The organism is Streptomyces sp. NPDC051740, from assembly GCF_044453165.1.
GTDB classification, from domain to species: domain Bacteria; phylum Actinomycetota; class Actinomycetes; order Streptomycetales; family Streptomycetaceae; genus Streptomyces; species Streptomyces atrovirens.
Window position 1 is genome coordinate 223,272 of sequence record NZ_JBITCL010000001.1, and the last position, 55,232, is coordinate 278,503.

Annotated in this window: 58 protein-coding genes and 4 pseudogenes (1 of these 62 only partly in view); 48 read left to right on the plus strand and 14 right to left on the minus strand. The window is 71.1% G+C overall.

Features of this window, described 5'->3' with window-relative positions; translation table 11 throughout:
• The 14 genes from rplO to ACIA6T_RS01200 all read left to right on the plus strand — a co-directional run.
• A protein-coding gene (gene rplO / locus ACIA6T_RS01135) for a 50S ribosomal protein L15 (protein ID WP_006140897.1) crosses the window boundary here: on the plus strand, window positions 1-234 show its 3' portion. The gene continues 222 nt to the left of window position 1, outside the view; the window shows 234 of its 456 coding nt (coding positions 223-456); its start codon lies off the left edge, out of view; the stop codon is at window positions 232-234.
• A gap of 243 nt (window positions 235-477) precedes the next feature.
• Window positions 478-1,791, plus strand: coding sequence for a preprotein translocase subunit SecY (gene secY / locus ACIA6T_RS01140; protein WP_399444464.1), 1,314 nt, complete (start codon window positions 478-480; stop codon window positions 1,789-1,791).
• Window positions 1,791-2,444 carry an adenylate kinase gene (locus ACIA6T_RS01145; RefSeq protein ID WP_399444465.1) on the plus strand — a complete coding sequence of 218 codons (654 nt, stop codon included), beginning with the start codon at window positions 1,791-1,793 and terminating at the stop codon, window positions 2,442-2,444. Before secY ends, ACIA6T_RS01145 begins: the two co-directional genes overlap by 1 nt.
• Before the next feature lie 247 nt (window positions 2,445-2,691).
• Complete coding sequence (map, locus tag ACIA6T_RS01150) at window positions 2,692-3,528, plus strand: type I methionyl aminopeptidase (RefSeq protein ID WP_399444466.1); 837 nt, start codon at window positions 2,692-2,694, stop codon at window positions 3,526-3,528.
• A 269-nt stretch (window positions 3,529-3,797) separates the two neighbouring features.
• Window positions 3,798-4,019, plus strand: coding sequence for a translation initiation factor IF-1 (gene infA / locus ACIA6T_RS01155; protein ID WP_004927214.1), 222 nt, complete (start codon window positions 3,798-3,800; stop codon window positions 4,017-4,019).
• Between the two features lie 59 nt (window positions 4,020-4,078).
• A complete protein-coding gene (gene rpmJ / locus ACIA6T_RS01160; RefSeq protein ID WP_003998809.1) occupies window positions 4,079-4,192 on the plus strand; it encodes a 50S ribosomal protein L36 in 114 nt (37 codons plus the stop codon).
• Window positions 4,193-4,384: 192 nt separating this feature from the next.
• A complete protein-coding gene (gene rpsM, locus ACIA6T_RS01165; RefSeq protein ID WP_006140893.1) occupies window positions 4,385-4,765 on the plus strand; it encodes a 30S ribosomal protein S13 in 381 nt (126 codons plus the stop codon).
• A 66-nt stretch (window positions 4,766-4,831) separates the two neighbouring features.
• Window positions 4,832-5,236, plus strand: coding sequence for a 30S ribosomal protein S11 (rpsK, locus tag ACIA6T_RS01170; RefSeq protein WP_003956432.1), 405 nt, complete (start codon window positions 4,832-4,834; stop codon window positions 5,234-5,236).
• Window positions 5,237-5,480: 244 nt separating this feature from the next.
• Complete coding sequence (locus ACIA6T_RS01175; protein ID WP_003966937.1) at window positions 5,481-6,503, plus strand: DNA-directed RNA polymerase subunit alpha; 1,023 nt, start codon at window positions 5,481-5,483, stop codon at window positions 6,501-6,503.
• Window positions 6,504-6,686: 183 nt separating this feature from the next.
• A complete protein-coding gene (rplQ, locus tag ACIA6T_RS01180; RefSeq protein WP_399444468.1) occupies window positions 6,687-7,193 on the plus strand; it encodes a 50S ribosomal protein L17 in 507 nt (168 codons plus the stop codon).
• Window positions 7,194-7,360: 167 nt separating this feature from the next.
• Entirely contained in the window at window positions 7,361-8,227 is an 867-nt protein-coding gene (gene truA / locus ACIA6T_RS01185) for a tRNA pseudouridine(38-40) synthase TruA (protein ID WP_399444469.1), read from the plus strand.
• Window positions 8,228-8,499: 272 nt separating this feature from the next.
• A complete protein-coding gene (locus tag ACIA6T_RS01190; RefSeq protein ID WP_399444804.1) occupies window positions 8,500-9,915 on the plus strand; it encodes a glycosyltransferase family 2 protein in 1,416 nt (471 codons plus the stop codon).
• Window positions 9,915-10,955, plus strand: coding sequence for a glycoside hydrolase family 26 protein (locus ACIA6T_RS01195; RefSeq protein WP_399444470.1), 1,041 nt, complete (start codon window positions 9,915-9,917; stop codon window positions 10,953-10,955). Before ACIA6T_RS01190 ends, ACIA6T_RS01195 begins: the two co-directional genes overlap by 1 nt.
• The gene (locus ACIA6T_RS01200) at window positions 10,952-12,823 is read left to right on the plus strand and encodes a glycosyltransferase family 39 protein (protein ID WP_399444471.1); all 1,872 of its coding nucleotides are present in this window, start codon (window positions 10,952-10,954) and stop codon (window positions 12,821-12,823) included. The genes ACIA6T_RS01195 and ACIA6T_RS01200 overlap by 4 nt, the downstream gene beginning before the upstream one ends.
• 14 nt (window positions 12,824-12,837) lie before the next feature.
• Here the strand turns inward: ACIA6T_RS01200 and ACIA6T_RS01205 are convergent, their stop codons facing one another.
• Window positions 12,838-13,725 carry a hypothetical protein gene (locus ACIA6T_RS01205; RefSeq protein ID WP_399444472.1) on the minus strand — a complete coding sequence of 296 codons (888 nt, stop codon included), beginning with the start codon at window positions 13,723-13,725 and terminating at the stop codon, window positions 12,838-12,840.
• A gap of 74 nt (window positions 13,726-13,799) precedes the next feature.
• On the opposite strand from ACIA6T_RS01205, the gene ACIA6T_RS01210 reads away from it, so the two are divergent.
• From ACIA6T_RS01210 to glmM, 4 genes are all read left to right on the plus strand, one after another.
• Entirely contained in the window at window positions 13,800-14,996 is a 1,197-nt protein-coding gene (locus ACIA6T_RS01210; protein WP_399444473.1) for a glycosyltransferase family 87 protein, read from the plus strand.
• Window positions 14,997-15,229: 233 nt separating this feature from the next.
• Complete coding sequence (gene rplM / locus ACIA6T_RS01215) at window positions 15,230-15,673, plus strand: 50S ribosomal protein L13 (protein ID WP_352168592.1); 444 nt, start codon at window positions 15,230-15,232, stop codon at window positions 15,671-15,673.
• A gap of 42 nt (window positions 15,674-15,715) precedes the next feature.
• On the plus strand, window positions 15,716-16,228 hold the full coding sequence (gene rpsI / locus ACIA6T_RS01220) for a 30S ribosomal protein S9 (protein ID WP_004927169.1): 513 nt from the start codon (window positions 15,716-15,718) through the stop codon (window positions 16,226-16,228).
• A 306-nt stretch (window positions 16,229-16,534) separates the two neighbouring features.
• Window positions 16,535-17,893 (plus strand): phosphoglucosamine mutase, encoded by a 1,359-nt coding sequence (gene glmM, locus ACIA6T_RS01225; RefSeq protein WP_399444474.1) that lies wholly within the window; start codon window positions 16,535-16,537, stop codon window positions 17,891-17,893.
• Window positions 17,894-18,155: 262 nt separating this feature from the next.
• Here glmM and ACIA6T_RS01230 read toward each other — a convergent pair whose 3' ends face one another.
• Window positions 18,156-19,100 carry a DUF389 domain-containing protein gene (locus tag ACIA6T_RS01230; protein WP_399444475.1) on the minus strand — a complete coding sequence of 315 codons (945 nt, stop codon included), beginning with the start codon at window positions 19,098-19,100 and terminating at the stop codon, window positions 18,156-18,158.
• A gap of 16 nt (window positions 19,101-19,116) precedes the next feature.
• Window positions 19,117-20,085 (minus strand): type I pantothenate kinase, encoded by a 969-nt coding sequence (gene coaA, locus ACIA6T_RS01235; protein ID WP_399444476.1) that lies wholly within the window; start codon window positions 20,083-20,085, stop codon window positions 19,117-19,119.
• 231 nt (window positions 20,086-20,316) lie between these two features.
• Here coaA and ACIA6T_RS01240 point away from each other — a divergent pair, with 231 nt between their 5' ends.
• From ACIA6T_RS01240 to ACIA6T_RS01265, 6 genes are all read left to right on the plus strand, one after another.
• Window positions 20,317-21,108: a hypothetical protein gene (locus ACIA6T_RS01240; protein WP_399444477.1), complete on the plus strand. Its 792-nt coding sequence runs from the start codon at window positions 20,317-20,319 to the stop codon at window positions 21,106-21,108.
• Window positions 21,109-21,217: 109 nt separating this feature from the next.
• Window positions 21,218-23,065, plus strand: coding sequence for a glutamine--fructose-6-phosphate transaminase (isomerizing) (glmS, locus tag ACIA6T_RS01245; RefSeq protein WP_399444478.1), 1,848 nt, complete (start codon window positions 21,218-21,220; stop codon window positions 23,063-23,065).
• Window positions 23,066-23,416: 351 nt separating this feature from the next.
• Window positions 23,417-23,587 carry a hydrophobic protein gene (locus ACIA6T_RS01250; RefSeq protein WP_399444479.1) on the plus strand — a complete coding sequence of 57 codons (171 nt, stop codon included), beginning with the start codon at window positions 23,417-23,419 and terminating at the stop codon, window positions 23,585-23,587.
• A 195-nt stretch (window positions 23,588-23,782) separates the two neighbouring features.
• Window positions 23,783-24,154, plus strand: coding sequence for a holo-ACP synthase (locus ACIA6T_RS01255; RefSeq protein WP_073932735.1), 372 nt, complete (start codon window positions 23,783-23,785; stop codon window positions 24,152-24,154).
• Window positions 24,155-24,159: 5 nt separating this feature from the next.
• Complete coding sequence (locus tag ACIA6T_RS01260; RefSeq protein WP_399444480.1) at window positions 24,160-24,282, plus strand: hypothetical protein; 123 nt, start codon at window positions 24,160-24,162, stop codon at window positions 24,280-24,282.
• 96 nt (window positions 24,283-24,378) lie between these two features.
• Entirely contained in the window at window positions 24,379-25,215 is an 837-nt protein-coding gene (locus tag ACIA6T_RS01265) for an RNA polymerase sigma factor SigF (protein ID WP_030861040.1), read from the plus strand.
• 55 nt (window positions 25,216-25,270) lie between these two features.
• On the opposite strand, the gene ACIA6T_RS01270 is transcribed toward ACIA6T_RS01265, so the two are convergent.
• Complete coding sequence (locus tag ACIA6T_RS01270; RefSeq protein ID WP_399444481.1) at window positions 25,271-26,455, minus strand: hypothetical protein; 1,185 nt, start codon at window positions 26,453-26,455, stop codon at window positions 25,271-25,273.
• Between the two features lie 148 nt (window positions 26,456-26,603).
• Between ACIA6T_RS01270 and ACIA6T_RS01275 the strand changes: the two genes are divergently transcribed.
• The 4 genes from ACIA6T_RS01275 to tsaE all read left to right on the plus strand — a co-directional run bounded on the left by ACIA6T_RS01275 (window position 26,604) and on the right by tsaE (window position 31,144).
• The gene (locus tag ACIA6T_RS01275; RefSeq protein ID WP_399444482.1) at window positions 26,604-28,037 is read left to right on the plus strand and encodes an NAD(P)H-hydrate dehydratase; all 1,434 of its coding nucleotides are present in this window, start codon (window positions 26,604-26,606) and stop codon (window positions 28,035-28,037) included.
• 206 nt (window positions 28,038-28,243) lie between these two features.
• A complete protein-coding gene (alr, locus tag ACIA6T_RS01280) occupies window positions 28,244-29,425 on the plus strand; it encodes an alanine racemase (RefSeq protein WP_399444483.1) in 1,182 nt (393 codons plus the stop codon).
• Complete coding sequence (locus ACIA6T_RS01285) at window positions 29,422-30,645, plus strand: alpha/beta fold hydrolase (protein ID WP_399444484.1); 1,224 nt, start codon at window positions 29,422-29,424, stop codon at window positions 30,643-30,645. The genes alr and ACIA6T_RS01285 overlap by 4 nt, the downstream gene beginning before the upstream one ends.
• Window positions 30,614-31,144 (plus strand): tRNA (adenosine(37)-N6)-threonylcarbamoyltransferase complex ATPase subunit type 1 TsaE, encoded by a 531-nt coding sequence (tsaE, locus tag ACIA6T_RS01290; protein ID WP_399444485.1) that lies wholly within the window; start codon window positions 30,614-30,616, stop codon window positions 31,142-31,144. Before ACIA6T_RS01285 ends, tsaE begins: the two co-directional genes overlap by 32 nt.
• Window positions 31,145-31,449: 305 nt before the next feature.
• On the opposite strand, the gene ACIA6T_RS01295 is transcribed toward tsaE, so the two are convergent.
• Window positions 31,450-31,629, minus strand: a complete 180-nt coding sequence (locus ACIA6T_RS01295) for a hypothetical protein (protein ID WP_399444486.1) — start codon at window positions 31,627-31,629, stop codon at window positions 31,450-31,452.
• 164 nt (window positions 31,630-31,793) lie between these two features.
• Window positions 31,794-32,342 carry a hypothetical protein gene (locus ACIA6T_RS01300; RefSeq protein WP_399444487.1) on the minus strand — a complete coding sequence of 183 codons (549 nt, stop codon included), beginning with the start codon at window positions 32,340-32,342 and terminating at the stop codon, window positions 31,794-31,796.
• A 119-nt stretch (window positions 32,343-32,461) separates the two neighbouring features.
• Between ACIA6T_RS01300 and tsaB the strand changes: the two genes are divergently transcribed.
• Genes tsaB through ACIA6T_RS01325 form a run of 5 tightly spaced genes read left to right on the plus strand, consistent with a single transcriptional unit; the run spans window position 32,462 to window position 35,274 of the window.
• Window positions 32,462-33,115 (plus strand): tRNA (adenosine(37)-N6)-threonylcarbamoyltransferase complex dimerization subunit type 1 TsaB, encoded by a 654-nt coding sequence (gene tsaB, locus ACIA6T_RS01305; protein ID WP_399444489.1) that lies wholly within the window; start codon window positions 32,462-32,464, stop codon window positions 33,113-33,115.
• Window positions 33,112-33,693: a ribosomal protein S18-alanine N-acetyltransferase gene (gene rimI, locus ACIA6T_RS01310; RefSeq protein WP_399444490.1), complete on the plus strand. Its 582-nt coding sequence runs from the start codon at window positions 33,112-33,114 to the stop codon at window positions 33,691-33,693. The genes tsaB and rimI overlap by 4 nt, the downstream gene beginning before the upstream one ends.
• Window positions 33,686-34,771, plus strand: coding sequence for a tRNA (adenosine(37)-N6)-threonylcarbamoyltransferase complex transferase subunit TsaD (gene tsaD, locus ACIA6T_RS01315; protein WP_399444491.1), 1,086 nt, complete (start codon window positions 33,686-33,688; stop codon window positions 34,769-34,771). The genes rimI and tsaD overlap by 8 nt, the downstream gene beginning before the upstream one ends.
• A complete protein-coding gene (locus ACIA6T_RS01320) occupies window positions 34,768-35,031 on the plus strand; it encodes a hypothetical protein (protein ID WP_399444492.1) in 264 nt (87 codons plus the stop codon). Before tsaD ends, ACIA6T_RS01320 begins: the two co-directional genes overlap by 4 nt.
• 27 nt (window positions 35,032-35,058) lie before the next feature.
• Entirely contained in the window at window positions 35,059-35,274 is a 216-nt protein-coding gene (locus ACIA6T_RS01325; protein ID WP_399444493.1) for a hypothetical protein, read from the plus strand.
• 36 nt (window positions 35,275-35,310) lie between these two features.
• On the opposite strand, the pseudogene ACIA6T_RS01330 reads toward ACIA6T_RS01325, so the two are convergent.
• Window positions 35,311-35,743 (minus strand): annotated as a pseudogene (locus ACIA6T_RS01330) (fibronectin type III-like domain-contianing protein); the annotation flags it as partial.
• Window positions 35,744-36,064: 321 nt separating this feature from the next.
• On the opposite strand from ACIA6T_RS01330, the gene ACIA6T_RS01335 reads away from it, so the two are divergent.
• From ACIA6T_RS01335 to ACIA6T_RS01345, 3 genes are all read left to right on the plus strand, one after another.
• Window positions 36,065-37,117 (plus strand): LacI family DNA-binding transcriptional regulator, encoded by a 1,053-nt coding sequence (locus ACIA6T_RS01335; protein ID WP_399444494.1) that lies wholly within the window; start codon window positions 36,065-36,067, stop codon window positions 37,115-37,117.
• Between the two features lie 99 nt (window positions 37,118-37,216).
• Complete coding sequence (locus ACIA6T_RS01340; RefSeq protein ID WP_399444495.1) at window positions 37,217-38,314, plus strand: LCP family protein; 1,098 nt, start codon at window positions 37,217-37,219, stop codon at window positions 38,312-38,314.
• A 127-nt stretch (window positions 38,315-38,441) separates the two neighbouring features.
• Window positions 38,442-39,074, plus strand: a complete 633-nt coding sequence (locus tag ACIA6T_RS01345) for a Uma2 family endonuclease (RefSeq protein ID WP_399444496.1) — start codon at window positions 38,442-38,444, stop codon at window positions 39,072-39,074.
• Window positions 39,075-39,093: 19 nt separating this feature from the next.
• On the opposite strand, the gene ACIA6T_RS01350 is transcribed toward ACIA6T_RS01345, so the two are convergent.
• Window positions 39,094-40,281 carry a methyltransferase domain-containing protein gene (locus tag ACIA6T_RS01350; protein ID WP_399444497.1) on the minus strand — a complete coding sequence of 396 codons (1,188 nt, stop codon included), beginning with the start codon at window positions 40,279-40,281 and terminating at the stop codon, window positions 39,094-39,096.
• Window positions 40,282-40,416: 135 nt separating this feature from the next.
• Between ACIA6T_RS01350 and ACIA6T_RS01355 the strand changes: the two genes are divergently transcribed.
• The 4 genes from ACIA6T_RS01355 to groL all read left to right on the plus strand — a co-directional run bounded on the left by ACIA6T_RS01355 (window position 40,417) and on the right by groL (window position 44,533).
• Window positions 40,417-41,301 carry a polysaccharide deacetylase family protein gene (locus tag ACIA6T_RS01355; protein WP_399444498.1) on the plus strand — a complete coding sequence of 295 codons (885 nt, stop codon included), beginning with the start codon at window positions 40,417-40,419 and terminating at the stop codon, window positions 41,299-41,301.
• Window positions 41,298-42,146, plus strand: a complete 849-nt coding sequence (locus ACIA6T_RS01360) for a polysaccharide deacetylase family protein (protein ID WP_399444499.1) — start codon at window positions 41,298-41,300, stop codon at window positions 42,144-42,146. Before ACIA6T_RS01355 ends, ACIA6T_RS01360 begins: the two co-directional genes overlap by 4 nt.
• Window positions 42,147-42,450: 304 nt before the next feature.
• Window positions 42,451-42,759, plus strand: a complete 309-nt coding sequence (groES, locus tag ACIA6T_RS01365; RefSeq protein WP_037939482.1) for a co-chaperone GroES — start codon at window positions 42,451-42,453, stop codon at window positions 42,757-42,759.
• 148 nt (window positions 42,760-42,907) lie between these two features.
• On the plus strand, window positions 42,908-44,533 hold the full coding sequence (gene groL, locus ACIA6T_RS01370) for a chaperonin GroEL (protein WP_073932712.1): 1,626 nt from the start codon (window positions 42,908-42,910) through the stop codon (window positions 44,531-44,533).
• A gap of 79 nt (window positions 44,534-44,612) precedes the next feature.
• Here the strand turns inward: groL and ACIA6T_RS01375 are convergent, their stop codons facing one another.
• The 3 genes and pseudogenes from ACIA6T_RS01375 to ACIA6T_RS01385 all read right to left on the minus strand — a co-directional run bounded on the left by ACIA6T_RS01375 (window position 44,613) and on the right by ACIA6T_RS01385 (window position 46,509).
• Entirely contained in the window at window positions 44,613-45,413 is an 801-nt protein-coding gene (locus ACIA6T_RS01375; RefSeq protein ID WP_399444805.1) for a pectate lyase, read from the minus strand.
• Between the two features lie 42 nt (window positions 45,414-45,455).
• Window positions 45,456-45,959, minus strand: a pseudogene (locus ACIA6T_RS01380) (RICIN domain-containing protein); the annotation flags it as partial.
• A gap of 133 nt (window positions 45,960-46,092) precedes the next feature.
• Window positions 46,093-46,509: a DUF1761 domain-containing protein gene (locus ACIA6T_RS01385; RefSeq protein ID WP_399444500.1), complete on the minus strand. Its 417-nt coding sequence runs from the start codon at window positions 46,507-46,509 to the stop codon at window positions 46,093-46,095.
• A 191-nt stretch (window positions 46,510-46,700) separates the two neighbouring features.
• On the opposite strand from ACIA6T_RS01385, the gene ACIA6T_RS01390 reads away from it, so the two are divergent.
• On the plus strand, window positions 46,701-46,979 hold the full coding sequence (locus tag ACIA6T_RS01390) for a type II toxin-antitoxin system Phd/YefM family antitoxin (protein WP_399444806.1): 279 nt from the start codon (window positions 46,701-46,703) through the stop codon (window positions 46,977-46,979).
• Window positions 46,976-47,233, plus strand: a complete 258-nt coding sequence (locus ACIA6T_RS01395; RefSeq protein ID WP_399444501.1) for a Txe/YoeB family addiction module toxin — start codon at window positions 46,976-46,978, stop codon at window positions 47,231-47,233. Before ACIA6T_RS01390 ends, ACIA6T_RS01395 begins: the two co-directional genes overlap by 4 nt.
• On the opposite strand, the gene ACIA6T_RS01400 is transcribed toward ACIA6T_RS01395, so the two are convergent.
• Together ACIA6T_RS01400 and ACIA6T_RS01405 are read right to left on the minus strand one after the other, a co-directional pair.
• Window positions 47,227-47,697 (minus strand): ATP-binding protein, encoded by a 471-nt coding sequence (locus tag ACIA6T_RS01400; protein ID WP_399444502.1) that lies wholly within the window; start codon window positions 47,695-47,697, stop codon window positions 47,227-47,229. The genes ACIA6T_RS01395 and ACIA6T_RS01400 overlap by 7 nt on opposite strands.
• A 136-nt stretch (window positions 47,698-47,833) precedes the next feature.
• On the minus strand, window positions 47,834-49,471 hold the full coding sequence (locus tag ACIA6T_RS01405; RefSeq protein ID WP_399444503.1) for an integrase: 1,638 nt from the start codon (window positions 49,469-49,471) through the stop codon (window positions 47,834-47,836).
• Window positions 49,472-49,716: 245 nt separating this feature from the next.
• On the opposite strand from ACIA6T_RS01405, the pseudogene ACIA6T_RS01410 reads away from it, so the two are divergent.
• Both ACIA6T_RS01410 and ACIA6T_RS01415 read left to right on the plus strand, forming a co-directional pair.
• A pseudogene (locus ACIA6T_RS01410) lies at window positions 49,717-49,849 on the plus strand (IS3 family transposase); the annotation flags it as partial.
• A gap of 607 nt (window positions 49,850-50,456) precedes the next feature.
• A pseudogene (locus tag ACIA6T_RS01415) lies at window positions 50,457-51,137 on the plus strand (helix-turn-helix transcriptional regulator); the annotation flags it as partial.
• An 87-nt stretch (window positions 51,138-51,224) separates the two neighbouring features.
• Here the strand turns inward: ACIA6T_RS01415 and ACIA6T_RS01420 are convergent.
• Entirely contained in the window at window positions 51,225-52,427 is a 1,203-nt protein-coding gene (locus ACIA6T_RS01420; protein WP_399444504.1) for an IS110 family transposase, read from the minus strand.
• A 212-nt stretch (window positions 52,428-52,639) separates the two neighbouring features.
• Between ACIA6T_RS01420 and ACIA6T_RS01425 the strand changes: the two genes are divergently transcribed.
• The 4 genes from ACIA6T_RS01425 (at window position 52,640) to ACIA6T_RS01440 (ending at window position 55,109) form a co-directional block, all read left to right on the plus strand.
• Complete coding sequence (locus ACIA6T_RS01425; protein ID WP_399444505.1) at window positions 52,640-52,846, plus strand: DUF397 domain-containing protein; 207 nt, start codon at window positions 52,640-52,642, stop codon at window positions 52,844-52,846.
• 375 nt (window positions 52,847-53,221) lie between these two features.
• Complete coding sequence (locus tag ACIA6T_RS01430) at window positions 53,222-53,515, plus strand: hypothetical protein (RefSeq protein WP_399444506.1); 294 nt, start codon at window positions 53,222-53,224, stop codon at window positions 53,513-53,515.
• A 162-nt stretch (window positions 53,516-53,677) separates the two neighbouring features.
• Window positions 53,678-53,935, plus strand: coding sequence for a hypothetical protein (locus ACIA6T_RS01435; RefSeq protein WP_399444507.1), 258 nt, complete (start codon window positions 53,678-53,680; stop codon window positions 53,933-53,935).
• Window positions 53,936-54,017: 82 nt separating this feature from the next.
• Window positions 54,018-55,109 carry a hypothetical protein gene (locus ACIA6T_RS01440; protein WP_399444508.1) on the plus strand — a complete coding sequence of 364 codons (1,092 nt, stop codon included), beginning with the start codon at window positions 54,018-54,020 and terminating at the stop codon, window positions 55,107-55,109.
• Window positions 55,110-55,232: the final 123 nt, after the last annotated feature.

Consider the following 55,232-nt stretch of genomic DNA (forward strand, 5'->3'; position numbering starts at 1 on the left):
AAGACCGAGTACCAGGTCGTGAACCTCGACAAGCTGGCCGCGCTCTACCCCGAGGGTGGCGAGGTCACCGTCGAGGGCCTCGTGGCCAAGGGTGCCGTGCGCAAGAACAGCCTTGTCAAGGTCCTGGGCCAGGGCGAGGTCTCCGTGGCGCTGCAGGTGACGGTCGACGCCGTCTCCGGCTCCGCCAAGGAGAAGATCACCGCCGCCGGCGGTACCGTCACCGAGCTCGTCTGACCCTTTCAGGTGTCTCGATGACGTAGAGCGATCCCGACCGGGGATACCCCACAAATGGGGTATCCCCGGTTGGTCGTTCCTAGGGCGGCAGTCTCGCCGGTAAGGTGGCCTGCGCAGCCCGCCGACCTCGGGCGCCCCAATGGGGCACTCAGGACGGCAGTTGACCGTTACGTATTCGTCCTTAGTCGGAATCTCAAGACCGTCACCCTTGACGCAGTTGCGCGGGGGGTCGCAGGAGGCACCGTGCTCACCGCGTTCGCCCGGGCGTTCAAGACGCCCGACCTGCGCAAGAAGCTGCTCTTCACGCTCGGCATCATCGTGGTGTACCGCATCGGCACCAACGTTCCCATCCCGGGCGTCGACTACCGCAACGTCCAGACCTGTATCGACGCGGCCGAAGCGAACCAGGGGTTCTTCGGCATCGTCAACATGTTCAGCGGTGGCGCGCTGCTCCAGATCACGGTCTTCGCGCTGGGCATCATGCCGTACATCACGGCGAGCATCATTCTGCAGCTGCTGACCGTCGTGATCCCGCGTCTGGAAGCCCTCAAGAAGGAGGGCCAGGCCGGTACGGCGAAGATCACTCAGTACACCCGTTACCTGACGGTCGCGCTGGCCATCCTGCAGGGCACCGGCCTGGTGGCCACCGCCCGCAGCGGCTCCCTCTTCCAGGGCTGCCCGGTCGCGAGCCAGATCGTCCCGGACCAGTCGATCTTCGTGACCATCACCATGGTCGTCACCATGACCGCCGGTACGGCCGTCGTCATGTGGCTCGGTGAGCTCATCACCGACCGCGGCATCGGCAACGGCATGTCGATCCTGATGTTCATCTCGATCGCCGCGACCTTCCCCTCCGCCCTGTGGGCCATCAAGGAGCAGGGCAGCCTCGCGGACGGCTGGATCGAGTTCGGCACCGTCATGCTCGTCGGGTTCGTCATGGTCGGCCTGGTCGTCTTCGTCGAGCAGGCCCAGCGCCGGATCCCCGTGCAGTACGCGAAGCGCATGGTCGGCCGCCGTTCCTACGGCGGCACGTCGACCTACATCCCGCTGAAGGTGAACCAGGCGGGCGTGATCCCCGTCATCTTCGCCTCGTCGCTGCTGTACATTCCGGCGCTGATCGTCCAGTTCACCAGCTCGACGGCGGGCTGGGCGACGTGGGTCGAGACGAATCTCGCCGACCCCGGGGCCACGGCGCACATCGTTCTGTACTTCCTCCTGATCGTGTTCTTCGCCTTCTTCTACGTGGCGATCTCCTTCAACCCCGAGGAAGTCGCCGACAACATGAAGAAGTATGGTGGCTTCATCCCGGGCATCCGGGCTGGCCGACCGACCGCTGAGTACCTCAGCTACGTACTCAACCGGATCACCTGGCCGGGTTCGCTGTACTTGGGTCTGATCTCTCTCGTGCCGACAATGGCGTTGGCTGGTTTCGGGGCGAACCAGAACTTCCCGTTCGGCGGGACCAGCATCCTGATCATCGTGGGTGTCGGTCTCGAGACCGTGAAGCAGATCGAGAGCCAGCTCCAGCAGCGCAATTACGAAGGGTTCCTCCGCTGATGCGAATCGTCCTCGTCGGGCCGCCGGGTGCCGGTAAGGGTACGCAGGCCACCCGCCTTGCCGAGAAACTGCGCATCCCGCACATCTCCACGGGCGACCTGTTCCGCGCCAACATCAGCCGGCAGACCGAGCTGGGGAAGCTCGCGAAGTCCTACATGGACGCGGGCAATCTCGTCCCCGACGAGGTCACCATCGCCATGGCCAAGGACCGCATGGAGCAGCCCGACGCCGAGGGCGGCTTCCTGCTGGACGGCTTCCCGCGCAATGTGTCGCAGGCCGAGGCGCTGGACGAGCTGCTGCAGACCGAGGGCATCGAGCTGGACGCGGTCCTCGATCTGGAGGCTCCCGAGGACGAGGTCGTCAAGCGGATCGCCGGCCGGCGGATCTGCCGCAACGAGTCCGCGCACGTGTTCCACGTGACGTACAGCCCGCCGAAGCAGGAGGGCGTGTGTGACGTCTGCGGTGGTGAGCTGTACCAGCGGGACGACGACTCCGAGGAGACCGTGCGGACGCGGCTGGAGGTCTACCACACGCAGACCGAGCCGATCATCGACTACTACAAGGCGCAGGGACTTGTCGTCACCATCTCCGCGATGGGGGCGGTCGACGAGGTCACGGGGCGGGCGCTGGAGGCGCTGAAGAGCGGTAAGTAGTTTTCTGTACGTCGGTCGCAGCCGCGGTTCCTTTGCGCAAGGGGCCGCGGCTGTGGCTTGGCGGGGGTGGGGTTGCGCGGCCCGGCGCTTACGAGGTGCCGTCGCGCCCACCCGTGCCGCCCCAGCGGCACGACTGCCCGCGGATTGCGGGGCATGCGGCGTGATCGCCTGCGGGAGCGGGGCTGGGGCCCCGTATCGTTGGAAGTGTTCGTTTCCTCGCCTGGTCCCAGAAAGGCCGTCGTCCCCCATGGTGCAGATCAAGAGCCCTGAGCAGATCGCCAAGATGCGTGAGGCGGGGTTGGTGGTCGCCGCCATCCACGCGGCCACCCGTGAGGCCGCCGTGCCCGGGGCCACGACGAGGGATCTGGACCAGGTCGCCCGCAAGGTGCTCGCGGAGCACGACGCCAAGCCGAACTTCCTCGGCTACGGCGGCTTCCCCGCGACGATCTGCACCTCGGTGAACGACGTCGTCGTCCACGGCATCCCCTCCGACGACGTCGTCCTCAAGGACGGCGACATCATCTCCATCGACTGCGGCGCGATCATCGACGGCTGGCACGGCGACGCCGCGTACACCGCGTTCGTCGGGTCCGGCCACTCCCCGGAGCTGGTCGAGCTGTCCCGGGTGACCGAGGAGTCGATGTGGGCCGGCATCGCGGCCATGAAGCAGGGCAACCGGCTCGTCGACATCTCCCGCGCGATCGAGACGTACATCCGCCGCCAGCCCAAGCCGGGCGGCGGCAAGTACGGGATCATCGAGGACTACGGCGGCCACGGCATCGGCACCGAGATGCACATGGACCCGCACCTGCTGAACTACGTCGAGCGCAAGCGGGGCAAGGGCCCCAAGCTGGTCCCGGGCTTCTGCCTCGCCATCGAGCCGATGGTCTCCCTGGGCACCCCGAAGACGAAGGTCCTCTCCGACGACTGGACGGTCATCACCACCGACGGCACCTGGTCCTCCCACTGGGAGCACTCGGTCGCCCTCACCGAGCAGGGCCCCCTGGTCCTGACGGCCCCCGACGGCGGCAAGGCGAAGCTCGCGGAGATGGGCATCACGGCCGCGCCGGATCCGCTCGGCTGACGGCCGGCTCCGGGCGGTCCGCCGGCCGGAGGCCGGCGCAGCCGCCCGAAGCCCGTGAGGCGCCCCGGGCGTCGAGCCCGCGAGAGCGGCGTCAAGGGACGGGTTCCGCCCGGTTAAGGATCAGCTTCGTGGGGCAGACTTCCCCGATTCGTTTTTCCGGGTGCGCTGACGTAGACTGACTCGTCGGCTCTTGTGCACCCGCATGTCTGCATCTGCTACACACGGTGCACGCCAGAGTCGATCAAGGTAGTCGATTCGAAGGGCGAAGCGTGGCCAAGAAGCAAGGTGCCATCGAGATCGAGGGCACTGTCGTCGAGTCTCTTCCGAACGCCATGTTCAGGGTCGAGCTCCAGAACGGCCACCAGGTCCTGGCACACATCAGCGGCAAGATGCGCATGCACTACATCCGCATCCTCCCTGACGACCGGGTCGTGGTGGAGCTGTCTCCGTACGACCTGACGCGTGGCCGGATCGTCTACCGGTACAAGTAGATCTTGCCCGCTCCCCGGCCCGCCGGGGTGATGGCACTGACCCGGAGAACCTCACACCCATGAAGGTCAAGCCGAGCGTCAAGAAGATCTGCGACAAGTGCAGGGTGATCCGCCGTCACGGCCGGGTCATGGTCATCTGCGAGAACCCGCGCCACAAGCAGCGCCAGGGCTGACCGCAGCACGATCGACCCTCTGCGACTTCCGCAGAAATTCGCGCGACGCGAGCAACACACGTTCATACGCAGGTCCCGAGCCGCACGGCTCGACACCCCCGGCTCGGAGGCCGGGGACCCGGCCCGTACCTGGTACGGCGGGCTGGGATCCGGTCCTGTGGAAGACCTCCGACAATCAACTGGAGCCATTGAATGGCACGCGTTTCCGGTGTTGACATCCCGCGCGAAAAGCGCGTGGAGATCGCCCTCACCTACGTGTTCGGCATCGGCCGGACCCTTTCGCAGCAGACGCTGGCCGCCACCGGCGTCGACCCGAACACCCGCGTTCGCGACCTCTCCGAGGAGCAGCTCGTCGCGATCCGTGAGTTCGTGGACAACAACATCAAGACCGAGGGTGACCTCCGTCGCGAGATCCAGGCCGACATCCGCCGCAAGGTCGAGATCGGCACCTACCAGGGTCTGCGTCACCGTCGCGGCCTGCCCGTCCGCGGTCAGCGCACCAGCACCAACGCGCGTACCCGCAAGGGCCCGCGTCGCGCCATCGCCGGCAAGAAGAAGCCGGGCAAGAAGTAGTCCGCAGCGGACTCGCCGTCCAGCGGTCTTCGCTGTAGGACCGACCACCTCCCGTAGGAGAACGACATGCCCCCCAAGGGACGTCAGGGCGCTGCCAAGAAGGTGCGCCGCAAGGAAAAGAAGAACGTCGCTCACGGCCACGCGCACATCAAGAGCACGTTCAACAACACGATCGTGTCGATCACGGACCCGTCCGGCAACGTGATCTCCTGGGCCTCCGCCGGCCACGTCGGCTTCAAGGGCTCCCGGAAGTCCACGCCGTTCGCCGCGCAGATGGCCGCCGAGTCGGCCGCCCGCCGCGCCCAGGAGCACGGCATGCGCAAGGTCGACGTGTTCGTCAAGGGCCCGGGTTCCGGTCGTGAGACCGCCATCCGTTCGCTCCAGGCGACCGGTCTCGAGGTCGGCTCCATCCAGGACGTCACCCCGACCCCGCACAACGGCTGCCGCCCGCCGAAGCGCCGTCGCGTCTGACGCACGGGCCCGCGCGGTCGGCTCCCTGCTGGGGGTGCGGGGGTCGTCCCCCGCAATGTCGCAGCACGGCTGCCGCCCGCCGAAGCGCCGTCGCGTCTGATCCGTCGCGTCGTTCCCGACGCGTCTGATCTTGCTTCACCAGGGTTTTCACGGGCGGTACGACTCTTTCGGGTCGTATCGCCCGTACCCTTGCAGTACTGGTCGGGCGTCAAATAGCGGGCGCCCCTGACTGAAGGATCACCACATGCTGATCGCTCAGCGTCCCTCGTTGACCGAAGAGGTCGTCGACGAATTCCGCTCCCGGTTCGTGATCGAGCCGCTGGAGCCGGGCTTCGGCTACACCCTCGGCAACTCCCTCCGCCGCACCCTCCTGTCGTCGATCCCCGGTGCCGCCGTCACCAGCATCCGCATCGACGGCGTCCTGCACGAGTTCACCACCGTGCCGGGCGTCAAGGAGGACGTCACCGACCTGATCCTCAACATCAAGCAGCTGGTCGTCTCCTCGGAGCACGACGAGCCGGTCGTGATGTACCTGCGCAAGCAGGGTCCGGGTCTGGTCACCGCCGCCGACATCGCGCCCCCGGCCGGTGTCGAGGTGCACAACCCCGACCTCGTCCTCGCCACGCTCAACGGCAAGGGCAAGCTGGAGATGGAGCTGACCGTCGAGCGCGGTCGCGGCTACGTCTCCGCCGTGCAGAACAAGCAGGTCGGCCAGGAGATCGGCCGTATCCCGGTCGACTCCATCTACTCGCCGGTCCTCAAGGTCACCTACAAGGTCGAGGCGACCCGTGTCGAGCAGCGCACCGACTTCGACAAGCTGATCGTCGACGTCGAGACCAAGCAGGCGATGCGTCCGCGTGACGCCATGGCCTCCGCCGGCAAGACCCTGGTCGAGCTGTTCGGTCTCGCCCGCGAGCTGAACATCGACGCCGAGGGCATCGACATGGGCCCGTCCCCCACGGACGCCGCCCTCGCCGCCGACCTGGCGCTGCCGATCGAGGAGCTGGAGCTCACCGTTCGGTCGTACAACTGCCTCAAGCGTGAGGGCATCCACTCCGTGGGTGAGCTCGTCGCCCGCTCCGAGGCGGATCTGCTCGACATCCGTAACTTCGGTGCGAAGTCCATCGACGAGGTCAAGGCGAAGCTGGCCGGCATGGGCCTCGCGCTCAAGGACTCGCCTCCCGGGTTCGACCCCACCGCTGCGGCGGACGCGTTCGGCGCGGACGACGACGCGGATGCGGGCTTCGTCGAGACCGAGCAGTACTGAGCGCTCCGCGAGGAGGCCGGATTGTCGGGTGCGGGTGCGCTGTGGCTTGTCGCGCAGTTCCCCGCGCCCCTTCCGAGCACGGTCCCTTCGGGACCTGTGCCCGGATCTCCGACGGGCGACCGCCTGCTCGGATACTGACCCCGGTACCTGATACGGCCGGGGCAGACACCTAGGAGAAACACCATGCCGAGGCCCACCAAGGGTGCCCGTATGGGCGGCAGTGCCGCGCACGAGAAGCTGCTCCTCGCGAACCTCGCGAAGGCGCTGTTCGAGCACGGCCGCATCACCACCACCGAGGCGAAGGCGCGCAAGCTGCGTCCGTACGCCGAGCGTCTGGTCACCAAGGCGAAGAAGGGCGACCTTCACAACCGCCGTCAGGTGCTCCAGGTCATCACGGACAAGGGCATCGTCCACACGCTCTTCACCGAGATCGGCCCGCGGTACGAGAACCGTCCCGGTGGCTACACCCGTATCACCAAGATCGGTAACCGCCGTGGCGACAACGCGCCCATGGCCGTCATCGAGCTGGTCGAGGCGCTGACGGTGGCGCAGGAGGCCACCGGCGAGGCCGAGGCCGCGACGAAGCGTGCGGCCAAGGACGCCGAGGCCGCCGAGGCCGCCGAGACCAAGGTCGACACGACCAAGGACGAGGCTGCCGAGGCTCCGGCCGAGGAGTCGAAGGACGCGTAAGCGTTCTGCTGGGGGCTGTGCGAGTGCGGCTGCGGCTTTCGTCGTGGCTGGTCGCGCCCACGCGGCGGAGCCGCGTGTCGAACACAGCCCCGCGCCCCTTGAGGGTGTTGGCGGGTCCGTTCCTTTCAGGAGCGGGCCCGCTTTCGTGTGGGTGAGAGGATTTCCGTGTGAGTGACGAAGTGCAGCCGGGGTTCGTACGAGTGCGCCTGGACCTTTCCTACGACGGGGCCGGGTTCTCCGGGTGGGCCAAGCAGGCCGGTGGGCGGCGGACCGTGCAGGGGGAGATCGAGGACGCGCTGCGGACCGTGACGCGGTCCGGGGGGACGACGTACGAGCTGACCGTGGCCGGCCGTACCGACGCCGGGGTCCACGCCCGGGGACAGGTCGCGCACGTCGATCTCCCGCGGGAGGTCTGGGCCGAGCACCACACGAAGCTGCTCAAGCGGCTCGCCGGGCGGCTGCCGAGGGACGTACGGGTGTGGGCGCTCAGGGAGGCGCCCGGCGGATTCAACGCCCGGTTCTCCGCGATCTGGCGGCGCTACGCCTACCGTGTCACCGACAACCCGGGCGGGGTGGACCCGCTGCTGCGCGGCCATGTGCTGTGGCACGACTGGCCGCTCGACGTCGACGCCATGAACGAGGCGGCCCGCGATCTGCTGGGGGAGCACGACTTCGCCGCGTACTGCAAGAAGCGGGAGGGGGCCACGACCATCCGGACCCTCCAGGAGCTGAGCCTGGTGCGCGGCGGGGACGGGATCATCACCGCCACCGTCCGGGCCGACGCCTTCTGCCACAACATGGTCCGCTCGCTGATCGGCGCGCTGCTGTTCGTCGGAGACGGCCACCGGTCGCCGGACTGGCCGGGCAAGGTGCTGGCGGCGGGCGTACGGGATTCGGCCGTCCATGTCGTACGCCCGCACGGCCTGACCCTGGAGGAGGTCGGCTACCCGGCCGACGAACTCCTCGCCGCCCGCAGCAAGGAGGCCCGCAACAAGCGGTCGCTGCCCGGTGGTTCGGGGTGCACGGCCTGCTAGTTCCGTCCCTTTACCCCCTTACGGTCCTCTTGTCTCTCGTATAACCTTGGGCAGCTCGATCATGGGTTCGGGGAGGCCGGTCGAGGTCCGGGGGGTTTCCTATGGGGTCAGCGGGCCCGGTGCGGACCGGGGGGCGACGCAGGGCATCACGCGGTGGTGAGGCTCCGCCGGGGCTGTTGCCGCCGCCGCCGACGGACAGGGAGAAGTACGCCTACGCGCGCCGGCACTTATGGATCCTGACGATCAGTTCGCTGGTCAGCTTCTGCTGCCTGGTGGTCAGTCAGGTCAAACTGGCGCAGGCCGCGCCGCCGCTGTGGGCGTACACGCCGCTGCTCGCCTTCACGGTCGTCTACTACCTGGTGTCGCTCCGGGTGAACGGTTTCAGCCGTGACTTCGACATCGCCCGCCACAGGCGACTGGTCCACGACTGGCGGCCCGAGGTGTACCCCACCGTCGACGTGTTCCTGCCCGTGTGCGGTGAGCCCATCGAGGTCCTGCACAACACCTGGAAGCACGTGCGGGTGATGGCCGGCCACTACCCGGGCGTCTGCGTCCCGTTCGTGCTGGACGACGGCGCCAGCCCCGAACTGGAGGCGATGGCCCGCGACTTCGGCTTCCGCTACGGGACCCGCGAGAACCGCGGCTGGTTCAAGAAGGCGGGCAACCTGCACTTCGGGTTCGGCCGGTCCGACGGCGAGTTCATCCTGATCCTCGACGCCGACTTCACCCCGCGCGCCGACCTGCTCCAGGAACTGCTGCCGTACATGGCGGCGGATCCGCGCATCGGCATCGTCCAGTCGCCGCAGTACTTCCGTGTCCTGGACTCGCAGAACTGGATCGAGCGCGGCGCGGGCGCCGTGCAGGAGCTGTTCTACCGGTCCGTGCAGGTCTCCCGGCAGGGCAGCGACGGCGCGATCTGCGTGGGCAGTTGCGCCGTCTACCGGCGCGCGGCCCTGGACACCAACGGCGGAACCACGCTGATCGAGCACTCCGAGGACGTGCACACCGGTTTCGACCTGCGCGGTCTCGGCTGGGACCTGCGCTACGTGCCGGTCGCGGTGTCGACGGGCGTGTGCCCGGACAGCGCGGGCGCCTTCTTCGACCAGCAGTACCGCTGGTGCTCCGGCTCCATGAGCCTGCTGGGCAGCAGGAAGTTCTGGCGGACCGGGATCAGGCCGGTGAGCCGCCTGTGCTACCTGTCCGGCTTCTTCTACTACATCCACACGGCGCTGTTCACCTTCGCGGCCCCCGTGATCCCGATCGTGCTGCTGCTGGCGATGCCGGAGAAGCTCCTGCTCGAACACCTGGTCCTGGTGCTCCCGAGCATCGTCTACACCACGATCGTCTTCCCGATGTGGCATAAGGCGCCCTACCGCCTGGAGGCGTGGGCGGCCCGCATGATGTACGGCTGGGCACACGTCTTCGCCATCTGGGACATCCTCCGCAGGAACCGCATGGGCTGGCAGCCCACCGGCTCGTCCGGTGCCAGGAGGAACAGGACCCGGCGCTTCTGGATCGGCATGTGGGTGTGGAGCGGCGGCACCGCCCTGGTGTGGGTGGTCGCCGCGGTGTACCGCACGTTCACCATGAACGCCCCGGACTTCGCGCTGATCCTGTCCTCCGGGCTCTTCTACGCCCTGGTGGTGGCCCGCGTCCTGGTGCAGCCCCGGGCGGAGGTGACGGCCTGATGCGTCTCCTCTCCCGTACCCGTACGGTGCTGTCCTCCTGCCTGCTCGCGGCACTGCTGCTCGGCGGCTGCTCGTCACCCGTCGACGAGCCGGCCGGACCGGACGCGGCCGGCGGCGGCCCGAGCGCCGGGAGCGCCGGGAGCGCCGGGAGCGCCGGGAGCGCCGGGAGCGCCGGGGCGAGCGTCCCCTACGACGTCGTACCGCTGCTGAAGCCGTCGAGGAAGTACTTCGGCGCCGCCGTCGAGGGCGCGCCGCACTCGATGAAGGGCGTCGACGCCTACACCGGGATGGTCGGCAAGCAGCCGAACCTGATCGAGTACTACGCCGCCTGGGGCGACGGTTTCGACGCCACCGGTGTGCGCAACGCCTGGGCGGAGGGCGCCCTGACGCTGATGTCCTGGGAGCCCTTCGACACCCCGCCGGCCGACATCGCGGCCGGCGGGTCGGACGCCTACGTCAAGAAGTACGCGGCGGCGGTGCGCGAGCTGAACCTGCCCGTCGTGATCTCCTTCGCGGACGAGTTCAACGGCCACTGGGAGAAGTGGGGCACCGAGCACACCACTCCCGAGGAGTACGTGGCCGCCTGGCGGCGCGTCCACGACACCTTCGTCGACGCCGGCGCCTCGAACGTCATCTGGGCCTGGTCGCCGAACATCGTCAACCCGGTCGGCGAGGTCGAGCTCGAGCCGTACTACCCGGGCGACGGCTACGTCGACTGGATCGGCCTGATCGGCTACTGGACGGTCGAGGAGGGCAGCGCCTTCGACAGCGTCTTCGGGCCGACCCGGGACCAGGTCCGCACCTTCACCGGGAAGCCGATGCTGCTGCTGGAGACGGCGGCCATGCCCGGCGAGCGGCGGCGGGCCGACATCCGCAGCCTCTTCGAGGGCGTCGCGGCCGACGACGACATGCTCGGCTTCGTCTGGTTCAACCACAGGAAGCGCGCCGACTGGCGGCTGGAGGCGAGCCCTCTGGCGCTGGAGGAGTTCAGGCGCCTGGCCGCCGACGACCGGTTCGGCTTCGACGTACGGAAGCCGTGATGAGCCGACACGATCACCCCGCGCCGGGGCCCCACGACCCGTACGCCGAGGAGGACACGGCCGGCGGCTGGTCCGACCCCGATGGGTTCGTCCCGCGGCAGCCGGGCGGTCCACCGGAACCGTGGCAGCCGGGCGGTCCACAGGAGCTGTGGCAGCCGGGCGGTCCACAGGACGGGTACGGCCGCGGCTACAGCTACGACGCCCGGACCTACCCGTACCAGCAGCAGTCGTACCGGCCCGGCGTCCCGGAACAGCCGCAGGGCGGTCACGACGACCGGCCGACCCGCGCGCTGCGGGTCGTGGCGGAACAGACGCCGGCCGAGCCGGGCTACCACGTGCCCGACACCCCCGAGGTGGCCTGGGACATGGCCGCCGGCAGACGGAGGGCCCGGATCAGCCGGGCCGTGCTGCTGTGCGTCCTGACCCTCCAGGCCGTGCTCTCGCTGCGGCTGTCCAACACGGCCTTCCAGGACGAGGCCCTGTACCTGGCGGCCGGGCACGCCCAGCTCGACCAGCTGCTGCACGGCACCCCGCTCCCGAAGGACTACGCGGCGTACTTCTCCGGCTCGCTGCAGCTCTACCCGGTGCTCGCCGCGCTCGTGGACGGGTGGTTCGGGCTCACGGGGGCGCGGTCACTGAGCCTGGTCTTCATGCTCGCCACCACCGGGCTGCTGTACTCCCTCACCCGCCTCCTGTTCAACGAGCGGGCGGCACTGGCCGCGGCGGCGCTGTTCGCGGTGCTGCATTCGACCGTCGTCATGGGGTACTACGCCACCTACGACGCCGCCGCCGTGTTCCTGCTGGCGCTCTCCACCTGGATCGTCGTCCGCACCGGCCGGGCGCCCGCCGCCGCCGTCCTGCTCGCCGCGCCCGTGGCGGTCCTGGCCGTCGGCGTGAAGTACGCGGCCGCGCTGTACCTGCCGACCGTCGTCGTGCTGGCCCTGCTCACCGCCCGGCACCGCCGGGGCGCCGGGCCTGCGGTCGGACGGATGGTGCTGCTCGGCCTGGGCATCGGCGCGCTCCTCGCGGCCGGCGTGTACGCCACCGACCTGATGGCCGGCGTACGGCAGACCACCACCGACCGGGAGCACGGCACCGACGGCGCCGGCTTCCTGCTGCGGCGGTCGGCGGAGTGGGGCGGCCTGATGTTCCTCACCGCCGTCGGCGGCGCCGTCTCCTACGTCCGGCGCAGCCGCATGCACGAGTCACCCCTCGCGCGGCGGCTGGACGACCCCGGCCGGCGCCGGCGGGCCCTGCTCGGGCTGGTGCTGTGCGGCACGGCGGTGCTCGCGCCCGCCTACCAGGTTCACCTGGCCACCCAGGTGTCGCTGTTCAAGCACATCGGCTTCGGTCTGCTCTTCGCCGCGCCCATGGCCGGTGTCGGCGTGACCCGCCTGGTGGGCGCGCACTTCCGGTACCCGCAGCTCGGCATCATGCTGTGGACGGCGATGCTCTGCCTGGGCATCACGCAGGCGGACTGGCGGTTCGCCCTCTGGCCCGACTCCTCGAACATGGTCCGGGCCATCGAGCCCTACATGAACTCCCGGGGCCACTACCTCGGTTCCACCCCCGAGGTGCCGCTCTACTACTTCCGCGAGGAGACCACCCACCGCCAGTGGCAGAGCGTCTTCGGCATGGAGTACACGGACGGGAAGGGCACGTACCTCTCCGGGGACGACGCCTACCGGGCGGCGCTGCGCGACGGCGAGTTCGACCTGATCGTCCTCGACGGGCTCACCAACCCGCGTGTGGACGGCGTCATCGCGGACGCGGTCAGGGGCAATCCGCACTACCGGCTCCTGGCGGACCTGCCGTTCCGCAACTCCGCCGGCACCGGCGAGTACCGCGTCTGGATCAAGACCTCCTGAGCGCCGGGCGTCGGCTACTCGTTCGCCGCCGCCGACGCCTGGGCCTCGCCCCTGCGGCGGATCTGGCGGAACGTGAACTCCTGGAGGTCGTCGCCCGTGGCGAAGACGGCCGTGTCCTTCGTCGTCACGTCCTTGCCCGCCGTGAACCCGGCGATGGTGAAGTAGGCGTAGCGGCCGTAGGAGTTGGTGGTGGAGCGGCAGACCGCGCCGGAGCAGAAGTCCTTGACGCCGCCGCCCGACAGCGACTTGACGATGCTCTTCTTGTCGGCCTGCTGCTTCGCCCTGGTCGCCTGGGCCTCGGTGTCGAAGACGGCCACGCCGACCGTCACCGCCATGCCGTCCTTGGTGTAGGTGACCCGGATCAGGCGGGTGCAGCCGTTGTCGTCCAGGACCTTCGGGAGCGTGGACTTCGCGGCCGAGGCGCAGTTCCCGGTGTCCGCCGTCGGGCCCTTCCTGTACACCGTCTCACCCATGGTGAGCTGGGTGCCGGGGAAGAGGATGTCGGGGCTCAGCGGGGCCTTGTCCTTCTTCGCGCTGGCGATGAAGTCCTTGGGGTCCAGCGGCGGCGGGGCGCTCGTCGGGGCGAACGACGGGGCCGTGCCCGTCGGGCTCGGTAGGTCGAAGTCGGTGGCCCCGGGCACCTGGGAGGAGGTGCCCGGCGAGGCCTCGTCGCTGCCGTTCGCCGAGACGACGGCGACCGCCACGGCCGTTCCTATCGCGACGGTGGCGAGCGCCCCACCGCCTATGAACAGCAGCCGGCGCCGCTTGGCGCGGGCCTCGGAGGCGTCGGCGAGTGCGGCCCAGTCGGGTGAATCACCGGAGCCGCCGCCGCTCCAGGGCTGCTGGGAATTCGGTTTCCAGGGATCCCACTGCTGCTGAGGTCCCCCCTGCCCAAGACTCATGGGGCGCATCTTAGACGGGGCACCGGGTGTGCTGGTCCCCGTCAACGGGCCTCGGGGGCCCTAGCGTTGCCCGCATGGTGACGGGCAAAAGCGACATCTCCGGGTGGTTGGTGCGCCCCGCGAGCGGGCCCCTGTGGGCCGGACTCGTGGCGGTGCTGGGGGCGCTGACGGTGCATACGGTGCTGGTGACCTCGGACGGAGGGATGGACAACGCGATCGTCGTGGACGCCGGGCGGACCTGGCTGGACGGCGGTTCGCCCTACGACGACCGGCACTTCCTCTATTTTCCGAGCGCGGTCGTGGCCGCCGCCCCGCAGGCGCTGCTGCCGCGGTCCGTGCTCGACGTGGCCGTGCCGGTGGCGGTGGTCCTCGCCCTCGCGCTGGGCTGGGCCTGCGCCCTGCGGCTGCACCGGGTGCCGCTGCACAGCAGGCTCGCCGTCCTCGGGCTGCTGGGCCTGGCGGCCGGCTTCGCGCCGTTCGGGCAGCTGGTGCGGCTGGGCAACTGGACGGTGACGGCCGTACTGGCGCTGCCGCTGTGCCTGCTGCTGGCGAGCCGGGGCCGGTGGGTCGCGGCGGGCGCGGTCATCGGGGTGGCGGTGGCGCTGAAGCCGCTGCTCGCCCCGATGGCACTGCTGTTCCTGTTCGCGCGCCGGTGGCGGGCGCTGGCGGTGCTGGTGCTGACCCCGGCGGTCGCCTCGGCGGTGGCGGCGCTGTTCCTGCCCGACCCCGCCGGCTTCCTCACCCGGACCCTGCCCTTCCTGCTGAGCGGCGACGACGCCTTCGTGCGGCTCTACGAGGCCTCGCCGGCGGCGGTGCTGCCCCGGCTCGGCGTGCCCGGGGCCCCGGCCACGCTGCTCGCGCTGCTCGCGGCCGCCGCGGGAGTGGTGTGCGCGTACCGGCGCCGGCGCGGGCCGGGCCCGGCGGAGCTGCGGCTGGCGGAGACGTCCGCGGGGCTGATGCTCTCCGCGTTCCTGGTCTCCCGCCCCTCCTACAACCACTACCTCCTGACCGTCCTGCCGCTGCTGCTCGCCGGTCTGCCGTACTCCGGGGCGGTGGCGCGGCGGCCCTGGTTCTGGCTCGCCCTGGTGCCGCAGCTTCCGGGGGTGACCTGGCCGTGGCTGGAGTCGGGGAGGCGCCGGGCCTTCCGTGACTCCTTCACGCTGTGCGCACTGGCGGTGACGGTCGCCCGTCACCGCGTACGGGGGACGCGGGAGGCGGGCCGCCCGTGTGGGGCGGCGGGGGAGCGGCGTACGGCCGTAGAATCGGCGTAGCCCCTCACGGACGGGTTCGTTTTGACCCGTCCGGCCGACGATGGGTATCCTGCATTTTCGTTGTGTGTAGTGGCTTACTCATTCTCACGTGAGGGGCCCTTACACCGGTCCACCGGGCCGATGACCAGCGACCAGCACGCGGTTTGCGTCACCGCTGTGCGGTCAGGGCTGTCGTGATCGTCTTCGGTGACCTTGTCAGGACTCATTCACTGAAGAAGCGAAGGCTACGAACCGTGCGTACGTACAGCCCCAAGCCCGGCGATGTGACGCGCCAGTGGCACGTCATCGACGCTCAGGACGTCGTCCTGGGTCGTCTGGCCTCCACTGCGGCCTCCATCCTGCGCGGCAAGCACAAGCCGATCTACGCGCCCCACGTCGACACCGGTGACTTCGTCATCATCGTCAACGCCGACAAGGTGCACCTCTCCGGCAACAAGCGGACCCAGAAGATGGCGTACCGCCACTCGGGCTACCCGGGCGGTCTGCGCTCCGTCCGCTACGACGAGCTGCTGGCGAAGAACCCCGAGAAGGCCATCGAGAAGGCCGTCAAGGGCATGCTCCCCAAGAACACCCTGGGCCGTCAGATGCTCTCGAAGCTGAAGGTCTACTCGGGCGACCAGCACCCGCACGCTGCCCAGCAGCCGGTGCCGTTCGAGATCACCCAGGTCGCGCAGTAAGTCCGGCCACCCCCTAAGACTGAACAGAATCTGAGGAGAATCGTGGCCGAGACCACTGCCGAGCAGCCGCTCGAAGAGCTTGACATCGACAGCTACACCACCGAGTCCGAGGTGCCCGTCGAGGGCGAGTACACCTCGGAGTCCATGGCCTCCCGCTTCGGTGAGCCCCAGCCGGCCGCCGGCCTGGGCCGCCGCAAGAACGCCATCGCCCGCGTCCGGATCGTCCCGGGCACCGGCAAGTGGAAGATCAACGGTCGCACCCTCGAGGACTACTTCCCGAACAAGGTGCACCAGCAGGAAGTCAACGAGCCCTTCAAGGTGCTCGAGCTCGAGGGCCGCTACGACGTCATCGCCCGCATCGCGGGTGGCGGTGTCTCCGGTCAGGCCGGTGCGCTCCGTCTCGGTGTCGCCCGCGCGCTGAACGAGGCGGACGTCGACAACAACCGCGGCCCGCTGAAGAAGGCAGGCTTCCTCAAGCGCGACGACCGTGCGGTCGAGCGCAAGAAGGCCGGTCTGAAGAAGGCCCGTAAGGCCCCGCAGTACAGCAAGCGCTAAATCGCAGGCGCTCGCGCGTACTCCGAACGCCCCGGCGGCACGCCACAGTGCTGTCGGGGCGTTCGTTTATTCATAGCCATGGGCGTATAACGGCACAAGGCGCTCAAAGGCTAATGTGATCGGATGGTCGGGCATGTCGCTATGGCGCGTATGCCGGATGGAGATGCGGAGCCGCATACGCATCACGACCGTCGAACACATCACAAGCTCCGTCAGCGGTACGACCGGCGACCGCGCGGACGGGCCCAGCGCCCCGGCACGGCCTCGGCGACGGCTTTCGATACTGACGCTTCCTCAGGAGGACAAGTGGGACGACTCTTCGGCACGGACGGCGTGCGCGGTGTCGCCAACGCGGACCTGACGGCGGAGATGGCGCTCGGCCTGTCCGTCGCCGCCGCGCACGTACTGGCCGAGGCGGGCACGTTCGAAGGACACCGGCCCACCGCCGTGGTCGGACGTGACCCACGCGCGTCCGGGGAGTTCCTGGAGGCCGCCGTCGTCGCGGGCCTCGCCAGCGCGGGCGTGGACGTCCTGCGGGTCGGCGTGCTGCCGACACCGGCCGTGGCGCACCTCACCGGCGCGCTCGGCGCCGACCTCGGCGTCATGCTCTCCGCCAGCCACAACGCCATGCCGGACAACGGCATCAAGTTCTTCGCCCGCGGCGGCCACAAGCTCGCCGACGAGCTGGAGGACCGCATCGAGTCCGTGTACGAGGAGCACCGCACCGGCGCCCCCTGGGACCGCCCGACCGGCGCCGGCGTAGGCCGCGTACGGGACTACGAGGAGGGGCTCGACCGTTACGTCGCCCACCTCGTCGGCGTCCTCCCGAACCGGCTGGACGGTCTGAGGATCGTCCTCGACGAGGCGCACGGCGCCGCCGCGAAGGTCTCGCCGGAGGCGTTCACCCGGGCCGGGGCCGAGGTCGTCACCATCGGCGCCGACCCGGACGGGCTCAACATCAACGACGGCTGCGGCTCGACCCACCTCGACCTGCTGAAGGCCGCGGTCGTCGAGCACGGGGCCGCGCTGGGCATCGCCCACGACGGCGACGCCGACCGGTGCCTGGCCGTGGACCACACCGGTGAGGAGGTCGACGGCGACCAGATCCTCGCCGTGCTCGCGCTGGCGATGCGGGAGCGTTCCGCGCTGCGCTCCGACACCGTCGTCGCGACCGTCATGTCCAACCTCGGCTTCAAGCTCGCGATGGAGCGCGAGGGCATCCGGTTCGTGCAGACCGCGGTCGGCGACCGCTACGTGCTGGAGGAGATGAAGGACAAGGGCTACGCCCTCGGCGGCGAGCAGTCCGGCCACGTCATCGTCCTCGACCACGCGACGACCGGCGACGGCACGCTCACCGGCCTGCTGCTCGCCGCACGGGTCGCCAGCACCGGCCGTACCCTGCGGGACCTGGCCTCGGTGATGGAACGCCTCCCGCAGGTCCTGATCAACGTCCCGGACGTCGACAAGTCCCGCGTGAAGACCTCCGCGGAACTCGCCACGGCCGTCACCGAGGCCGAAGGCGAACTGGGCGGGACCGGCCGCGTCCTCCTCCGCCCCTCGGGCACGGAACCCCTGGTCCGCGTCATGGTCGAGGCCGCCGACATCGACCAGGCCCGCTCGGTCGCGAGCCGCCTGGCGGACGCGGTGAAGTCGGCGCTGGGCTAGCCCGACGAGGGTGCCGCCACCCCCCCGCAACCGCGGGCAGTCGTGCCGCTGGGGCGGCACGGGTGGGCGCGACGGCACCCCGTACGGCGCCGGGCCGCGCGAACGCCCCCCCCGGACCGCACCAACGCGGGGCACCCCGTACGGCTCCGGGCAGCGCGAACGCCCCCGGACCGCACCCACGCGGGGCACCCCGCAGGCGCCGGGCAGCGCGACCACTCCCGGCCCACACCCACGCCGGGCAGCCGTTGAAGCGCCGCGCCGGTCAGGCTCCGCGCCTGCGCAGCCGCTCGCGCTGCCCGGCCCAGAAGTACTTCTGCGCCAGCAGGGTGACAGTGCCCGCCAGGGTGATACCGAGCAGGTTGAGCAGCAACTGCTCGGTCGACCCCCAGGTCTGCACCGTGTCGCCGTAGCTCAGCGCCACGGCGGCGTTCGCGGCGGCCGGGACCGTCGTCACCGAGATGGCGACGCCCACCAGCGCGCCGGACTTCGCGGACGTCAGCGAGAGTGTGCCGGCCGCTCCGGCCAGGATCGCCACCACGAAGGAGAACCAGTCGGGGGCGTACACGAAGCCGGTCTGCGGCCGTTCGCCCTCCAGCTGCTCCTTGGTGAACAGCCCGACCGCGTCCATGAAGAGGCTGAAGGCCACCGTCACCACCATCGCCACCGCGAAGCCCACCAGCAGGGCGATCACCGAGCGCAGCGCGAGCCGGGGCCGGCGCTGCACCGCCGCGGTGGAGATGCCGGCCAGCGGCCCGAACTCCGGCCCCACCGCCATCGCGCCCACGACCAGGATCGCGTTGTCCAGCACCACGCCGCAGGCCGCGATCATCGTGGCCAGCGTGAGGAACGCGAGATAGGTGACCGAGAGGGTCGACTCCTCGTGGGTGGCCTCGGTCAGGTGCTCCCACAGCACCGCGTCCGCGCCCTCGCCCGGCGCGTCCTCCTCCGCCTTCTCGGCCCGCTTCGACAGCGACAGGCCGATGTCCTCCACGGCGATGGAACCGCTCGTGTCCAGCCCCAGCCGCTGCAGCTCGCTGAGCAGGTCGTCACCCGCCTCCCGCGCCACGTCGCACATCACCACGTCCCCCGCCGGGTCGCGGGCCGCACCCGGCAGCACGCACAGGTGCGCGGTGCCGATCGTCCCCTCGACCAGCCGGACCACGTCCTCGGTCTTCTCGGCCGGTGTGATCATTCGCAGGTGCAGCATGACGGCAGCGTAGTGGTCACAACTTGCGCAGGCTGAGGCGCTGGACCTTGTGGTCCGGGCCCTTGCGCAGCACCAGTGCGGCCCGGCCCCGGGTCGGGGCGATGTTCTCCACGAGGTTCGGCTTGTTGATGGTGCGCCACATCGTGCGGGCGTAGTCGAGGGCCTCCTCCTCGGAGACCTGGGTGTACTTGCGGAAGTACGACGACGGGTCCTGGAACGCGGTCTCGCGCAGCCGCTTGAAGCGGTTGAGGTACCAGCGCTCGATGTCCTCCGTGCGGGCATCGACGTACACGCTGAAGTCGAAGTAGTCGGCGAGACCCACGCGCGTGCGGCCGTCCTGGCCGGGCAGGGCCGGCTGGAGGACGTTGAGTCCCTCGACGATCAGGATGTCCGGGCGGCGCACGGTGAGCTTCTCGCCGGGCACGATGTCGTAGATCAGGTGGGAGTAGACGGGGGCGGAGACCTCCCCCTTGCCCGCCTTGACGTCGGCGACGAAACGGGTCAGCGCGCGGCGGTCGTACGACTCGGGGAAACCTTTCCGCGACATCAGGCCCCGTTCCTGGAGCTCCTTCGTCGGCAGCAGGAACCCGTCCGTCGTCACCAGCTCCACGCGCGGGTGCTCGGGCCAGCGGGAGAGCAGGGCCCGCAGGAGACGGGCGACCGTGGACTTGCCGACGGCCACCGAACCGGCGACCCCTATGACGAAGGGCGTGCCCGACTGGGAGCCCTGCTCGCCGAGGAACGTGTTCAGCGCGCCCCTCAGCCCGTCGGTGGCGCCGACGTAGAGGTTGAGCAGCCGGGACAGCGGGAGGTAGATGTCCCGCACCTCGTCGAGGTCGATGACGTCACCGAGGCCGCGCAGCTGTTCGACCTCCGCCGCCGACAGGGGCAGCGGGGTCTTGTCGCGCAGCGCGCTCCATTCGGCGCGGGTGAGGTCGACGTAGGGAGTCGCCTCCGGCCGCTGCCGGTGGGCGCTCCGGGGCATCGAGGAGACCGGAGAGATCACAGTCCATTGTTAACGGAGTTCGAACGGGGCGGCAGGTGGGCTGTGTCACGTACGGCGGTCGCCCGTAGCCTTCCGGGATCACGTGGTTGTCACGGTCGCATACCGGGTGATCACCGGGTGATCATCTGTGCGGCGGCTGTGTGCGGGATCCGTTTGAATGGCGCGCAATGCGCTGCGGATTCCTCCGCGCCTTCGAGAAAGAGTCCCCACGTGAGAACCATCGCCGTCCGCCGTACCGTGCTCGCCGCCTCCGCCGCCGCGCTCGCCCTGCTCGCCACCGCCTGCGGTGGCTCCGGCGACGAGGACAAGGCCGGCGACAGCAAGGGCAAGGCGGAGTCGAGCGCCTCCGCCTCCGCCGCGCCGGCGGCGAAGGCGCTCACCGCCGCCGAGCTGGAGAAGGCGGGGCTGGCGCAGGCGGACGTCAAGAGCGGCAAGGTGGCCACCAAGGTCGCGGCGACGGACGACATCGCCAAGGACCAGGTGAAGACGGACGACGCGGCCTGCCTGCCGCTGGCCCACGCCCAGGCCGCTGTGGCCCAGGGCGAGCCCGCCGCGACCGTGAAGCGGTCCTGGACGGGCGAGCCCGTGAAGCCCTCCGAGGGCACGAGCCCCGAGGACGCCCTGCTGGCCTCCCTCGACGTGGACAAGATGCTGATCAACCTCGCCTCCTACGAGGGTGACGGCGCCACGCAGGCGATGAAGGGCCTGACCGACGCCGCCGAGAAGTGCGCGGGCGGTTTCACCGCCACCGTGTCCGGTGAGAAGATGCAGGTCGTCAAGGTCGCCACGGCCGCCGGGCCCGAGGGCGGGGACGAGGGCAGCGCGATCACCCTGACCGTGGCCGTCGACGAGGAGATCCAGGCGCCGAACAAGATCGTCGTCGTCCGCAAGGGCGCCACCCTGGTCTCCTTCAGCGCCGTGAACCTGGCCGCCATGGCCACCGGCGAGGACTTCGAGGTCCCGGCGGACGTCGTCGACGCCCAGCTCGGCAAGCTCGCCTGACGCACCCCCGCGTTCCGTTCCCACCGGTGCTTCCTGCACCGGTGGGAATTTCCGATTTCGGGCAGGCAGAGGCCTTTTCCGGCGGCTGACGGGCCGTAGGCTGCCGGGCATGTGCGGAATCGTGGGATACGTGGGGCCTCAGTCGGCGCTGAGCGTCGTGACGGCCGGACTGAAGCGGCTGGAGTACCGGGGGTACGACTCGGCGGGCGTCGCCGTGCTGGCCGACGGCGGCCTGGCCACCGCCAAGCGGGCCGGGAAACTCGTCAACCTGGAGAAGGAGCTGGCCGAACGGCCGCTGCCGACCGGGACCACCGGCATCGGGCACACCCGCTGGGCCACGCACGGCGGCCCGACGGACGCCAACGCCCATCCGCACCTCGACAACGCGGGCCGGGTCGCCGTCGTCCACAACGGCATCATCGAGAACTTCGCCGCCCTGCGCGCCGAGCTGGCCGGGCGCGGCCACGACCTCGCCTCCGAGACGGACACCGAGGTCGTCGCCCACCTCCTCGCCGAGGAGTTCTCCTCCTGCGCGGACCTCGCGGAGGCGATGCGGCTGGTCTGCCGGCGTCTGGAGGGCGCGTTCACCCTGGTCGCCGTCCACGCGGACGAGCCGGACGTGGTGGTCGGCGCGCGACGGAACTCCCCGCTGGTGGTGGGCGTGGGGGAGGGCGAGGCCTTCCTCGCCTCGGACGTCGCCGCGTTCATCGCGCACACGCGGGACGCCGTCGAACTGGGGCAGGACCAGGTGGTCGAGCTGCGCCGGGACGCGGTGACGGTCACCGACTTCGACGGGGGCGCGGCCGACGTCCGCGAGTACCACGTCGACTGGGACGCCTCCGCCGCCGAGAAGGGCGGCTACGACTACTTCATGCTCAAGGAGATCGCCGAGCAGCCGAAGGCCGTCGCCGACACCCTGCTGGGCCGCATCGACCGCTCCGGCTCCCTGACCCTGGACGAGGTCCGCATCCCCGCGAACGTCCTGCGCGAGATCGACAAGGTCGTCATCGTCGCCTGCGGTACGGCCTTCCACGCCGGGCTGATCGCCAAGTACGCCATCGAGCACTGGACCCGGCTCCCCTGCGAGGTGGAACTGGCGAGCGAGTTCCGCTACCGGGACCCGATCCTCGACCAGCAGACCCTCGTCATCGCCGTCTCCCAGTCCGGCGAGACCATGGACACGCTGATGGCCCTGCGCCACGCCCGCGAGCAGGGCGCGCACGTGCTGGCGATCTGCAACACCAACGGTTCCACGATCCCGCGCGAGTCCGACGCCGTGCTCTACACGCACGCCGGCCCGGAGGTCGCGGTCGCCTCGACCAAGGCGTTCCTGACCCAGCTCGTCGCCTGCTACCTGGTCGCGCTGTACCTGGGCCAGGTGCGGGGCACCAAGTGGGCGGACGAGATCCGCGCGGTGGTGCGGGACCTGTCGTCGATCTCCGGTGCGGTGGAGCGCGTCCTGGAGACGATGGAGCCGGTACGGGAGCTGGCGCGGTCGCTGGCCGCGAAGGACACGGTGCTGTTCCTGGGCCGGCACGTGGGCTACCCGGTCGCGCTGGAGGGCGCGCTGAAGCTGAAGGAACTCGCGTACATGCACGCGGAGGGCTTCGCGGCGGGCGAGCTGAAGCACGGCCCGATCGCGCTGATCGAGGAGGACCTGCCGGTGGTCGTGGTCGTCCCGTCGCCACGTGGCCGCTCCGTCCTCCACGACAAGATCGTCTCCAACATCCAGGAGATCCGGGCGCGGGGTGCGCGGACGATCGTCATCGCGGAGGAGGGGGACGAGGCGGTCACCGAATACGCCGACCACCTCATCCGCGTCCCGGCCACCCCGACGCTGCTCCAGCCCCTGGTGGCGACGGTGCCGTTGCAGGTGTTCGCCTGCGAGCTGGCGACGGCGCGGGGGAACGAGGTGGACCAGCCCAGGAACCTGGCGAAGTCGGTGACGGTGGAGTAGGTCTTCACAGGACACCGGCCCCGCGCCGCCCGACTCGCCGCTGCCCTCCGAACGGCCCGTGGGCCCGGCCCTGGAGGACGGGCGCGGACCGGCACCGGTGCGGGCGTGTTCCGGTCTGTGGGGCCGGCAGCCGCTGTCCCGGGGCGGCGGCGGGGGAAGTCCGTGTGGTGCGAACCCGGCGCGGACCGACGGGGGTCGCCGGTGGCCGCCGGGCCGTCCGCTCCTGCCGGCCCGACCCGCCGCGGGGGTGGCCGTCCCGCGTGGATTCCCCCAAAGCTGTGAAATTAACGTGGAGTTGGAGAGCTTGTGTGTGGAGTGCCGGGGCACTCGCGGGATCGGAGGTTGATACACATGGTTCCCCTGCTTCTGGTTCTTCTCCTGGCGCTGATCCTGTTCGGTGCGGGCTTCGCGCTCAAGGCGCTGTGGTGGGTCGCGGTCATCGTGCTCGTGCTGTGGCTGGTGGGCTTCTTCGTCCGCCCGGCGGGCACGGGTGGCTCGCGGGGCCGCTGGTACCGCTGGTAGGGCGGCGGAATGTGTGCGGAGGGCTCCGGCGGAACCGCCGGAGCCCTCCGCATGTGCGTGGAAAGGGTGAAACGGGGCGTCAGGGGCGGATCGGCGGGCACCCGCCCGTCCGTCGGGCGCCGGTGCGCACGGGAACCGGCGGCCTCCACGCCGGCGTCCGACGTCCCCCCGGCGCGGACTCGTAAGGTGCTGCGCATGAGCATCATCGGAGTCGGGATCGACGTGGCCGAGATCGAACGGTTCGCGGAGTCGTTGGAGCGGACGCCCGCGCTGGCCCAGCGGCTCTTCCTGGAGAGCGAGCTGCTGCTGCCCAGCGGGGAGCGGCGCGGTGTCGCCTCGCTCGCCGCGCGGTTCGCGGCCAAGGAGGCGCTCGCCAAGGCGCTCGGGGCGCCCGCGGGGCTGTACTGGACCGATGCCGAGGTGTGGTGCGAGGACAGTGGGCAGCCGCGGCTGCGGGTGAAGGGGACGGTGGCCGCGCGCGCCGCCGAACTGGGCGTACGGTCCTGGCACGTGTCGCTCAGCCATGACGCCGGGGTGGCTTCGGCGGTCGTGATCGCGGAGGGGTGAGGCCCGTGCTCTCCTTCCCCGGGGTCGGGGTCGACCTGCCGGTCCGGGGCGACGCGTTCCTCGTCGTCGCCGCCGTGCTCACCGTCGTGTTCGCCCTCGTACGGCTGCTGCGCAACCGCCGTCGTTAACCCGGATGCGTGTTTCGGGTGGACCGGGGTAGACGCGTGGAGCCGGCGCCCGGAGCCGGGCCGAACCAACAGGGAGGGCGAACAGTGACGTCAACGATGGCGCGGACCGACCGAGCTCAGACGGTGACCGAGCTGCCGGAGGTCGCCGATCCCGGTCAGGTCGCGCCGAAGGACGCCCGGGAGCTGTCCAAGCAGTTCTTCCGCCGGCTGACGGAGCTGGAGGAGGGCACGCACGAGTACCAGTACGCGCGCAACACCCTCATCGAGATGAACATGTCCCTCGTCCGCTTCGCGGCCGGCCGGTTCCGCAGCCGCGGGCCGGAGGAGATGGAGGACATCGTCCAGGTCGGCATGATCGGACTGATCAAGGCGATCGACCGGTTCGAGCTCTCCCGCGAGGTGGAGTTCACCTCCTTCGCGATCCCCTACATCGTCGGCGAGATCAAGCGGTTCTTCCGGGACACCTCGTGGTCCGTGCACGTGCCGCGCCGGCTCCAGGAGGCCCGGGTGCAGCTCGCCCGCGCCACCGAGGAGCTGCGCAGCCGGCTGGGCCGTACGCCCACGACCGCCGAACTCGCACAGCTGATGAGCCTGACCGAGGAAGAGGTCAACGAGGCCCGGATCGCCTCCAACGGCTACAACTCCGCCTCCCTGGACGCCGCCATCGGCAGCGAGCCGGACGGCGAGAGCGTGCTCGCGGACTTCATCGGCACCGAGGACGCCGCGCTGGAACTGGTCGAGGACTTCCACGCGCTGGCCCCGATGATCGCCGAGCTCGACGAGCGCGAGCGCAAGATCGTGCACTGGCGGTTCGTGGAGGAGCTGACGCAGGCGGAGATCGGCGAGCGGCTCGGCTGCTCCCAGATGCACGTCTCGCGGCTGCTGTCCCGCACGCTGAAGCGGCTGCGGGCGGGGATGCTCACCACGAGCTGAGGCGGACGGCGGACGTACGGGGTGCGGCACGGTGTGCCGCACCCCGCCCTTTTCGTCAGCAGATCGACTGGCTGCTGTTCACCAGCCGGTTGTCGCGGAACGTCGTGTTCTCGCCGCAGGGGCTCTCGCGGATCGACGAGTTCGTCACCGTGAGGTTCTGGACGGTGATGTCCCTGTTGTTCGCGAACTCCGAGCGCGCGGCCAGGCGGATCTCGCCGCCGCCGGTGACCGTGCCGCTCTGGGCGGCGAGGTTCACGTTGTAGCAGTTCTCGATGAGGATCGCGTTGTTGCCCGTGTCGGAGAGCGTGATCCTGTCGATCGTCGCGCCGCCGCTCTCCGAGACGCAGAACACGCCCCGTCCGCCGCCGCGCGCGACGACCTCGCCGACGCGGATGTTGGTGGGGTAGGAGCTGCCGATCCGGCCGTTGCGGTTGGCCATGCGGAAGGCGGCGTACCCGGTGCCGGTGCCCGCGTTCTCCGCGTCCACCCTGGAGACGGTGGCGTTGACGGTCTGGTTCAGCAGCAGGCCCGACTCGCCGACGTCGCGGGCGGTCACCGTGCCGATGGTGAGGCCGTCGACGCCGTACGTCTCCACGGCGTGGCTGGACGCGCCGGAGACGTACACGTCGTCGATGCGGACGTTGCGCGTCCACTGGCTGGTGTCGCCGCGGTTGTCGATGCGGACGCCGAGGCCGCGCGTCAGGCGCATGTCGATCTGGCCGAGGACGACGTTCTGCACGTTGCGCAGGAAGATCCCGTACAGCGGGGCGCCGGTGACGTCGAGGTGCTGCACCTCGATGTCGCGGGTGCCGCGGGAGTAGACCGGGGCCTGGTCGCCGGAGCCGCTGCCGGTGACGTCGATGGTGCCGCAGACGTCCAGGGTCGTGTAGCTCGGCAGGGAGATGCGGGAACCGGCGGAGAGGGAGCCCGAGCCGCGGACCACCACCCGTTCCTTGCTGGTGCGGCCGGAGGACAGGCTGCTGATCGCCGCCTGCACGGCCGCGCGCATGTCGCCGCCGGTGTAGACCGTGCTGCTGCCGCGCCTGGCGGTCCAGGTGCTGCCGTTGAGCACGGCCTCGGCCTGGTAGGAGCCGTCGCCGCAGGCCGCGGCGCGGGCGGGGGCCGGGACCGCGGTGGTCGTGGGGGAGGTGGCGGCGGTCGCCGGGGCCGTCATGACGCCGGCTGCGGTGAGGAGTGCGGTGGCGCCGGCTGCTGCGAGAAGTGCGGCTCTGCGTCCCATGGGTCCTCTGCTTCTGTCGTCGAACCGATTCGACTGAATCGATTCATCCTGTGGGGGGCCGAGAGTTTGGCAAGGGCATGGCAAGCAGTCAAGCGGTCCGCTCCCCTGTCACGGGAATCGACGGGCCGTCTGCGGGAGACTCGGACGCATGCGTACTGCGTACAGCGTGGAGACGGTCAGGACGGCGGAACGGGAACTGATGGCACGGCTGCCGGAGGGGGCGCTGATGCGGCGCGCCGCCGCCGGTCTCGCCGCTGCCTGTGCGGATGTGCTGGGGCGGGTGTACGGCAGCAGGGTGCTGCTGCTGGTGGGCAGCGGGGACAACGGTGGTGACGCCCTGTACGCCGGTGCCCGGCTCGCCCGGCGCGGGGCGGGCGTGAGCGCGGTGCTGCTCGCGCCGGAGCGGGCGCACGGTGGGGGGCTCGCGGCGTTGCGCCGGGCGGGCGGGCGGGTGGTGGGGGTGGACGGGGCCGAGGCGCTGATCGAGCGGGCCGATCTCGTTCTGGACGGCATCGTCGGCATCGGCGGCAAGGGCGGGCTGCGCCCGGAGGCGGTGCCGCTCGCCGACGCGGCCGGGCGGGCGCGGGCGGCCGTGGTCGCCGTCGACCTGCCGAGCGGGGTCGACGCCGACACCGGGGAGGTACGGGGGACGGCGCTCCGCGCCGACCTCACGGTGACCTTCGGGACGCACAAACCGGGGCTGCTGGTCGATCCGGCGCGGGAGTACGCGGGGTCGGTGCGGCTGGTCGACATCGGGCTGTCGCTCCCCGAGGAGCCGGAACTGGAGGCGTTGCAGCACGCGGACGTGGCCCGGCTGCTGCCGGTGCCGGCCGTGGAGAGCGACAAGTACCGGCGGGGTGTCGTCGGGATCGCGGCCGGCTCCGCCCGGTACCCGGGGGCGGCGGTGCTCGCGGTGGCGGGGGCGCTGCGGGGCGGGGCGGGGGCCGTACGGTACGTCGGTCCCGCCGGGCAGGCCGTGATCGCCCGCTTTCCCGAGACGCTGGTGTCGGACGGGGGGCCGAGGCGTGCGGGGCGGGTGCAGGCGTGGGTGGTCGGGCCGGGGGCCGGGGACGACGCGGGGACGGTCGCGGAGGTGCTGGCGGCGGATGTGCCGGTGCTGATCGACGCGGACGGGCTGCGGCTGGCGGAGGCGTCGGCGGTGCGGGGGCGGCGGGCGCCGACGTTGATGACCCCGCACGCGGGGGAGGCCGCGGCGCTGCTCGGCGTCGAGCGGAGGGAGGTCGAGGACGGGCGGCTGGCGGCGGTGCGGGAACTGGCGGGGCGGTACGGGGCGACGGTGCTGCTGAAGGGGTCCACGACCCTGATCGCCTCCTCGGGGGGTGGGGTGGTGCGGGTGAATCCGACGGGGACGTCGTGGCTGGCCACGGCGGGGAGCGGCGACGTGCTGTCGGGGCTGGCCGGGTCGCTGCTGGCGGCCGGGCTGTCGGCGGTGGACGCGGCGAGTGCGGGGGCGTATCTGCACGGGCTGGCGGGGCGGTTCGCGGCGGACGGGGCGCCGATGGGGGCGCACGACGTGGCGGAGGGGATCGCGGGGGCGTGGCGGGACGTCGTACGGGGTTGACCGGGTGCTCGGCGTGCGTGTGGGGGTGCGGTGGGTACCTCAGGGGGTTTTCGCCCCGCCGCCCCTTCCCGTCCCGAACCCGGGGCTCCGCCCCGGACCCCGCTCCTCAGACGCCGGAGAGGCTGGAATTCAGCCTCTCCGGCGTCTGAGGAGTGAGGTTCCAGGGGCAGCGTCCCCGGGAACGGGGCTCTGAGAGACTGGGCCGGATGAACGAGACAGTTGCCCCGGGTGGTGCGGAGCTGCGGGCCCGTGCCGAGATCGACCTTGCCGCCGTGCGGGCCAATGTGCGGGTCCTGCGCGAGCGGGCGCCCGGCGCTGCCTTCATGGCCGTGGTCAAGGCCGACGGGTACGGGCACGGCGCGGCCCCCTGCGCCCGGGCGGCCGTCGAGGCCGGGGCGACCTGGCTGGGCACCGCCACCCCGCAGGAGGCGCTCGCGCTGCGCGCGCCCGGTGCCGGGGTGCCGGACGACGTGCGGATCATGTGCTGGCTGTGGACGCCCGGCGGGCCCTGGCGGGAGGCGGTCGAGGCCGGCCTCGACGTGTCCCTGAGCGGCATGTGGGCGCTGGACGAGGTCACCCGGGCGGCTCGCCTCGCCGGGCGGCCCGCGCGGGTACAGCTCAAGGCCGACACCGGGCTCGGGCGGGGCGGCTGCCAGCCCGGCGACGACTGGGCGGAACTGGTCGCCTCCGCGCTGCGCGCCGAGGCGGAGGGGTTGCTCCGGGTCACCGGCCTGTGGTCGCACTTCGCCTGCGCCGACGAGCCGGGCCATCCCTCCATCGCCGCCCAGCTCACCCGGTTCCGGGAGATGGTCGCGTACGCGGAGGGACAGGGCGTCGACCCCGAGGTGCGGCACATCGCCAACTCGCCCGCCACCCTCACCCTCCCCGACAGCCACTTCGACCTGGTCCGCCCCGGCATCGCGATGTACGGCGTCTCGCCCGGCCCCGCGATCGGCACCCCCGCCGACCTGGGACTGCGCCCGGCGATGACCCTGTCCGCCGCGATGGCCCTGGTGAAGCACGTCCCCGGCGGGCACGGCGTCAGCTACGGCCACCACTACGTCACCCCGGGCGTCACCACCCTCGGCCTCGTCCCGCTCGGCTACGCGGACGGCATCCCGCGCCACGCCTCCTCCACCGGCCCGGTGCTGGTCGGGGGCAAGTGGCGCACGGTCGCGGGGCGGGTCGCGATGGACCAGTTCGTCGTCGACCTGGGCGGGGACGAGCCGGGGCCGGGCGCCGAGGCCGTCCTCTTCGGGCCCGGTGACCGCGGTGAGCCCACCGCCGAGGACTGGGCACAGGCGGCCGGGACCATCGCGTACGAGATCGTCACCCGGATCGGGGCCCGTGTCCCGCGCGTCTACGTCAACGAGGGGAGCGGTACGTGAGCGAGAGCAGCGCGGAGGCTGTCGCGGCTGTCGCCTCCGCGTCCGGCGGGGGCTGGCGCCGCGCCACCGGTGTCGCGGGTGTCGCGATAGGCGTGCTCGCCACCGGGGCCGCCGCGGGCGTCGCGATAGAGCGGATGACGGTCGGCCGGGGCATGCGCAGGAAGGCCCGGCTCGCCCTCGACTCCGCGGGACCGTACGGCGCGCTGCGCGGCACGCCCGGCAAGGCGTACGCCGACGACGGCACCGAGCTGTACTACGAGGCCGACGACGTCGACCCCGCCCCGACCCCCGAGCGCCGGCGCCGGCTGTTCGGGCGCAGGGCCCCCGCCCCGGTCACCGTCGTCTTCAGCCACGGCTACTGCCTCAACCAGGACTCCTGGCACTTCCAGCGGGCCGCGCTGCGGGGCGTCGTACGGACCGTGCACTGGGACCAGCGCAGCCACGGCCGTTCGGCGCGGGGCGCGGCGCAGGTGGAGCGGGACGAGCCGGTCACCATCGAGCAGCTGGGGCAGGACCTGAAGGCCGTCATCGACGCGGCGGCGCCCGAGGGGCCGCTGGTGCTGGTCGGTCACTCCATGGGCGGGATGACGGTGATGGCCCTCGCCGACCGGTACCCGGAGCTGATCCGGGAGCGGGTGGTGGGCGTCGTCCTGGTCGGTACGTCGTCGGGGCGGCTCGGGGAGGTCAACTTCGGGCTGCCGGTGGCCGGCGTCAACGCGGTGCGGCGGGTGCTGCCGGGGGTGCTGAAGGCGCTGGGGCAGCGGGCCGAGCTGGTGGAGCGGGGGCGCCGGGCCACCGCGGACCTGTTCGCGGGGGTCATCAAGCGGTACTCGTTCGCGTCGCGGGACGTGGACCCGGCGGTCGCCCGGTTCGCCGAGCGGATGATCGAGGGCACGCCGATCGACGTGGTCGCCGAGTACTACCCGGCGTTCAACGACCACGACAAGACCGAGGCCCTCGCCCACTTCGCCGGTCTGCCGGTGCTGGTGCTGGCCGGGGTGGACGACCTGGTCACGCCGAGCGAGCACAGCGAGGCGATCGCCGGTCTGCTGCCCGACGCGGAGCTGGTGCTGGTCCCGGACGCGGGGCACCTGGTGATGCTGGAGCACCCGGAGGTGGTCACCGACCGCCTCGCCGACCTGCTCGTCCGCGCGGGCGCGGTGCCCGCAGGGGCTACCGTTGGTCGCTATGGAAGCAGCAGCACCGCACAACCCGGCTGAGCCGACGCCGACCGCGAACTCCGTCGGGCTGACCGTCACCTCCCCCGAGCAGATGCGCGAGCTGGGACGCAGGCTCGCCAAGCTGCTGCGCGCCGGTGATCTGGTCCTGCTCTCGGGCGAGCTGGGCGCGGGCAAGACGACCCTGACCCGGGGCCTCGGCGAGGGTCTCGGCGTGCGGGGCGCGGTCACCTCGCCGACGTTCGTGATCGCCCGGGTGCACCCGTCGCTGGGGGACGGTCCGCCGCTGGTCCACGTCGACGCGTACCGGCTCTCCGGCGGTCTGGACGAGATGGAGGACCTCGATCTCGACGTCTCGCTGCCGGAGTCGGTGATCGTCGTGGAGTGGGGCGAGGGCAAGGTCGAGGAGCTGACCGAGGACCGTCTCCGGCTCGTCATCCACCGGGCGGTCGGCGACACCACCGACGAGGTGCGCCAGGTGACCGTGACCGGCCTGGGCGGACGCTGGTCGACGACCGACCTGACCGTCCTGTCGGCCTGACCGGGGCACACGGCCCGACCGCTCTGCCGGCCCGACCGCCCTGTCGGCCCGAGCGTCAGGCCGGCCGACCGGTCCGCGCGGCCCGATCGGGTTACGCGGCCTGAACATCCTGCCGGCCTGAACGTGCTGTCGGCCCGACCGTTCTGCCGGCCGACCGGTCCGCGAGGCCTGATCGGGTTATGCGGCCTGACCGTCCCGTCGGCACTGAACGTGCTGCCGGCCTGACCGTCCCGTCGGCACTGAACGCGCTGTCGACCGGCCCGACCGGGCCGCCGGCCGACCGGAGCCACGTGGCTCCGGTCGGCCTACGCGGCCTCGCGGTGTTCCTTGGCCGGTTCGCAGGGCCGGGGTTCCGGTGCGCGGGGTGGGGTGGAGATCGCGGCGGCCGCCGCGCAGGACGCCAGCAGGTCGTGCATCGGGATTCCGGAGACCGGCTGTGGCCGCGACTGCGCCGTGGTCCGGCGGGCGCTCTGATGGGCCGGCATGGACGCCTCCTGAAGGACGGGGGCGGGCGTGGTTAGGTAGACCTAACCACGGGCTGGATACCATGTGACCACGCCCGGGACGCCGAACGCAACATCTTGCCGACGTCTTGTCGGAATGCACGGGCCCCGTTCGCGCGATCCGGCCGGAACGCGCACACCGGGACTCACCGCACGACGACGACCTTCCGTCCGATCGTCGCGAACCCCCACATCGCCGCACCGTCCGCGCGCGTCTCCCGGATGCCGCCCGTCCGCTGCTCCGGGTCGAGCCGCGGCGCCGAGCCGTCGACCGCCGCGCTGAACCCGATCGCCGTGCCCTCGACGGACGCGAACCGCACCACGTACTCGATCGGAACGCCGTCCGATCCGGTGACCGACGCGGACCGGGACGTGACCCGGTAGGTGCCCGGCTCCGGGTCCACCGTGCTGGGGCTGACCCCGTAGGTGCGCCGTACCTCGCCGCTCTCCCCGACCAGCCACACCCGGTCCTTGCCCAGCGCGTACACGACCCGTTCGCCCGTCCCCGACCGTGCGGGCAGGGCGGCGGGGTGGTCGCCGTCCCGGAGGGACTCCTGGACGGCCGCCGCGGTGCCGGGCGCCGGAGGGCGCAGCCCGGCCGGGGCGGTCACCGCCGCCCGGTGGCCGAGGTAGCCGATCGTCGCGAGGGCCGCCGCGGTCAGCCCCGCCACGACCGCCGAGCTGGTGCCTGCCACCGTCGTCACCCCTGTCCCGCTCTGCCCTGTTATGTACGTACGTCGTCGTGACCGTAGCAGTACGTGACCGGCCGACCCGTGCGGCCGTGGCCGGGGCTCGGGAGCCGTAGGCTGTTTGCGTGCTCTTGCTCGCTCTGGATACCGCCACCCCCGCCGTCACCGTCGCGCTGCACGACGGCCACGACGTCATCGCCTCGTCGAGCCAGGTGGACGCCCGCCGCCACGGCGAGCTGCTGCTCCCGGCGATCGACCGGATGCTCGCCGAGGCAGGTTCCCGGCTGGACGCCGTCACCGGGATCGTCGTCGGCGTCGGCCCCGGCCCGTACACCGGGCTGCGCGTCGGCCTGATGACCGCGGACACCTTCGGGCTCGCGCTCGGCGTGCCCGTGCACGGTGTGTGCACGCTGGACGGCCTCGCCTGGGCGGCCGACCTGGAGGGCCCCTTCGTCGTGGCGACCGACGCCCGCCGCAAGGAGGTCTACTGGGCGCGCTACGCCGACTCCCGCACCCGTCTCACCGAGCCCGCCGTGGACCGGCCCGCCGACATCGCGGACCAGGTGGCCGGGCTCCCGGCCGTCGGCGCGGGCGCGCTGCTCTACCCGGACACCTTCCCCAAGGCGCACGAGCCCGAGCACGTGTCCGCCGCCGCCCTGGCCCGGCTGGCCGCCGAGCGGCTGGCGGCGGGCGAGGAGCTGCCCGCGCCCCGGCCGCTGTATCTGCGCCGGCCCGATGCCCAGGTCCCCAAGAACTACAAGGTGGTCACCCCCAAGTGACGGGAACCGAGACTGCCGTGCTGCGCGAGATGCGCTGGTGGGACATCGACTCCGTACTGGAGCTGGAGCGGGACCTGTTCCCCGAGGACGCCTGGTCGCGCGGGATGTTCTGGTCCGAGCTGGCCCACGCGCGCGGGCCGGGGGCGACCCGGTGCTACGTCGTCGCCCAGGAGGGCGACCGGATCGTCGGCTACGCGGGCCTGACCACCTCCGGTGCGGAGTCCGACGGCGGCGAGGCCGGTGACGGCGACAGCGTTTCGGCGGCCGACGTGCAGACCATCGCCGTCACCCGGGACCACTGGGGCACCGGCCTCGGCTCGCGGCTGCTGACCGAGCTGCTGCGGGCGGCGACCGCCTTCGAATGCACCGAGGTGCTGCTGGAGTGCCGGGTCGACAACGTGCGCGCCCAGAAGCTCTACGAGCGCTTCGGCTTCGAGACCATCGGCGTCCGGCGCGGCTACTACCAGCCGGGGAACGTGGACGCCCTGGTGATGCGACTGACCGATCCGTCCACCTCTGTGAACCCGGCGAATCCCGTCGACGGGAACGGCGTACAAGGAACCGAAACCAATGGCTGACGAACCCCTGGTCCTGGGGATCGAGACCTCCTGCGACGAGACCGGCGTCGGCATCGTGCGCGGGACCACCCTGCTGGCGGACGCCGTCGCCTCCAGCGTCGACGAGCACGCCCGCTTCGGCGGCGTCGTCCCGGAGGTGGCGAGCCGCGCCCACCTGGAGGCGATGGTCCCCACCATCGAGCGCGCGCTGGAGGAGGCGGGCGTCAGCGCCCGCGACCTCGACGGCATCGCCGTCACCGCAGGCCCCGGACTCGCCGGCGCGCTGCTGGTCGGGGTGTCGGCGGCCAAGGCGTACGCCTACGCCCTCGGCAAGCCCCTCTACGGCGTCAACCACCTCGCCTCGCACATCTGCGTCGACCAGCTGGAGCACGGCGCGCTGCCCGAGCCGACGATGGCGCTGCTGGTCTCCGGCGGCCACTCCTCGCTCCTGCTCTCCACGGACATCACCTCCGACGTCCGTCCCCTCGGCGCGACCATCGACGACGCGGCCGGCGAGGCCTTCGACAAGATCGCCCGGGTGCTGGACCTCGGCTTCCCCGGCGGCCCGGTCATCGACCGGTACGCGCGCGAGGGCGACCCGGAGGCGATCGCGTTCCCGCGCGGTCTGACCGGCCCGCGCGACCCGGCGTACGACTTCTCCTTCTCCGGGCTGAAGACGGCCGTGGCCCGCTGGATCGAGGCGAAGCGGGCGGCGGGCGAGGAGGTCCCCGTGCGCGACGTGTCGGCGTCCTTCCAGGAGGCGGTCGTGGACGTGCTCACCCGGAAGGCCGTACGGGCCTGCAAGGACGAGGGCGTCGACCACCTGATGATCGGCGGCGGCGTGGCCGCCAACTCCCGGCTGCGGGCCCTGGCCCAGGAGCGCTGCGAGGCGGCCGGCATCCGGCTGCGCGTACCGCGCCCCAAGCTGTGCACGGACAACGGCGCGATGGTCGCCGCGCTCGGCGCCGAGATGGTCGCCCGCAACCGCCCCGCCTCCGACTGGGACCTGTCGGCCGACTCCTCCCTCCCGGTGACGGACCCGCACGTGCCCGGACACGACCACGTCCACGAGGTCGGCGAGGAGAACCTGTACTCATGACGGTCGCACTGATGTGGGAGGCCCGCGCGGTCCCCGGCCGGGGCGCGGACCTGGTGGCCTGGACCGAGGAACAGGCGCGGGAGCTCGCCCGCCGCCCCCTGCGCCGCGAGACCTTCCGCGCCCCGCAGGACCGGGTCCTGGTCATCACCTGGTGGGACGCCCCGTACGACGCGGACCTGCCGGAACTCCCGGAGCCGGACGGTGTGTTGGTCACCCGCCCGGTGCACCGGTGGCGGTTCGAGTCGCTCGGGGCCCAGTGACGTCGTCGACGAAGTCACCGGTGGGCCGTGGGAACGAATGACGAGGAACCGCCGTGGACCGGCGTTCTCACGGAACGCCTGCGATGCTGCGTCTGCGGTGGGCCGACCGATGACGCCCCCGACTACGTGCTCCTGGAGCTGACCGGTCCGGCCGTCGGCGCGCGCCAGTGGCTCGGCGCCCACGCCGGGCACTTGAACGGCGTGCTCGGGGACGGGTTCCACGTCGAAGTCCATCTGATGTGACAGCGCCCGCCGTCCGGGACGCCCCGCCGCCTCCGCCTCCGCCTTCGTCTCGCACCGCGGCCGCCGGTCCGGGCCGGGTTCGCGCACCGGGCCCGTGAGGCCCGGCCGGGCCGTGTGGCGGACTTCCGTGCCGGAGGCCGCCGACCACAGCTCCGGCGCGCCCGGTTCGACCGACCGGCGCCCGGAACGGTCGGGTGAACGCCGACAGGTCCGGGTGGAAGCGGAACGTCACCCGGGACGCCCCGCCCGGCGCCGGCTCGCCCCGCCGGCAGCCGATCAGGCGGACGTCCGGACGGGTCACCGACACCACCGGGTCGTGCGGGCAGAGCCGGACGCCCTCGGCGCCGGACCGGTCACCGGTGCCGCGGACGGTCAGCGGGACGTCGTACCAGCCGTCCGCGCCGATCTCCGCGCTCTCGTCCTGGACGCCGGGGGACCACGCGAACGCCGTGTACGAGCCGCCGCGGCCGGAGCTGCATGCGGGAATCGTGCGAACGAGCCGCACTGCCCGTCGCCGGGAACACCCGTTCCCTGTCTCACCCCAGGCGACCGCCCCGTCCGGCTCCGCCGCGCCCCGCGCCGCAGTCACCGAGCGCGGGGCAGGGCCGATGCGGCGGGCAGGGCGGGGTCACGCCGGGGCGCGGTGGTCATGGAGCTCCTGTCGGGTGGACGGACGGCCCTCACCCGTACGATTCTCGACGAATGTTTCGACTTGTGGGCCGAATGTTCAGGGAACCCATGCCCCCCGGAACCCTTCGTCAACAGGGCCCGCAGGGTTACGATCGCGGCCATGACATCCCCGCAGCCCGCCGAAACCCGGACTCAAGGGCGCAGCGCCCGGACGGCGACCCTCGCCGAGATCGCCCGCGAGGCCGGCGTCTCGGCCCCGACTGTTTCGAAGGTCCTCAACGGTCGTGCCGACGTCGCCCCCGCCACCCGGAGCCGGGTCGAGGGGCTGCTGCGCGCCCACGGCTACCGGCGCCGCCGCGCCGAGGCCACCCGCTCGCCCCTGATCGACCTGGTCTTCCACGAACTGGAGAGCGCCTGGGCGATGGAGGTCATCCGGGGCGTGGAGAACGTGGCCCGGGACGAGGGCCTGAGCGTCGTCCTCTCCGAGAGCGCGGGCCGGCTCACGCCCGGACGCACCTGGGCCGACCAGGTCGCCGCGCGCCGCCCGCACGGCGTCATCCTCGTGCTGTCCGGCCTCGACGAGTCCGGGCGGGCCCTGCTGACCAGCCGCTCCATCCCGTTCGTGGTGATGGACCCGGCCGGCGACCCGGGCACCGACGTGCCCTCCATCGGCGCGACCAACTGGCAGGGCGGGCTCGCCGCGACCCGGCACCTGGTGGACCTGGGCCACACCCGGATCGGCGCGATCAGCGGGCCCACGCAGATGATGTGCAGCCGCGCCCGCGTCGACGGCTACCGGGCCGCCCTGGAGACCGCCGGGCTGCCGGTCGACCCCCAGCTGATCATGACCGGGGACTTCCACCACGAGGCCGGCTACCGGCAGGGTCTCGCCCTGCTGCGCCGCGAGGACCGGCCCACCGCGGTCTTCGCCGGCAACGACCTCCAGGCCCTCGGGCTGTACGAGGCCGCGCGGGAGCTGGGGCTGCGGATCCCGGAGGACCTGAGCGTGGTCGGGTTCGACGATCTGCCGGTGGCCCGCTGGGTGGGGCCGCCGCTGACGACCGTACGGCAGCCGCTGACGGAGATGGCCGAGGCGGCGGCCAAGCTGGTCCTCGATCTGGGCAGGAACGAGGACTCGGGGGCGGCGACCCGGGTGGAGCTGGCGACGAGCCTGGTGGTGCGGAGCAGTACGGCGGCGCCGGCGGGGGCGTGAGCCGGTTCGAAAGTTTCGGGCCGTCGGAAGCCGTGTCGGAAGTCTGAGAATTTCACAAGAAAACTCTCCGGGGGTCGCTGCTCGCCATAATTCGGACTTATGTTCCTGTCCGTGAGGGGACATGAGAAGAGCGGCGGGGCCGGGAACGACGGGGACGAGGCCGAGGGCCCGGACATACGGACGGGCCGGCGGGCGAAAGCACTGAAGATCACGGGGCTGACGCTGGCCGGCCTGCTGGTCCTGGGCGCCGGAGCGGCCGGCTGGGCGTACTGGCAGCTCAACGGCAACATCGACAGCGTCGACATCAACAGCGCCCTGGGCGACGACCGCCCCGCCAAGGGCGTGACCGCACCGTCCCCGGACGCGTCCGCCACGGCCACGCCCCTGCCGGCCGGGTCCCTGAACATCCTGGTGCTCGGCTCCGACTCGCGCAGCGGCGAGGAGAACCAGGCGCTCGGCGGCGGAGACAGCGGCGGCGCCCGCTCCGACACCGCCATGGTCGTCCACCTCGACGCCGGCCGGACCGCCGCGACGGTGGTCAGCATCCCCCGCGACACCCTCGTCGACCGGCCCTCCTGCCCGCTGGAGGACGGGGAATCGACCCGCGCGGCCTCCGGGGTGATGTTCAACACCGCGTACGAGGTGGGCGGGCCGGTGTGCGCCGTGAAGACCGTCGAGTCGCTCACGGACGTCCGCATGGACCACTACGTCGAGATCGACTTCGCCGGCTTCGCCCGCCTGGTCGACGCGCTCGGCGGGGTCACCGTCACCACCGAGGAGGACATCGACGACGACCGCAGCCACCTCACCCTGGACGCCGGCACCCACCACCTCGACGGCACGGACGCCCTCGCCCTGGCCCGCACCCGGTACGACATCGGCGACGGCAGCGACCTCGGCCGCATAGGGCTCCAGCACCAGCTGGTGAAGGCGCTGCTGGAGCAGGTCGCGGACGAGGACCTGCTGGCCGCCCCCACCCGGCTGTACCAGCTCGCCGACACCCTCACCGGCAGCCTCACCACCGACACCGGTCTGGACTCGCTCGGCGAACTCACCCGCCTCGCCCAGAGCCTGCGGGACCTCCCGTCCGACGACGTCACGACCCTCACCATGCCGGTCGTCCCGGCCCCCTGGGACGGCAACCGAGTGATCGCGGACGAGCCGGAGGCGGGGGAGCTGTGGGCGTCGCTGAGATGAGGTGATCACCCGTTCGGCTGATCGGCGCCGATCCCGGAGCGGTGCGACTCCCGAACTCGTGGCGTCACCGTGTCGCTTGTGCCGCAGTGGCGCCCGCGCCCACACTTGAAGGAGGAGGTGCTTCTCGATGACCGCTCTCGCGGAAGAGGTGGCCCCGGTGGTGGTGGACAAGCCCGTCTCCGAGCAGGGTTCCGATCTGGACGAGGTCCTGTGGCAGGCGTGGAAGGCCATGGATCTCCCCGAGGGCTACCGGGCCGAGATCATCGAAGGGGCCATCGAGGTGTCACCTACCGGTCGCCGTCGTCACACCGTGCTCGTCGGCCGTCTCCGCAGAGCGCTGGACGCGCATCTGGCAGGCAGTGGTTACGCGGCACACCACGACGGCAACGTCATCCACCGTCAGAAAGCCTGGATCCCCGACCTCTTCGTGGCCCCGCTCGACCTCGACGAGATCCCGGACGAGGACGGTCTCGGCGTCGACGCCGACGGAGTCAAGATGGTCGTCGAGGTCGAGCGGGGCCACCGCAACCTCCAGCGCGACCGCGTCCGCAAACGCCGGGAGTACGCGAGGGCCGGCATCCCGGTGTACGTGACCGTCGACGACTTCGACGACGAGGGGGCGGTGCTCGTCCTGACGTCGCCCGACCGGAAGAAGGGCAAGTACGCGGACGAGCACCGGGTCCCCTACGGCACCGACGCGGTGATCCCCGAGGGGCCGGCCAAGGGTTTCGCTATCGGCAAGGCGATCGTCGCGTCCTGAGGCGGCCCGGCCCGGTGCCTCACCGCACCGGGTGCCCCAGCAGCATCGTCGGGGCGCCGGCGACGCGGGTCAGGAAGACCGTGACGGACCCGGGGCCGTGCGGCTTGGGCAGGACCTTGCGGCGGAGTTCCTCCAGTTCGACCGCCGAGCCGCGCTTCTTGACGGTCAGGACGCCGACCCGGCGCTCGCGCAGCAGCGCCTTCAGTTTCTTGACGTTGAAGGGGAGTCGGTCGGTGATCTCGTAGGCGGTGGCGTACGCAGTGCGGTGCGCTTCGTCGGCGGTGACGTAGGCGATGGTCGGGTCGATCAGCCCGCCGTCCACCTCCTCGGCCACCTCGGCGACCAGGTGGGCGCGGATGACGGCGCCGTCCGGCTCGTACAGGTACCGCCCCACCGGCCGGACCCCGGGGTCCGGGAGCGCGGTCCCGGGCGTCACGTAGATGCCGGCGCCGGCTGGCAGCAGCGTCGCCCGCCGTGCCCCCGGCGTCACGTCCGGGCCGAACCACAGCATGGCCTCCTTGACGTCCCCGCCGTCCGAGACCCATTCGGCGGTCGCTTCCGGGGGGATCGCCTCGTGCGGAATGCCGGGCGCGATCTTCAGCAGGCCGAGCGGTGCCCCGAGCGCGGCGGACACGGCCCAGGACAGGGGAGGTGAGTAGGCCTCCGGGTCGAAGATCCGGCCGCGCCTGGAGGAGCGCCGGGCGGGGTCGACGAACACGGCGTCGTACCCGGCCGTGTCCACCTCCGTCACGTCGGCCTCACGCACTTCGATCAGGTCGGCGAGCCCGAGCGCGTCGGCGTTGGCGCGGGCCGCCTCGCAGGTCAGCGGGGACCGGTCGACGGCCAGCACCCGGATCCCGGCGCGGGCGAACGCGATCGCGTCGCCGCCGATCCCGCAGCACAGGTCGGCGACGGACCGCACCCCGAGCGCCCGGAGGCACTCGGCCCGGTACGTCGCCACGCTCGCCCGCGTCGACTGCTCCACCCCGTCGGGCGTGAAGAACATCCGCCGCGCGTCCTCCGCCCCGAACTTGGCCACCGCGCGCTGCCGCAGCCGCGCCTGGCCGAGCGCCGCCGACACCAGCTCGGCGGGGTGCTCGCGGCGGAGCCGGGTCGCGACGGCGAGTTCGTGCGCCGGATCGGTGTCGCGCACCTCGTCGAGGAGGGCGCGGCCTTCGGGGGTGAGGAGGGGAGCGAGGTCGTTCACCGGGTCATTGTGGGCCAGTCGGTGGACCGTGTGCCTCCGGCCGCGGTGTCGGACAGGGTTCCCGATGGCGGACTGCGAGGATCCGGCACCATGCGAGCAGTAGGACAAAACGATAAAAGGTGGCCGTTCGGCGGTGTGCGGATCGGCCTCGCGGTACTCGCTCTCGCCTCCATCGCCTCCGGCTGCGGACCGGGCGGCGACGGTGGCGCCCGGGTCGGACCGGCGGGCGGCCAGCAGCCCCTGAAGGCGCCCCCGGCCCGCGCGCTCGACGCCTACGCCACCAGACTGCGCGCGGCGCACACCGCGAGGGTCGCCGCCGCGAAACGCTGGGGGCTGAAGAAGGTGCCCCTGACCGCCCCGCCGCCCCCGGCGAAGAAGCCGGGAATCACCACCCGCGACGGCTTCGAGGTCGACGGCCACCGCCGTCTGGGACTCCCCCCGGTCTTCACCACCGTCCCCACCGACGAGAGGATCCTCTTCCTCACCATCGACGACGGCGCCGAGAAGGACCCGGCGTTCCTGCGGATGATGAGCGAACTGGAGATCCCGTACAGCGCCTTCCTCAGCGACTACCTCGTCAAGGAGGACTACGGCTACTTCAAGGAGATGCGGGACCGGGGAGTCGCCCTGCACAACCACACCCTCCACCACCCCTACCTGCCGGCCCTGTCCTACGCCCGCCAGAAGCGCGAGATCTGCGGCATGCAGAAGGTCGTCGAGGAGCGCTACGGCGAGCGCCCCGTCCTCTTCCGCCCGCCCTACGGCAACTACGACAAGGCCACCCTGCGCGCCGCGAAGGCCTGCGGGATCACCCACGTCCCCCTCTGGAACGAGGAGGTCTTCGTCGACCACTGGGAGTACCGCGAGTGGGACCGCGACCTGCACCCCGGCGACATCGTCCTCACCCACTTCCGGGGCCGCGAGGACTGGAAGGGCACGATGCCGGACATGATCCGCCGCTTCATGGACAAGGTCACGGCGGAGGGGTACGCGGTGGCCCGCCTGGAGGACTACCTGTGAGGGCCCGTCTCCTGGCGGTCGCCGCCGCCCTGCTGGCCGTGACCGCCGGATGCGGTCCGGCGGGCGGGACGGGGGAGAGGGCGGGGGACGGTGCGGGCCGCCGGTCCCCCGGAGCCGGTCCGGCGCCGGGATCCGGCGCGCTCCCGCCCGTCGTCGACCACGTCCCCACCCGCGACGAGGTCGTCTTCCTCACCTACGACGACGGTGCCGAACGCGACCCCCGCTTCATCGACCTGGTGCGCGAGCACCGGCTCCCCGTCAGCCTGTTCCTCACGGACACGGTGGCCGGCCCCGGATACGCGCACTTCGCCCGCCTGCGCTCGGTCGGCGCGAGCCTGCAGAACCACACCCTCGACCATCCCGCCCTGCGCGGTCTGCCGTACGCCGGCCAGCGCGCCGAGATCTGCGGCCAGCAGCGCAAACTCACGTCCCGCTTCGGCGTCCGCCCCCGCCTCTTCCGCCCGCCCTACGGCACGTACGACACCACCACCCTGCGAGCCGCCGCCGACTGCGGCATCCAGACGGTGGTCCTGTGGCGGGCCACCCTGGAACCCGACGGCCACCTCACCTACACCGACGGCCCCCACCACCTGACCCCCGGCGACATCATCGCCGTACCGTCGGGCGAGGCCCCGCCACTGTCGCTGACGGAACGGACGACACGGCTGCTGGGGGAGTTGGAGGAGCGGGGTCTGAAGGTGGGCAGGCTGGAGGACTACGCCGGCCGAATCAGCCCGTCGGCGGCTCCTGGCGAGCACGGCTCACCTCTCAGCCCGTCGGCGGCTCCTGGCGAGCACCGCTCGCCTCTCAGCCCGTCTGGGGGTACCCCCTCTGGGGGAGTTTGAGGACGAGGCCCGTTCAGGGCCGAAGCGGGGGCCTGGGGGCGGCAGCCCCCAGAGGACGCTCACCACAACACGGGCAAGCCCCACACCCCGGTGTGAACAACGCCCCCACCCCGCGACGCGCCGCAGGCAATTGGCACTCCGCTTGACCGAGTGCTAATCGCAGTCATAGTCTCAGGTCTGGCACTCCCCCCTGGAGAGTGCCAACACACGCGACGGGCAGGTCCGGCACCCGCGACGACGGATCCACCTGGTCGCCACCTCAGACAGTTAACCCCGTGAGATCTCCGAAGGGGGAGGTCGGATCGTGACGACCGCCAGCTCCAAGGTTGCCATCAAGCCGCTCGAGGACCGCATCGTGGTCCAGCCGCTCGACGCCGAGCAGACCACGGCTTCGGGCCTGGTCATTCCGGACACCGCCAAGGAGAAGCCCCAGGAGGGCGTCGTCCTGGCCATCGGTCCGGGCCGCATCGAGGACGGCAAGCGCGTCGAGCTCGACGTGAAGGTCGGCGACGTCGTTCTGTACAGCAAGTACGGCGGCACCGAGGTCAAGTACAACGGCGAGGAGTACCTCGTCCTCTCGGCCCGCGACGTCCTCGCGATCATCGAGAAGTAAGGGAGATCCGGGGGCCACCCCGGACAACCCGACCTCGTAGCAAGCACTTTTGCTCGAACCACTGCGCCCCTGGCCCCAGCATCCGACAAGGACCGGGCGCCCGGGGCGCAGTGATTTCACCCAGAATTCCGAGAGGGCTCCCGCTGCCATGGCGAAGATCCTGAAGTTCGACGAGGACGCCCGTCGCGCCCTCGAGCGCGGCGTCAACAAGCTTGCCGACACGGTGAAGGTGACGATCGGTCCGAAGGGCCGCAACGTCGTCATCGACAAGAAGTTCGGCGCCCCCACCATCACCAACGACGGTGTCACGATCGCCCGCGAGGTCGAGATCGAGGACCCGTACGAGAACCTCGGCGCGCAGCTGGTGAAGGAGGTGGCGACCAAGACCAACGACATCGCGGGTGACGGTACGACCACCGCCACCGTGCTGGCCCAGGCGCTGGTCCGCGAGGGCCTGAAGAACGTCGCCGCCGGTGCCTCCCCGGCCGCCCTGAAGAAGGGCATCGACGCCGCCGTCGCCGCGGTCTCCGAGGACCTGCTCGCCTCGGCCCGCCCGATCGACGAGAAGTCCGACATCGCCGCCGTCGCCGCGCTGTCCGCCCAGGACCAGCAGGTCGGCGAGCTCATCGCCGAGGCGATGGACAAGGTCGGCAAGGACGGTGTCATCACCGTCGAGGAGTCCAACACCTTCGGTCTGGAGCTGGACTTCACCGAGGGCATGGCCTTCGACAAGGGCTACCTGTCGCCGTACTTCGTGACGGACCAGGAGCGTATGGAGGCCGTCCTCGACGACCCGTACATCCTGATCACCCAGGGCAAGATCGCCTCCATCGCGGAGCTGCTGCCGCTGCTGGAGAAGGTCATCCAGGCCAACGCCTCCAAGCCGCTGCTGATCATCGCCGAGGACGTCGAGGGCGAGGCCCTGTCGACCCTGGTCGTCAACAAGATCCGCGGCACGTTCAACGCGGTCGCCGTCAAGGCCCCCGGCTTCGGTGACCGCCGCAAGGCGATGCTGCAGGACATGGCCGTCCTCACCGGCGCCACGGTCGTCTCCGAGGAGGTCGGCCTCAAGCTCGACCAGGTCGGCCTGGACGTGCTGGGCTCCGCCCGCCGCGTCACCGTCACCAAGGACGACACCACGATCGTCGACGGCGGCGGCAACAAGGAGGACGTGACCGGTCGCGTCGGCCAGATCAAGGCCGAGATCGAGACCACCGACTCCGACTGGGACCGCGAGAAGCTCCAGGAGCGCCTCGCGAAGCTGGCCGGCGGCGTGTGCGTCATCAAGGTCGGCGCCGCCACCGAGGTGGAGCTGAAGGAGAAGAAGCACCGTCTGGAGGACGCCATCTCCGCGACCCGCGCCGCGGTCGAGGAGGGCATCGTCTCCGGTGGTGGCTCCGCGCTGGTCCACGCCGTCAAGGTCCTCGAGGGCAACCTCGACAAGACCGGCGACGAGGCCACCGGTGTCTCCGTGGTCCGCAAGGCCGCCGTCGAGCCGCTGCGCTGGATCGCCGAGAACGCCGGCCTCGAGGGCTACGTCATCGTCTCCAAGGTCGCCGAGCTCGAGAAGGGCAGCGGCTACAACGCCGCCACCGGCGAGTACGGCGACCTGGTCAAGGCCGGCGTCATCGACCCGGTCAAGGTGACCCGCTCCGCCCTGGAGAACGCCGCCTCCATCGCCTCCCTCCTCCTGACGACCGAGACCCTGGTCGTCGAGAAGAAGGAAGAGGAAGAGCCGGCCGCCGCGGGCCACGGCCACGGCCACGCCCACTGAGCTACCCGCTCACAGCGCCACGAGGGCCCGGCACCGCCGCAGTTCGGCGGTGCCGGGCCCTCGCCCCGTGTGGTGTGCCCTACTGGTACGTGACCTCGGAGGTCTCGTAGACGCACGACGTGCCGTCGGGACCGCTGCCGAGCGCGGCCGGCTCGTCGCCGCTGTCGTTGCCCTTGAAACGCTCGCAGACGATGATCTTCTTCTTGCTGTCACCGACGATCGTCACGTCGGAGAGGGTCGCGGTGTCACCGTAGTTGGCGTTGACCCCGGCGATGACCTTGCCGGGGCTCGTGACCAGGACGTTGTCGATCACGACGTGGCGCTCGTACTGGGTCCCGCAGTTGCCGCAGGAGCGGTAGAGCTTGCCGAAGTCGGACACCTGGAAGTTCTTGATGGTCAGGGTGCCGGCGCCGTTGTGCTGGAAGACCTTGTCGTCGGCCTTGCGGGCACCGCCGCCGTCGACGACGTAGGCCGCCGAGGCGGACTTGCCCTTGAAGCTGGCGGCGTCCTCGCCGACGTCCTCCCACCACACGTTGACCAGGGTGCAGCTGCCCGAGCAGTGCACGCCGTCGGCGGCGGGCGAACCCAGGATCACGTTCTTCAGCGTCGCGCCGTCGGCGAGCTTGAACATCGGGTCCTGGCCCTCGTCCTGGCCGCTGCCGCCGAGGTCGCCCGAGCCGTAAAAACGCTTCAGGGAACCGTCGTACACGCCGCTCACCTCGATGGTCGAGGAGACGGGCTGCTCGTCGGTGGCGGTGGGCCAGGAGGCGAACGCGGCGTCACCGGCCGGCTCGTCGTCCGCGGGTGCGGAGGGAGAGGCGGGGCTGCTCGTCGTCGGGGTGGCCGTCGGAGTGGACGCCGGAGGCGTCGAGCCGTTCACCTCCTCCAGGGTCCAGGTCTTGCCGGCGGCGTTGTCGCAGGAGTTCTGCTGCAGCAGGCCGTTCTTGGGGTTCAGGCACTTCTCGCTGTGCGCGTTGACCAGGTGGTAGGCGTCACCGACGGCGCTCACCTTCCACACCTGGGAGGAGCCCTCACCGCAGTCCTGCTGCTGCACGGCCTTCCCGGCGGAGGCCGAGTCGCCCTTGACACCCGCGCACAGGCCGGTGGCGGAGGACGTCACGGTGAAACCGTCACCGGAGTCGGCCAGTTCCCAGCTCTGGTCCGCGCCCCCGTCGCAGTCCGCCAGGGCCAGCTGCGCCCCGGCGCCCGTGCTCCCCGCCGGAACCTCCAGACAGGTGTCGCCCGCCGCGTTCACCAGACGGTAGGTACCCGCGCCCGGTTCCGCGGCGGACGCCGACATCAGCACGCCGCCGACCACGGCGCCGCCCACGAGCGACGTGGTGAGAGCGCCGATCAGGACGGTGCGGCGCCGGCCGTTCTTCCTCCGGTGCCCCGCGCGCGGGGCGGTGTTACCAGTACTGCGCATGTCACGGCTTTCGTTCGATGTGCGATGGCCCTCGTTGTCCACCGCCCTGTAGTCGCCGCCGCCCGGCGGGGGGTTGCCGTGCGGCGGCGACTTTTTTCGACGAGGGCGTGCCGGTTCGGCGGCGACTGGCCGGCTAGCGCATCGCGACCAGGACGACGCTGCCGAGCACACTCGTGACCACGAAGAACGGCGCGTTGAGGACGCCGTAGTACAGCGGGCGCGGGAAGTTCGGGTTGATGGCGATCTGGAAGGTCATCGCGCCGAGATAACCGACGCCGACGAGGAGCCCGAACACCACGGCGTCCCCCATGCCCGTGATGTCGAGCGCCTCGACGAGTACGGCACTGGTCAGGACGGTGACGAGGAGACACACCGGCGGCCCCGCCGCGGCGACCGCCGTCCGCACGGGCGCCGGCGCCCCCTCGCGGCCGAGGGCCACGGCGTACGGCTTGGCGATCACGACCGCGAACCACACACCGGCGAGCAGGACCGAGGCGACGGCCGCGATCACGACGGCCAGCCAGTCGATGTCGGCGAGAACGGAGAACACGCGCGGGCTCCTTGCGAACGAGCGGTCCTTGCGACCGCCGGGGGGCACGAGTCTCGGCGACGTACAGGACAGGGTGTGTCCGCTTCCTCACGGGGAGCCCATCCTGTCGGTGGGTCATGCGACTCGCACCGGACCCCAGTACCGTCGAACCGGTACGGCTTCCCTGTACCGGTTCCGTTGGAGGAGGGTTTCTGTCCATTACCGCCAGCGAGGCTCGGACCAGGCTTTTCCCGCTGATCCAGCAGGTCGACGACGACCATGAGCCGGTGGAGATCACCTCCAGGGGCGGCAACGCCGTACTCATGTCGGCCGACGACTTCCGGTCCTGGCAGGAGACCGTCCACCTGCCGCGTTCGCCGGCCAACGCCGCCCACCTCATGGCGGCCGTCGCCGCGGACAAGGCCGCCGGCACCCCGGTGATCGCCAGGAGCATGGCGGAGTTGGAGGACCTGGCGGAGGGCGGCGAGTGAGGGACGTGCGGTTCCGGCCCACCGGGTGGGAGGACCTTCCGTACTGGCGGGCGCCCGACAGGACGCTGTTCCGCAAGCTCGTCCGTCTGATCGGCGAGATCCAACGGGACCCCTTCACGGGTGTCGGCGAACCGGAGCCGCTGAAGGGCGACCTGCCGGGCTACTGGTCACGCCGGATCGACGACGAGCACCGCCTCGTCCACCGGGCCACCGAGAAGGAAGTCGTGATCATCAGGGCCCGGTACCACTACTGACGGTTCGGGGCGGCGGGCACCACCGCCCACACCGTCTTGCCGGGCGCGCCGGGGCGCGGGGCCGTTCCCCACTCCTTGGCCAGGGCGGCGACGAGGAGGAGCCCTCGCCCGCCGTTCTCCCCGCTTCCGGCGTCCCGTGCCTCCGGCAGCCGCTCGCCCCGCGCGTCGCTGACCTCGATGTGGACGTGCCCGTCGTCCTCCCGGCTGAGTCGCAGCTCGGCGTCCCGGCCGGGGACCCGGCCGTGGGTCACGGCGTTGGCGGCCAGTTCGCCCACGATCAGCTCGACGGAGTCGTGCGCCGGGGTGCCGTAGTGCCAGCCCCAGGCGTCCATCTGACAGGAGGCGAGCCGGCGGGCCAGCCGGGCACCGCGCGGGGACGGGGTGAAGCGGAACGAGAACACCGTCTGATCGGCGAGGGGGAGCGGCAGCGCGGAACGCCGCTCCTGGCGGGGGGAAGTGGTCATGCCCCGAAGATCCCGCGCCCACACCCCCGCCCACCAGGAGCGACGCCCCCACGGCGGTGGTCTGTCGGGGCGGTGGGCGACAGTGTCGGGCCTGTCGGGGCGGACGTCCGTCGGCCCGCTGCAGCCGTATGCGCGGTCAGGCGGGCTCGAGCAGGTCTACGACGGAGAGCCCGGTCTCGCCGTTGACGAGAGTCAGGGCGACGTCGGCGCGAGCGGCCAGGGCGAGCGGATCAAGGCCTTCGACGTAATCGGCGTGGATGATCCGGTCCAAGCCCGCGCCGACCAATGGGGCGGCGGTGCGGAGTGAGGCTTCCAACGCCACGCCCTGGGTTGCGCCGCCGTGCAGGATGATGTTCCGGGTCCGGTACAGGCGGCGGAGCGCGATCCGGAAAGCACCGGCGACATCGTTCAGGACCGGGCGCGGATTCTGCACCAGGTCGGCCATGCGCTGCGCGGCGGGACGGTCGCTGTACTTCGTGGAGGCCCCGGTGAAGTCCAGCGCCGTGACCCCGTGAATGAGAAGGGCCTCCGCGACCACGCGGGCTCGTTCCTGATTCGTGGTGCATCCCGCAACCGCCTGTGCGAGTTCGTCCGGCGTGCGTGGCTTGTGCCGGTGCGCGAGGGCAGTGAGCTCGGCCCGGGGCCAGGAACACGCGATGATGGCCGCCATTCGGTCTGCCGCCACCGCCTTGCCGGACCGTTCGCCCTCTCCCTCGGGGTCGTCGGGGTTCGACAGCAACGACTCGATGGCTGCCCAGGCGCCCGCCACGGCCGGAGCCAGTGGACCACGGTTGACCGCGGCCGCGAGCTCCAGGGCGTCGTCGGTCCGACTGCGGGCGCCTGCGACCTTGTACAGGTGACCCTCGTTGACGAGGGTCAAAACATCCGCGCCGCGCGCGGGGGGATCGAGTGGGATGGGACGAGGGTGGTCGGCTACCCAGATGTGAGGGAGGGGTTTCACGCCGCCCCGGTCGCGGCGCAAGAACTGGGAACGGGCTGTCATCCGCTCCAGCATCTGACGAGCCTGCTCGGCGGCGCTGAAGGGATCGAGGGCCGTGAACCGGTAGACGAATCCGCCACCGGGCCGGATGCCCGCGGTGTCGTGACCGTGCTCGCGCAGCCAGGCCACGACCTTGCCTTTGCCGTACCAGTGTTCCAGCGGTTCGGCGAGCTCCCGTCGGGGCACCTTCTCCAGCGCCACCAGGACGTCGTACGTGCGGGCCTGCGCACGCGCCGGCTCAGCCGCCGCGGCCGCCGTGTCGGCCGTAGTGGCGTGCGCGTCGTACGGCTCCTTCGCCCACGCCTTCAAATAGCTGGCGCTGTAGCCCGGGTCGAGGAGGTGAGAGGCCACGGTTCGGGAGAACCTCTCCGGTTTGACGCGCTGACCGACGGGAGCACCGACCGCCACCGCCCATCGCTCCAGATAACCGGATCGGACATGGCCGATGATCTCCTTGAGCCGACGACGCGCGGGACTGGGGTCCGGAAGTGGATGCTTCAGCAGGCTGGTGAGCTCCTTACGTAGCTCCTTGTCCCCAAGGCCTCGGTCAGGGCCGATCAGAGCACCGAGCTGGAGACGCTGCCAGTCGCACGCGGCCGGTGACAGTACTCCGTGGGCCTGCCAGTAACCGGCCTCCCAGAGTTCTTCCAGGGCCAGCACCGAACCTATGTCCCAGAGGCGACGCGCCCACGGCGTGCCCTCGTCCGTGAAGAAGTCCGCCATCCGGGCGAGCGCATGCCGGGCATAAGGGTCCGAAGCGGAGGCCGTAACCATCGCAGCACCCTAGCGGAGGACGAGATCTGCCACCGCATGTCGAGCAGACTCGTGTTACCGCGGTCGCAGACTTAAAGGGGCACCCGCCGTTCAACGGCCGCTGCCCCTTTCTTCTTGCCCTCATGGAGCCGCAGGCTCCTGTGTCCCCCGTCGGTGGGCACACCTCGTTGTCGTGGCGGCTCGCGGACGCGAGCGGGAACCCGTTCGACGGCCTCGACGGACGATGACGGCACGACGAGCGCGTACAGGAATCGCGGATCGCGATCGTCACCTGGATCGAGTGCACCTACCACCGACGCCGGCGTCAGACGTCTGACCCCATTGATCCCCGTTGAGTACGAGGCCATCACCACCCCAGCCACAGCCCTGGCTGCATAAGCCCCGCTGTCACCCAACTTTGCAGCAGTCCCACTGTTCTGGTAGGCGGCTCCTAATGTCTGCACACGAGAGAAGCAGTTCTTACGGACAACCCATTCACCGTCCACCCGGGTCTTGCCGGTGAACATGACGGTCTGTCCTCGGAGTTCGTGTATCCAGCCAGTGCACCGTGCGGACACTCTCGTCAACCTCCCGACGGGTCCGGACATCCCTTGTTACGCACAGTACTTCGGGTGTCGCGGAGGGGGAGGAACGTCCTGAGGATCGACCTCCACCCGCATCTCCGAGTGCCCGGGGCAGGGACGGCGTAGTCGACCTGTGCTGCTGTGCACCGGCGTCATGTACGCCCGCTCGGCCACGGGACCTGGCTCGCCTATGACGACGAGAGCGAGATGACCTGCTCGTTCACTCTTCCGGCGCAACTTGTTTCGGTCTCGGCGTGGTTGACGCGGAGGGCGTCCTACGGTGCGAGCGCGGGTGACCGGTGGGCGGATGTGCTGAGGGGGCGGGTGCGATGGAGTCGGGAGCGGACTCGGGTGCGGGCGTGGAGGGCGGCGCGGGTGCCGCCGATTCCAACGGGGAGTTTCTTCGGTGCTTCGGCCGCCAGATGAAGCTGCTGCGGGAGGCCGCGGGGCTGACGCAGGCGCAGTTGGGCGAGCGGGTCGGGTATGGCGAGGCGCAGATCGCTGCGGTGGAGCAGGGACGGCGGATTCCCCGGCCGGAGCTGGTGGACGCGGTGGATCGGGAGGTGGGTGGGCGGGGGCTGTTGGTGGCCATGAAGGGGGAGGTGGCGAAGGCTCGGTATCCGGGGTTCTTCCGGCGGTATGCGGAGATGGAGGGGCAGGCGGTCGAGCTGCATGCCTACTCCGACCACGTGGTCAAGGGCATCTTGCAGACGGAGGAATACGCACGCGCGGTCTTCCGCATGTGGCGTCCGCTGTTGGACGAGGAGACGATCGAGCAGGGCGTGACGGCACGGATGGAACGCCGGAAGCTCTTCGCGCGGCGTCCGGCTCCGCTGCTGAGCTTCGTCATCGAGGAACACGTTCTGCAGCGACCTCTCGGTGGTCCGGAGGTGCTGCGGGGCCAGCTGGAACAACTGCTGTTGTACGGGCATGAACGCAACGTCGAGTTGCAGGTCATGCCGACGCGGCGCGACGAGCACGCAGGACTGGCGGGCCCCTTCACATTGATCCGTCTCGCCGATCAGCGCAGGATGGCTTACATGGAGGTGCAGGACACGAGTGCCCTGTACTCGGACCCGAAGAAGGTCAGCCCGTTGGAGGCGACGTACAGAGTCCTCGCGGCCCAGGCGTTGACTCCGAGGGAGTCGCTGGCCTTCATCCAGAAGCTGTTGGGAGTCTCAATGACGGTGTCAAGCCGTTTGCGGGACGGGTTGGGTGGGGGTGAACACCCGGTTGTCGCGCAGCAGTGCCCACAAAACGCTGGCTCTCCGACGAGCCAGGGCGATGACGGCCTGGACGTGCTTGCAGCCCTCGCCGCGCTTCTTGAGGTAGAGGTCCCGGTTCGGCCCGTCGCGGATGATGCTGGTCTGTGCGGACATGTAGAACACCCGGCGCAGACGGCGGCTGTAGCGCTTGGGACGGTGCAGGTTGCCGGTGCGCCGTCCGGAGTCGCGCGGGACGGGCACCAGGCCGGCAGCCGAGGCCAGGTGGCCGGCGTCCGCGTAGGTCGTCAGGTCGCCTGCCGCGACGACGAACTCGGCACCGAGTATCGGTCCCATGCCGGGCAGGGACTCGATGATCTCGGCCTGCGGATGGCCGCGGAAGGTCTCACGGATCTGTTTGTCGACCCGCTTCAACCGGTCGTCCAGGGCCAGGATCTGCGTCGCCAGATCAGCCACGATCTGCGCGGCGACGTCCTCGCCGGGCAGGGAGGTCTGCTGAGCCTGTGCCGCTTCGAGAGCGGTGACCGCGACCGTGTCGGCGCCCCGGACAGTGCGGTTGGCCAGCCAGGCGGTGAGCCGGGCCCGACCGCGTCGCCGGATGGCGGCCGGCGTCTGGTATCCGGTGAGCAGGACCAGCGCGCCCTTGTGCGAGCTGTAGTCGAAGGCCCTTTCCAGGGCGGGGAAGACGCCGGTCAGTACGTCGCGGAGGCGGTTGATCATCCGTACTCGGTCGGCCACCAGATCCGACCGGTGGGCGGTCAGCAGCGCGAGGTCGGCGGCCAACTGGGCGGGCACGTCGATGGTGGCGAAGTCCCGTCGCTGGCGGGAGGTCTCGGCGATGACGTAGGCGTCACGGGCATCGGTCTTCGCCTCGCCCCGGTAGGCGCCCGACATGCGGTTGACGGTGCGGCCGGGGACGTAGACGGCCCGCTGGCCGTGGGCCGCGAGAAGCGCCAGCAGCAGCGCGGAGGACGTGCCGGAGATGTCCACAGCCCAGTGGACCTGGTCCGCCAGCTCCAGAATTTCACCGAGTGCGGTCAGGATGGCCGACTCGTCATTGTCGACCTGCTTCGACCAAAGCGTCGCGCCGGTCTCGTCGACCACAGCCGCCCAGTGGTGGCCTTTACCGGCATCGACACCGGCCCACACCTGGGCCTTCCGCTTGCTCACTTGCCCCTCCTCGTTCCGCACAGCGTGTCGTCGGCCCGAGGAACACCCCGCTGTCGTCTCCGTAAACAGCGACCGCACAAGGCGCGCACGTCTCAATCAGCAGCCAGGGCGCCCCGGAGAGCCGGGCGGCCACTCCCAGCGAGCCACAACACGGCAGAGAGCCATCAGCCACACCCGGCCCTCCCGGGCCACCTAACAACTTACGGAGAGCTATGAAGACAGGCAGCCCCGCGCCTGCCGCTGGCGAACTGCGCTGGTTCAAGAGCAGCTACAGCGCGGGCAACGGCGGTGATTGCGTCGAGGTCGCGGACGCCGGTACGGCCGTGCTGATCCGTGACTCCAAGCGCCCAGACGTGGCGATCATCAACGTGCCGTCCGCTCAGTGGACGGCGTTCGTGCGGATGGCCGCAGGCGTCTGAGACGAACGAGGGGCGGTGGGAAGCCGTTCGCGTTCCCCACCGCCCCTCACTCATGCCCGAAGGGCACTGCTCCGCTCACTCGCTTTTCTTCTGCCGCCCGCGCGTCTTCTTCTCAGGACGCCAGTTGACGAGATCCGCCTCGGACAGCTGGCGCTCCGCGCGGCCGGTCTCGACACGGCTGCGGATCAGTCCGAGGGGAACAAGGCGAAGGAGCGGAGACCGGCGAAACTGGCGAGGAGGATCCAGGCCGCCAGGGAATCCGGGGCCGGCCGCCGAGCGAAGGCGAGCGGAGCGGGAGCGCGCGGCGTCGCTGGTCTCGTCGATGAGGAAACGCGATGCGGCGACAGTCCGCCGCGGCGCTCGTAGGATGCCCGGATGCCCAACCCGATACGGACGAGCCGCCGCACGTGGGTTGCCGCGTGGGTGGTGCTGTGCGCGGCCGGTCTTGCCGTCACCGCCGGACTGAACGCCTCCTCGGCACCGGACCCGCAGCCCGAGAGGCCCGTCAGCGCCGAGTGCGCCGAGTACGTCGCGGACATCGAGGCGCGGCTGGCCGAGGCCAAGCAGGAAGGCGAGGGAGACGGAGTGCTGACCTTCTCCCGAGTCCAGGCGGGGACCGGGGACGACTGCCACGACGAACTCCGCGACCGCCTCCGGGACGATCGGTGAGCCGCGGTGCACGGCTCGCCGTGACGGCGGGACTGACCTGCGTCGGTGCCGTGGCGATCATCGCCGTGGGCGCCACGTCGGAACCGGAACCGGAACCGGAACCGGAAGCCGGAGCCGCGGCCCGCACCGTCGCGGGTGTACTCCTCCTGCCTGGCGGCGGCCGTGGCGATCGTGGTTCCGAGCGGGACGGGGGCGCTGGCCGCTCCGGCCGCGGGGGGCGAGGACGTCATCGTCTACGTGGGCTCCGGCGGGACGTCGTTCGCCGGGCTCTCGGGAAAGTCGTTCCCGCGGGCGGCGGGGAGGGCCGGCCTCACCGCACAGAGTCCGGTCGGATCCCTGCGTGACGCCCAGGCCGTGCTCGAGGCCAGGAACACGGGGAACGCGACGATCATGCTCCGCGGCAACACCTACAAGCGCTAGGCGGGCGGCGCCGGCCGGAACAGCGTCGCCGGCAGCGCGAAGGACGGGCCGCGCTGTCAGTGGGGCCCGTTACCTTCGGGCCATGTCGATCACCGCACAACTGCGCGACTCGGTGAGGCTGCCGGGTGGCCGCGCACTGGTCAACGGCTTCGCGCTGGAAAGCCGTGGGGACGGTTCCCGCCGCGCCCTGCTCCGGAACGGGCACGAGCTGGAGGTCCACGACCTCCGCGAGCTGTTCGCGGGGGAGCGCGCGCCGACGGCCGTCTTCCCTCTTCCCTGGCCCCGGTGGGACCACGGCGTCCACTCGGTGAGCCCGGACGGCACCTTCGCGGTCTTCTCGGGACAGCGCGCGGTACGGGCCATGGGGACGGACGGGAAGACGCTGTGGGAGTACCGGCACGACTGCTGGGGTCCCGAGCTCGATCACCCGCACACGGGCGACGAGCAGGAGGTGTGCCGCGGTTCGGAGCACGGCTCCTGCCGGATATCGGACGACGGCCGGCTCGTATGGGCGCACGTGGTGGCGGAGCCGAAGCCGGGCGACCGGCAGGAGCGCTGGGTGGTGCTGGACGCCGATGACGGACGGGAGTTGGGGTGGCTGCCGCTGGTGGACAGTGCGGCGGCCGGCTCGCACCACCTCTCCCACCCGGACGGTGTCCACATGGGGCTGAGCATCGGCATGGGCCAGGACGGCATCCTGCTGTACTGGGCGCGCCGGGACGGCGGGAAGCTGACCGGCTGGGACGTGAACGAGGGCCTGGACCGCATCCTGACGGACGTCCACGCGGGACACCCCGGCTTCCTCACGGTCGAGCACTACGGGGCGGACCTGCGCCTGCACGCCCTGGACGGCACGGTGATCGCCGAGCAGGAGCCAGGGGCGGCCGATGATGACGACGACGATGACGACGAGACCTACTGGGACTACGGCTGCGGCTTCGTCGACGCCGACACCGTCATCGCCTCGACGGTCGAATCCGACGAGGACCCGGAGAAGGCCCGCCACTGGCTGCTCGACGCGCACACGTTGCGCATACGCGGGGTGGTCACGTACCCGACGGGCCCCGTCGACAGCCACGTACGCCCGCTCGGCGACGGGACCTGGCTCACGTACGACGACAGGAGCGAGACGCTCCACCGCTGGGCGCGGGCGGCGGCACCCGGGACGGGGTGACCTGCTCGTTCACTCTCCTGACGCAACTGAGGGGAAGCGCGGTGGAGTCGGACCGGGACCTCGGGGCACGGCTGGGGTTCCCTTCCCGGAACCGGCCGGCGAAAGAGCCACCGTCCATGTGAT

Excerpts from the sequence above, each read along its gene's own strand:
- ACIA6T_RS01205 (WP_399444472.1), bottom strand. The coding sequence starts at position 13,725 with ATGAGTCTTGGGCAGGGGGGACCTCAGCAGCAGTGGGATCCCTGGAAA.
- tsaE (WP_399444485.1), top strand. The coding sequence starts at position 30,614 with ATGGAAGCAGCAGCACCGCACAACCCGGCTGAGCCGACGCCGACCGCG.
- rplQ (WP_399444468.1), top strand. The coding sequence starts at position 6,687 with ATGCCGAGGCCCACCAAGGGTGCCCGTATGGGCGGCAGTGCCGCGCAC.
- ACIA6T_RS01405 (WP_399444503.1), bottom strand. The coding sequence starts at position 49,471 with ATGGTTACGGCCTCCGCTTCGGACCCTTATGCCCGGCATGCGCTCGCC.
- map (WP_399444466.1), top strand. The coding sequence starts at position 2,692 with ATGGTGCAGATCAAGAGCCCTGAGCAGATCGCCAAGATGCGTGAGGCG.
- glmS (WP_399444478.1), top strand. The coding sequence starts at position 21,218 with ATGTGCGGAATCGTGGGATACGTGGGGCCTCAGTCGGCGCTGAGCGTC.
- ACIA6T_RS01250 (WP_399444479.1), top strand. The coding sequence starts at position 23,417 with ATGGTTCCCCTGCTTCTGGTTCTTCTCCTGGCGCTGATCCTGTTCGGT.
- ACIA6T_RS01345 (WP_399444496.1), top strand. The coding sequence starts at position 38,442 with ATGACCGCTCTCGCGGAAGAGGTGGCCCCGGTGGTGGTGGACAAGCCC.
- ACIA6T_RS01270 (WP_399444481.1), bottom strand. The coding sequence starts at position 26,455 with ATGGGACGCAGAGCCGCACTTCTCGCAGCAGCCGGCGCCACCGCACTC.
- ACIA6T_RS01430 (WP_399444506.1), top strand. The coding sequence starts at position 53,222 with ATGCCCAACCCGATACGGACGAGCCGCCGCACGTGGGTTGCCGCGTGG.
- rpsK (WP_003956432.1), top strand. The coding sequence starts at position 4,832 with ATGCCCCCCAAGGGACGTCAGGGCGCTGCCAAGAAGGTGCGCCGCAAG.
- ACIA6T_RS01275 (WP_399444482.1), top strand. The coding sequence starts at position 26,604 with ATGCGTACTGCGTACAGCGTGGAGACGGTCAGGACGGCGGAACGGGAA.
- ACIA6T_RS01340 (WP_399444495.1), top strand. The coding sequence starts at position 37,217 with ATGTTCCTGTCCGTGAGGGGACATGAGAAGAGCGGCGGGGCCGGGAAC.
- ACIA6T_RS01210 (WP_399444473.1), top strand. The coding sequence starts at position 13,800 with ATGGTGACGGGCAAAAGCGACATCTCCGGGTGGTTGGTGCGCCCCGCG.
- ACIA6T_RS01255 (WP_073932735.1), top strand. The coding sequence starts at position 23,783 with ATGAGCATCATCGGAGTCGGGATCGACGTGGCCGAGATCGAACGGTTC.
- rpmJ (WP_003998809.1), top strand. The coding sequence starts at position 4,079 with ATGAAGGTCAAGCCGAGCGTCAAGAAGATCTGCGACAAGTGCAGGGTG.
- alr (WP_399444483.1), top strand. The coding sequence starts at position 28,244 with ATGAACGAGACAGTTGCCCCGGGTGGTGCGGAGCTGCGGGCCCGTGCC.
- rpsM (WP_006140893.1), top strand. The coding sequence starts at position 4,385 with ATGGCACGCGTTTCCGGTGTTGACATCCCGCGCGAAAAGCGCGTGGAG.
- groL (WP_073932712.1), top strand. The coding sequence starts at position 42,908 with ATGGCGAAGATCCTGAAGTTCGACGAGGACGCCCGTCGCGCCCTCGAG.
- coaA (WP_399444476.1), bottom strand. The coding sequence starts at position 20,085 with ATGCCCCGGAGCGCCCACCGGCAGCGGCCGGAGGCGACTCCCTACGTC.
- ACIA6T_RS01320 (WP_399444492.1), top strand. The coding sequence starts at position 34,768 with ATGACGGTCGCACTGATGTGGGAGGCCCGCGCGGTCCCCGGCCGGGGC.
- ACIA6T_RS01335 (WP_399444494.1), top strand. The coding sequence starts at position 36,065 with ATGACATCCCCGCAGCCCGCCGAAACCCGGACTCAAGGGCGCAGCGCC.
- ACIA6T_RS01400 (WP_399444502.1), bottom strand. The coding sequence starts at position 47,697 with ATGACCACTTCCCCCCGCCAGGAGCGGCGTTCCGCGCTGCCGCTCCCC.
- ACIA6T_RS01145 (WP_399444465.1), top strand. The coding sequence starts at position 1,791 with ATGCGAATCGTCCTCGTCGGGCCGCCGGGTGCCGGTAAGGGTACGCAG.
- ACIA6T_RS01230 (WP_399444475.1), bottom strand. The coding sequence starts at position 19,100 with ATGCTGCACCTGCGAATGATCACACCGGCCGAGAAGACCGAGGACGTG.
- ACIA6T_RS01265 (WP_030861040.1), top strand. The coding sequence starts at position 24,379 with ATGGCGCGGACCGACCGAGCTCAGACGGTGACCGAGCTGCCGGAGGTC.
- ACIA6T_RS01440 (WP_399444508.1), top strand. The coding sequence starts at position 54,018 with ATGTCGATCACCGCACAACTGCGCGACTCGGTGAGGCTGCCGGGTGGC.
- ACIA6T_RS01175 (WP_003966937.1), top strand. The coding sequence starts at position 5,481 with ATGCTGATCGCTCAGCGTCCCTCGTTGACCGAAGAGGTCGTCGACGAA.
- tsaD (WP_399444491.1), top strand. The coding sequence starts at position 33,686 with ATGGCTGACGAACCCCTGGTCCTGGGGATCGAGACCTCCTGCGACGAG.
- ACIA6T_RS01195 (WP_399444470.1), top strand. The coding sequence starts at position 9,915 with ATGCGTCTCCTCTCCCGTACCCGTACGGTGCTGTCCTCCTGCCTGCTC.
- ACIA6T_RS01295 (WP_399444486.1), bottom strand. The coding sequence starts at position 31,629 with ATGCCGGCCCATCAGAGCGCCCGCCGGACCACGGCGCAGTCGCGGCCA.
- ACIA6T_RS01425 (WP_399444505.1), top strand. The coding sequence starts at position 52,640 with ATGAAGACAGGCAGCCCCGCGCCTGCCGCTGGCGAACTGCGCTGGTTC.